Annotated in this window: 57 protein-coding genes (2 of these 57 running past the window's edge); 32 read left to right on the top strand and 25 right to left on the bottom strand. The window is 69.5% G+C overall.

Translation table 11 applies throughout. The features are described 5' to 3' along the window. The 6 genes from ABD743_RS15095 to ABD743_RS15120 all read left to right on the top strand — a co-directional run. On the top strand, positions 1–124 hold the 3' portion of the coding sequence (locus ABD743_RS15095) for a PspC domain-containing protein (protein ID WP_344722670.1). 65 nt of this gene lie to the left of the window's left edge; the window shows 124 of its 189 coding nt (coding positions 66–189); its start codon lies off the left edge, out of view; the stop codon is at positions 122–124. Positions 125–145: 21 nt separating this feature from the next. Then, entirely contained in the window at positions 146–1,690 is a 1,545-nt protein-coding gene (locus tag ABD743_RS15100) for an amidohydrolase (RefSeq protein ID WP_344722671.1), read from the top strand. Positions 1,691–1,824: 134 nt separating this feature from the next. Then, positions 1,825–2,625, top strand: coding sequence for a PIG-L deacetylase family protein (locus ABD743_RS15105; protein ID WP_344722672.1), 801 nt, complete (start codon positions 1,825–1,827; stop codon positions 2,623–2,625). Between the two features lie 132 nt (positions 2,626–2,757). Further along, complete coding sequence (gene lnt, locus ABD743_RS15110; protein ID WP_344722673.1) at positions 2,758–4,386, top strand: apolipoprotein N-acyltransferase; 1,629 nt, start codon at positions 2,758–2,760, stop codon at positions 4,384–4,386. Further along, a complete protein-coding gene (locus ABD743_RS15115) occupies positions 4,379–5,149 on the top strand; it encodes a polyprenol monophosphomannose synthase (RefSeq protein WP_344722674.1) in 771 nt (256 codons plus the stop codon). The genes lnt and ABD743_RS15115 overlap by 8 nt, the downstream gene beginning before the upstream one ends. Then, a complete protein-coding gene (locus ABD743_RS15120; RefSeq protein ID WP_344722675.1) occupies positions 5,146–5,646 on the top strand; it encodes a phosphoribosyltransferase in 501 nt (166 codons plus the stop codon). The genes ABD743_RS15115 and ABD743_RS15120 overlap by 4 nt, the downstream gene beginning before the upstream one ends. Positions 5,647–5,737: 91 nt before the next feature. Here the strand turns inward: ABD743_RS15120 and ABD743_RS15125 are convergent, their stop codons facing one another. The 5 genes from ABD743_RS15125 to ligD form a co-directional block, all read right to left on the bottom strand. Continuing rightward, entirely contained in the window at positions 5,738–6,082 is a 345-nt protein-coding gene (locus ABD743_RS15125) for an RNA polymerase-binding protein RbpA (RefSeq protein WP_241037980.1), read from the bottom strand. Between the two features lie 241 nt (positions 6,083–6,323). Further along, the gene (locus ABD743_RS15130) at positions 6,324–7,685 is read right to left on the bottom strand and encodes an MFS transporter (protein ID WP_344722676.1); all 1,362 of its coding nucleotides are present in this window, start codon (positions 7,683–7,685) and stop codon (positions 6,324–6,326) included. Further along, positions 7,682–9,007, bottom strand: coding sequence for an MFS transporter (locus tag ABD743_RS15135; RefSeq protein WP_344722677.1), 1,326 nt, complete (start codon positions 9,005–9,007; stop codon positions 7,682–7,684). The genes ABD743_RS15130 and ABD743_RS15135 overlap by 4 nt, the downstream gene beginning before the upstream one ends. After that, positions 9,004–9,801 (bottom strand): glycerophosphodiester phosphodiesterase family protein, encoded by a 798-nt coding sequence (locus ABD743_RS15140; RefSeq protein WP_344722678.1) that lies wholly within the window; start codon positions 9,799–9,801, stop codon positions 9,004–9,006. Before ABD743_RS15140 ends, ABD743_RS15135 begins: the two co-directional genes overlap by 4 nt. 26 nt (positions 9,802–9,827) lie before the next feature. After that, complete coding sequence (gene ligD / locus ABD743_RS15145) at positions 9,828–11,762, bottom strand: non-homologous end-joining DNA ligase (protein WP_344722679.1); 1,935 nt, start codon at positions 11,760–11,762, stop codon at positions 9,828–9,830. A gap of 77 nt (positions 11,763–11,839) precedes the next feature. Between ligD and ABD743_RS15150 the strand changes: the two genes are divergently transcribed. The 3 genes from ABD743_RS15150 to ABD743_RS15160 all read left to right on the top strand — a co-directional run bounded on the left by ABD743_RS15150 (position 11,840) and on the right by ABD743_RS15160 (position 13,771). Continuing rightward, on the top strand, positions 11,840–12,037 hold the full coding sequence (locus ABD743_RS15150; RefSeq protein WP_344722680.1) for a (2Fe-2S)-binding protein: 198 nt from the start codon (positions 11,840–11,842) through the stop codon (positions 12,035–12,037). 112 nt (positions 12,038–12,149) lie between these two features. Then, positions 12,150–12,635: a bacterioferritin gene (bfr, locus tag ABD743_RS15155; protein ID WP_344722681.1), complete on the top strand. Its 486-nt coding sequence runs from the start codon at positions 12,150–12,152 to the stop codon at positions 12,633–12,635. A 161-nt stretch (positions 12,636–12,796) separates the two neighbouring features. Beyond that, the gene (locus ABD743_RS15160; protein ID WP_344722682.1) at positions 12,797–13,771 is read left to right on the top strand and encodes a LacI family DNA-binding transcriptional regulator; all 975 of its coding nucleotides are present in this window, start codon (positions 12,797–12,799) and stop codon (positions 13,769–13,771) included. Positions 13,772–13,786: 15 nt separating this feature from the next. Here ABD743_RS15160 and ABD743_RS15165 read toward each other — a convergent pair whose 3' ends face one another. Further along, positions 13,787–15,142: a Gfo/Idh/MocA family protein gene (locus tag ABD743_RS15165; protein WP_344722683.1), complete on the bottom strand. Its 1,356-nt coding sequence runs from the start codon at positions 15,140–15,142 to the stop codon at positions 13,787–13,789. A gap of 249 nt (positions 15,143–15,391) precedes the next feature. On the opposite strand from ABD743_RS15165, the gene ABD743_RS15170 reads away from it, so the two are divergent. The 4 genes from ABD743_RS15170 to ABD743_RS15185 all read left to right on the top strand — a co-directional run bounded on the left by ABD743_RS15170 (position 15,392) and on the right by ABD743_RS15185 (position 19,257). Next, positions 15,392–16,726, top strand: a complete 1,335-nt coding sequence (locus ABD743_RS15170; RefSeq protein ID WP_344722684.1) for an ABC transporter substrate-binding protein — start codon at positions 15,392–15,394, stop codon at positions 16,724–16,726. Between the two features lie 16 nt (positions 16,727–16,742). After that, entirely contained in the window at positions 16,743–17,723 is a 981-nt protein-coding gene (locus ABD743_RS15175; protein WP_344722685.1) for a carbohydrate ABC transporter permease, read from the top strand. Next, positions 17,723–18,625: a carbohydrate ABC transporter permease gene (locus ABD743_RS15180; RefSeq protein ID WP_344722686.1), complete on the top strand. Its 903-nt coding sequence runs from the start codon at positions 17,723–17,725 to the stop codon at positions 18,623–18,625. Before ABD743_RS15175 ends, ABD743_RS15180 begins: the two co-directional genes overlap by 1 nt. An 89-nt stretch (positions 18,626–18,714) precedes the next feature. After that, positions 18,715–19,257: a hypothetical protein gene (locus tag ABD743_RS15185; protein WP_344722687.1), complete on the top strand. Its 543-nt coding sequence runs from the start codon at positions 18,715–18,717 to the stop codon at positions 19,255–19,257. Between the two features lie 65 nt (positions 19,258–19,322). On the opposite strand, the gene ABD743_RS15190 is transcribed toward ABD743_RS15185, so the two are convergent. Continuing rightward, complete coding sequence (locus tag ABD743_RS15190; protein ID WP_344722688.1) at positions 19,323–19,949, bottom strand: TetR/AcrR family transcriptional regulator; 627 nt, start codon at positions 19,947–19,949, stop codon at positions 19,323–19,325. Positions 19,950–20,033: 84 nt separating this feature from the next. Between ABD743_RS15190 and ABD743_RS15195 the strand changes: the two genes are divergently transcribed. After that, positions 20,034–20,771, top strand: a complete 738-nt coding sequence (locus ABD743_RS15195; protein WP_344722689.1) for an SDR family oxidoreductase — start codon at positions 20,034–20,036, stop codon at positions 20,769–20,771. A gap of 104 nt (positions 20,772–20,875) precedes the next feature. On the opposite strand, the gene ABD743_RS15200 is transcribed toward ABD743_RS15195, so the two are convergent. The 4 genes from ABD743_RS15200 to ABD743_RS15215 form a co-directional block, all read right to left on the bottom strand. Next, positions 20,876–21,322 carry a thiol-disulfide oxidoreductase DCC family protein gene (locus tag ABD743_RS15200; protein ID WP_344722690.1) on the bottom strand — a complete coding sequence of 149 codons (447 nt, stop codon included), beginning with the start codon at positions 21,320–21,322 and terminating at the stop codon, positions 20,876–20,878. Beyond that, positions 21,319–22,200, bottom strand: coding sequence for a hypothetical protein (locus ABD743_RS15205; RefSeq protein ID WP_344722691.1), 882 nt, complete (start codon positions 22,198–22,200; stop codon positions 21,319–21,321). The genes ABD743_RS15200 and ABD743_RS15205 overlap by 4 nt, the downstream gene beginning before the upstream one ends. Beyond that, complete coding sequence (locus ABD743_RS15210) at positions 22,197–22,685, bottom strand: hypothetical protein (RefSeq protein WP_344722692.1); 489 nt, start codon at positions 22,683–22,685, stop codon at positions 22,197–22,199. The genes ABD743_RS15205 and ABD743_RS15210 overlap by 4 nt, the downstream gene beginning before the upstream one ends. Before the next feature lie 402 nt (positions 22,686–23,087). Next, positions 23,088–24,200 carry a hypothetical protein gene (locus ABD743_RS15215; protein WP_344722693.1) on the bottom strand — a complete coding sequence of 371 codons (1,113 nt, stop codon included), beginning with the start codon at positions 24,198–24,200 and terminating at the stop codon, positions 23,088–23,090. A gap of 784 nt (positions 24,201–24,984) precedes the next feature. On the opposite strand from ABD743_RS15215, the gene ABD743_RS15220 reads away from it, so the two are divergent. The 4 genes from ABD743_RS15220 (at position 24,985) to ABD743_RS15235 (ending at position 28,153) form a co-directional block, all read left to right on the top strand. Then, positions 24,985–25,419, top strand: a complete 435-nt coding sequence (locus ABD743_RS15220) for a hypothetical protein (protein ID WP_344722694.1) — start codon at positions 24,985–24,987, stop codon at positions 25,417–25,419. Positions 25,420–25,521: 102 nt separating this feature from the next. Beyond that, positions 25,522–26,514, top strand: a complete 993-nt coding sequence (locus tag ABD743_RS15225) for an Acg family FMN-binding oxidoreductase (protein WP_344722695.1) — start codon at positions 25,522–25,524, stop codon at positions 26,512–26,514. A gap of 143 nt (positions 26,515–26,657) precedes the next feature. After that, positions 26,658–27,581, top strand: coding sequence for a universal stress protein (locus ABD743_RS15230; RefSeq protein WP_344722696.1), 924 nt, complete (start codon positions 26,658–26,660; stop codon positions 27,579–27,581). Further along, on the top strand, positions 27,578–28,153 hold the full coding sequence (locus tag ABD743_RS15235) for an Rv1733c family protein (RefSeq protein WP_344722697.1): 576 nt from the start codon (positions 27,578–27,580) through the stop codon (positions 28,151–28,153). The genes ABD743_RS15230 and ABD743_RS15235 overlap by 4 nt, the downstream gene beginning before the upstream one ends. Positions 28,154–28,206: 53 nt before the next feature. On the opposite strand, the gene ABD743_RS15240 is transcribed toward ABD743_RS15235, so the two are convergent. After that, positions 28,207–28,512, bottom strand: a complete 306-nt coding sequence (locus ABD743_RS15240) for a DUF3040 domain-containing protein (RefSeq protein ID WP_344722698.1) — start codon at positions 28,510–28,512, stop codon at positions 28,207–28,209. A gap of 170 nt (positions 28,513–28,682) precedes the next feature. Here ABD743_RS15240 and ABD743_RS15245 point away from each other — a divergent pair, with 170 nt between their 5' ends. Continuing rightward, complete coding sequence (locus ABD743_RS15245) at positions 28,683–29,855, top strand: site-2 protease family protein (RefSeq protein WP_344722699.1); 1,173 nt, start codon at positions 28,683–28,685, stop codon at positions 29,853–29,855. 21 nt (positions 29,856–29,876) lie between these two features. On the opposite strand, the gene ABD743_RS15250 is transcribed toward ABD743_RS15245, so the two are convergent. The 3 genes from ABD743_RS15250 to ABD743_RS15260 all read right to left on the bottom strand — a co-directional run bounded on the left by ABD743_RS15250 (position 29,877) and on the right by ABD743_RS15260 (position 33,007). Next, entirely contained in the window at positions 29,877–30,647 is a 771-nt protein-coding gene (locus ABD743_RS15250; RefSeq protein ID WP_344722700.1) for an inositol monophosphatase family protein, read from the bottom strand. Between the two features lie 113 nt (positions 30,648–30,760). After that, on the bottom strand, positions 30,761–31,720 hold the full coding sequence (locus ABD743_RS15255; protein ID WP_344722701.1) for a universal stress protein: 960 nt from the start codon (positions 31,718–31,720) through the stop codon (positions 30,761–30,763). A gap of 129 nt (positions 31,721–31,849) precedes the next feature. Next, the gene (locus ABD743_RS15260) at positions 31,850–33,007 is read right to left on the bottom strand and encodes a cysteine--tRNA ligase (RefSeq protein WP_344722702.1); all 1,158 of its coding nucleotides are present in this window, start codon (positions 33,005–33,007) and stop codon (positions 31,850–31,852) included. Between the two features lie 101 nt (positions 33,008–33,108). On the opposite strand from ABD743_RS15260, the gene ABD743_RS15265 reads away from it, so the two are divergent. Then, positions 33,109–33,381 carry a hypothetical protein gene (locus tag ABD743_RS15265; RefSeq protein ID WP_344722703.1) on the top strand — a complete coding sequence of 91 codons (273 nt, stop codon included), beginning with the start codon at positions 33,109–33,111 and terminating at the stop codon, positions 33,379–33,381. A 175-nt stretch (positions 33,382–33,556) separates the two neighbouring features. After that, positions 33,557–33,835, top strand: a complete 279-nt coding sequence (locus ABD743_RS15270; protein ID WP_344722704.1) for an SHOCT domain-containing protein — start codon at positions 33,557–33,559, stop codon at positions 33,833–33,835. A 440-nt stretch (positions 33,836–34,275) separates the two neighbouring features. On the opposite strand, the gene ABD743_RS15275 is transcribed toward ABD743_RS15270, so the two are convergent. The 3 genes from ABD743_RS15275 to ABD743_RS15285 all read right to left on the bottom strand — a co-directional run bounded on the left by ABD743_RS15275 (position 34,276) and on the right by ABD743_RS15285 (position 37,713). Further along, positions 34,276–35,427, bottom strand: coding sequence for a hypothetical protein (locus ABD743_RS15275; protein ID WP_344722705.1), 1,152 nt, complete (start codon positions 35,425–35,427; stop codon positions 34,276–34,278). 382 nt (positions 35,428–35,809) lie between these two features. Continuing rightward, a complete protein-coding gene (locus ABD743_RS15280; RefSeq protein ID WP_344722706.1) occupies positions 35,810–37,027 on the bottom strand; it encodes a chloride channel protein in 1,218 nt (405 codons plus the stop codon). 533 nt (positions 37,028–37,560) lie between these two features. Beyond that, positions 37,561–37,713, bottom strand: a complete 153-nt coding sequence (locus tag ABD743_RS15285) for a hypothetical protein (protein ID WP_344722707.1) — start codon at positions 37,711–37,713, stop codon at positions 37,561–37,563. A 264-nt stretch (positions 37,714–37,977) separates the two neighbouring features. On the opposite strand from ABD743_RS15285, the gene ABD743_RS15290 reads away from it, so the two are divergent. The 5 genes from ABD743_RS15290 to ABD743_RS15310 are packed head-to-tail and all read left to right on the top strand — an operon-like array spanning position 37,978 to position 43,211. Continuing rightward, a complete protein-coding gene (locus ABD743_RS15290; RefSeq protein ID WP_344722708.1) occupies positions 37,978–39,510 on the top strand; it encodes a DUF2252 domain-containing protein in 1,533 nt (510 codons plus the stop codon). Positions 39,511–39,557: 47 nt separating this feature from the next. Continuing rightward, a complete protein-coding gene (locus ABD743_RS15295; RefSeq protein ID WP_344722709.1) occupies positions 39,558–39,716 on the top strand; it encodes a hypothetical protein in 159 nt (52 codons plus the stop codon). 54 nt (positions 39,717–39,770) lie between these two features. Further along, positions 39,771–40,127: a hypothetical protein gene (locus ABD743_RS15300; protein ID WP_344722710.1), complete on the top strand. Its 357-nt coding sequence runs from the start codon at positions 39,771–39,773 to the stop codon at positions 40,125–40,127. Between the two features lie 51 nt (positions 40,128–40,178). Further along, positions 40,179–40,370 carry a hypothetical protein gene (locus tag ABD743_RS15305; RefSeq protein WP_344722711.1) on the top strand — a complete coding sequence of 64 codons (192 nt, stop codon included), beginning with the start codon at positions 40,179–40,181 and terminating at the stop codon, positions 40,368–40,370. A 42-nt stretch (positions 40,371–40,412) separates the two neighbouring features. Then, a complete protein-coding gene (locus ABD743_RS15310) occupies positions 40,413–43,211 on the top strand; it encodes an eCIS core domain-containing protein (protein ID WP_344722712.1) in 2,799 nt (932 codons plus the stop codon). Between the two features lie 178 nt (positions 43,212–43,389). On the opposite strand, the gene ABD743_RS15315 is transcribed toward ABD743_RS15310, so the two are convergent. Both ABD743_RS15315 and ABD743_RS15320 read right to left on the bottom strand, forming a co-directional pair. Continuing rightward, positions 43,390–44,061, bottom strand: a complete 672-nt coding sequence (locus ABD743_RS15315; protein ID WP_344722713.1) for a hypothetical protein — start codon at positions 44,059–44,061, stop codon at positions 43,390–43,392. A 112-nt stretch (positions 44,062–44,173) separates the two neighbouring features. Further along, on the bottom strand, positions 44,174–46,081 hold the full coding sequence (locus ABD743_RS15320) for a S9 family peptidase (RefSeq protein WP_344722714.1): 1,908 nt from the start codon (positions 46,079–46,081) through the stop codon (positions 44,174–44,176). Between the two features lie 457 nt (positions 46,082–46,538). On the opposite strand from ABD743_RS15320, the gene ABD743_RS15325 reads away from it, so the two are divergent. After that, positions 46,539–46,736 (top strand): hypothetical protein, encoded by a 198-nt coding sequence (locus tag ABD743_RS15325; RefSeq protein ID WP_344722715.1) that lies wholly within the window; start codon positions 46,539–46,541, stop codon positions 46,734–46,736. A 113-nt stretch (positions 46,737–46,849) separates the two neighbouring features. On the opposite strand, the gene ABD743_RS15330 is transcribed toward ABD743_RS15325, so the two are convergent. After that, positions 46,850–47,494 carry a hypothetical protein gene (locus tag ABD743_RS15330; RefSeq protein WP_344722716.1) on the bottom strand — a complete coding sequence of 215 codons (645 nt, stop codon included), beginning with the start codon at positions 47,492–47,494 and terminating at the stop codon, positions 46,850–46,852. A gap of 484 nt (positions 47,495–47,978) precedes the next feature. Between ABD743_RS15330 and ABD743_RS15335 the strand changes: the two genes are divergently transcribed. Continuing rightward, positions 47,979–50,231 (top strand): heavy metal translocating P-type ATPase, encoded by a 2,253-nt coding sequence (locus tag ABD743_RS15335; RefSeq protein WP_344722717.1) that lies wholly within the window; start codon positions 47,979–47,981, stop codon positions 50,229–50,231. A 58-nt stretch (positions 50,232–50,289) separates the two neighbouring features. Here ABD743_RS15335 and ABD743_RS15340 read toward each other — a convergent pair whose 3' ends face one another. Genes ABD743_RS15340 through ABD743_RS15350 form a run of 3 tightly spaced genes read right to left on the bottom strand, consistent with a single transcriptional unit; the run spans position 50,290 to position 51,629 of the window. Further along, entirely contained in the window at positions 50,290–50,769 is a 480-nt protein-coding gene (locus tag ABD743_RS15340) for a M56 family metallopeptidase (protein ID WP_344722718.1), read from the bottom strand. A gap of 27 nt (positions 50,770–50,796) precedes the next feature. Continuing rightward, on the bottom strand, positions 50,797–51,264 hold the full coding sequence (locus ABD743_RS15345; protein WP_344722719.1) for a hypothetical protein: 468 nt from the start codon (positions 51,262–51,264) through the stop codon (positions 50,797–50,799). After that, on the bottom strand, positions 51,261–51,629 hold the full coding sequence (locus ABD743_RS15350; RefSeq protein ID WP_344722720.1) for a BlaI/MecI/CopY family transcriptional regulator: 369 nt from the start codon (positions 51,627–51,629) through the stop codon (positions 51,261–51,263). Before ABD743_RS15350 ends, ABD743_RS15345 begins: the two co-directional genes overlap by 4 nt. Positions 51,630–51,797: 168 nt before the next feature. On the opposite strand from ABD743_RS15350, the gene ABD743_RS15355 reads away from it, so the two are divergent. The 4 genes from ABD743_RS15355 to ABD743_RS15370 all read left to right on the top strand — a co-directional run bounded on the left by ABD743_RS15355 (position 51,798) and on the right by ABD743_RS15370 (position 55,059). Further along, positions 51,798–52,049, top strand: a complete 252-nt coding sequence (locus ABD743_RS15355; protein ID WP_344722721.1) for an SHOCT domain-containing protein — start codon at positions 51,798–51,800, stop codon at positions 52,047–52,049. Between the two features lie 192 nt (positions 52,050–52,241). Further along, positions 52,242–52,715: a hypothetical protein gene (locus tag ABD743_RS15360; protein WP_344722722.1), complete on the top strand. Its 474-nt coding sequence runs from the start codon at positions 52,242–52,244 to the stop codon at positions 52,713–52,715. Continuing rightward, entirely contained in the window at positions 52,715–52,987 is a 273-nt protein-coding gene (locus ABD743_RS15365) for a hypothetical protein (protein WP_344722723.1), read from the top strand. The genes ABD743_RS15360 and ABD743_RS15365 overlap by 1 nt, the downstream gene beginning before the upstream one ends. An 11-nt stretch (positions 52,988–52,998) precedes the next feature. Next, positions 52,999–55,059 (top strand): copper resistance CopC/CopD family protein, encoded by a 2,061-nt coding sequence (locus ABD743_RS15370; RefSeq protein ID WP_344722724.1) that lies wholly within the window; start codon positions 52,999–53,001, stop codon positions 55,057–55,059. Positions 55,060–55,770: 711 nt separating this feature from the next. Here ABD743_RS15370 and ABD743_RS15375 read toward each other — a convergent pair. Continuing rightward, positions 55,771–56,208: the 3' end of an NAD(P)/FAD-dependent oxidoreductase gene (locus tag ABD743_RS15375; RefSeq protein WP_344722725.1), read on the bottom strand. Its footprint extends 768 nt past the window's final position; 438 of the gene's 1,206 nt are visible here — the last part of the coding sequence; its start codon lies beyond the right edge, outside the window — the gene reads right to left on this strand; it ends in the stop codon at positions 55,771–55,773.

Genomic DNA, 56,208 nt, shown 5'->3' on the forward strand with positions numbered 1-56,208 from the left:
CGAACGTTTCGGCTGGAGCCCGTTCGCGGTCCGGCTCGCGTTCCTCCTGTCCTGCCTGCTGCCCGGCCCGCAGTTCGTCATCTACATCGTGCTGTGGATGATCATGCCCAAGCGCCCCTACTGATCGGTGGGGTAGACAGGCGGCGTGACCCGCACCCTGCTGCTCGGCGCCCGGGTCCTCGACCCGGGCGGCCGGGGGGACGCCGAGGCCGTCGAGCTCGACCGCGACCGCATCAGCTTCGTCGGCACGGCCGCGCAGGCCCGGGAGCGGGCGCCGGGCGCCACCGTGCTCGATCTGGACGGCGCGGTGATCGCCCCGGCGTTCGTCGACGCCCACGTCCACGCCACGGCCACCGGCTTGCTGGTCGACGGCGTCGACCTCACCGGCTGCGCGTCGCCCGACGCGCTGCTCGCGAAGGTGGCCGCCCGCGCGGCCGAGCGCCCGGGCGCGCTGGTCTGGGGCCATGGCTGGGAGGACCAGCTCTGGGCGGGCCCGCTGCCCACGCGCGCCGCGCTCGACCGGGCCGCCGCGGGTGCGCCCGTGTACCTGAGCCGGATCGACGTGCACTCGGCGCTCGTCTCCTCCGCGCTGCTCGACCGGGCACCCGCCGCCGTCGGCGCAGCGGGCTGGTCCGACGGTCCGCTGTCCGCCGACGCGCACCACCACGCCAGGCGGGCGGCGCTGGCCGCGGTGGACAGCACGGGCCGAGCCGCAGCCCAGACCGCGTTCCTCACCGCGGCAGCCGCCCGGGGCATCGCCGTGGTTCACGAGTGCGCCGGGCCCGACATCTCCTCCGCCGACGACCTCGCCGAGCTGCTGGGTCGTCCGGGTCCCGAGGTGGTCGGCTACTGGGGCGAGGCGGTGGCCACGGCCGGCGAGGCCCGTGAGCTGCTCGCCGCCACCGGCGCGTACGGCCTGGCCGGGGATCTGTTCGTCGACGGCTCGATCGGATCGCGCACCGCCGCGCTGCGGGCCCCCTACATCGATGCCGCGGGGTGCACCGGCAACCGCTACCTGGACGCCGACGCCGTCGCTACGCATGTCGCGGCCTGCACCGGCGCCGGGGCGCAGGCGGGTTTCCACGTGATCGGCGACGCCGCCACCGACCTTCTCCTGGCCGGGCTCGACGCCGCCGCTGCGGCCACATCGGTCGAGGCCCTGCGGGCGGCCGTCCATCGCGTCGAGCACCTCGAGATGGTCGATCCCGAGCAGGCCCGGCGGCTGGCCGAACTCGGCGTCGTCGCCAGCGTGCAGCCGATGTTCGACGCTCTCTGGGGCGGCGCTGCCGGGATGTACGCCGAGCGGCTCGGCCCGGACCGGGCGGCCGGGATGAACCCCTTGGCCGCGCTCCGGGACGCGGGGGTCGTGCTGGCGTTCGGGTCGGACTCGCCGGTGACGCCGCTGGGACCGTGGGCGGCCGTGCACGCCGCAGTCCACCACCACACTCCCGGATCAGGGCTGCTGCGGCCCGAGGCGCTGGCGGCGCACACGGCCGGCGGGTACCGCGCCGCGGGCGAGCTGTCCCCGCTCGCCGGCAGGCTGGCGCCCGGGGCCCCGGCGTCCTACACCGTCTGGGATGCCGGCTCCGACGCCGTCGATCACGCCCGGCCGCCGCGCTGCCTGCGCACCGCCCACAGGGGGGTGGTGCTGCACGACGCCCTACCTGGTGTGGGAGCATTCGCGTCATGACGGACCGGACGGGCTTCGCGGGTGTGTCCCGCTGCTGTCCGGGGTGTTGTCGCTGCTGTCGCTGTCGCAGCTGACCACCCCCGCTTCCGTCCATCCGGCCGCCCTCGCGGCCCGCACAGTCTGTGATCACGAACGTGACCGCTTCCCCCGATCTGCGTGGCCACACCGTCCTCGTGCTGCACGCCCACCCCGACGACGAGGCGATCTTCACCGGAATCACGCTCCGCCGCCTGGCCGAGGCCGGTGCACGCACCGTGCTGGTCGTCGCCACCGCAGGCGAGCTCGGCGGATCCCGCCTTCCGCTGCGACCCGGCGAGACGATCCCCGAGCGCCGCGTGGCCGAGCTCGAACGGGCGGCCGAGCTGCTCGGAGTGTCCCGCCTGGTCCTGCTCGGCAAGCGCGATTCGGGGCTCCCGGGCTGGACTGCCGGTGAGCACGCACGCGCGCTGAGCGCCGCCGACCCGCTGAAACTGGCGCGCCACGTCGCCGAGATCGCCGACGACGAGGGCGCCGGCACCGTCGTCCACGACGACGAGCACGGCATCTACGGCCACCCCGACCACCGGGCGGTGTTCCGGATCGGAGCCACAGCGGCCGAGATGGTCCAGGCGAGCGCCTACCGGATGACGGTCGACAGGGAGCACCTACACGTGACGGCCCGGGACGGCCACCTGGTGCACGGAGCTGCGCGCGCGGCCGCGGTGCCCTTCGGCCGGGCGACCGCGGAGATCGGCCTCGCCGTGTCCGGCTCCGCCGAGCACCTGGAGGCCAAGCGGGAGGCGATGATCGCGCACGCCTCCCAGATCGCACCCGACGCGGTGCCGGCCGCGGGTTTCGCCGCGGCCTACGGCTTCGAGTGGTACCGGCGCAGCGGGGGGTCAGGTCTCCTGGACGCGCTCGGCAACGTGCACCTGCTCGCTCCCGTGCCTGCCTGACCGGATAGGTCCGACATCCGTGCCGAACAGGACGGGCGACATGCCGGTTCGGAGAGGGTCCGCAGCCCGTCGTCCGGTTCTGCGTGCCGCTGGTCACGGCGGTCATACATCCGCGCCGTAGGCTCTGTTCCCGTGGCCGTAACCACCACCGTCGCGTCGGAGCCGTCCGAGTCCGGTCCGCCTCCTCCCGCCCGGTGGCGTCGCCGCGCCTGGGCCGCATTCGCCACGCGGTTCGTGGCCGCGGCCGGTGGCGGTGTGCTGCTGTATCTGAGTTTCCCGCCCCGCACCCTGTGGTGGCTGGCGCTGCCGGCGTTCGCGCTCCTCTGGGCGGTACTGCGGGGCCGTGGCGTGCGGGCCGGGTTCGGCTGGGTCTACCTGTTCGGGCTCGCGTTCCTGCTCCCGCTGCTGGTCTGGATCGGCTCGCTCGTCGGCCCGGTGCCCTGGGTGGCGCTGTGCGTGTTCGAGGCGCTGTTCTTCGGTCTGGCCGGCGCGGGGATGTCCCTGGTGTCCCGGCTACCCGCCGCGCCGATCTGGGCCGCCGCGGTGTGGATCGGCGGCGAGGCGCTGCGGGCGCGGGTGCCGTTCGGTGGGCTGCCATGGGGCCGCGTCGGGTTCGGCCAGCCCGACGGACCCCTGCTGCCGCTGGCGTCGATCGGCGGTGAGCCGCTGCTGTCGTTCGCCACGGTGCTGGCCGGGCTGGCGCTCGGCGAGCTGGTGCGCCGGATCGTCCGTGATCCCGGCGTCCTCCGGCGCCGTCCCATCGCGCTGGCCACGCCCGCCGCCATCCTGGTGCTGACGCTGGTGGCAGGGCCGCTGGCCGCGCTCGTACCCGCCACCCCTGGCGCGCCCGACCGCACCGTCACGATTGCCGCCGTCCAGGGCAACGTGCCGCGCCTGGGCCTGGACTTCAACGCCCAGCGCCGCGCCGTGCTCGACAACCACGTCCGCGTCACCGAGCAACTGGCGGCCGACGTCGCGGCCGGGAAGCGGCCGAAGCCGGACCTGGTGATCTGGCCGGAGAACTCCAGCGACATCGACCCGCTGCAGAACCCCGATGCGGCCGCGCAGATCGACCGCGCCGCACGCGCCATCGATGTCCCGATCCTGGTCGGTGCCGTACTCCGCAACCCCGACGGCCGCACCACCACCAACTCCGCCCTCGTGTGGCAACCGGGGGTCGGGGTCGTCGAGCGCAACGACAAGCGCAGGCTGCAGCCCTTCGGCGAGTACATGCCGTGGCGCGACTTCTTCCGGCACTTCTCGTCCTACGTCGACCGCGCCGGGTACTTCGTGCCCGGCCCGGGCACCGGCGCGGTGGACATGGCGGGCGTCCGGGTCGGGATCGCCATCTGCTGGGAGATCGCGTTCGACGACCTGGTCGAACAGAGCGTCGAAGCCGGGGCCACCGTGCTCGCCGTGCCGAGCAACAACGCCACCTTCGGGTTCTCGGAGATGACCTACCAGCAGCTCGCGATGTCAAGGGTCCGGGCCGTCGAGCACGACCGGCCGGTGATCGTGGCGACCACGAGCGGCGTCAGCGCCACGGTGACACCGGACGGCACGGTCACCGCCAGCACCCGCGAGTTCACGCCCGATGTCCTGGTGGATCGAACCACTCTCAAGGACACCACTACGCTGGCCACTCGGTTGAGCGCCGTACCCGAATGGGTCCTGGTCGCGTTGGGAGTGGTGGCGGTCGGCGTCGGGGTTGTGGCCCGGCGTCGCACGGCCACGCGTGTGGGGAAGGACGAGGATGGTTGAGCCCACGGTTCCGGTGCTGGTGGTGATCCCGACCTACGAGGAGCGGGACAACCTGGAACCGGTGCTGTCCCGTCTGCACGCCGCGGTACCCACGGCCGACGTCCTGATCGTGGACGACGCGAGCCCCGACGGCACCGGTGAGCTCGCCGACGCGCTGGCCGCCGCCGACCCGCGGATCTCCGTTCTGCACCGCGCAGGCAAGGCCGGTCTCGGCGCCGCGTACCTCGCCGGTTTCGCCGCCGCCCTGCGCGGCGAGTACCAGTTCGTCGTCGAGATGGACGCCGACGGTTCCCACCCGCCCGAGGACCTGCCGGCCCTCCTCGCCGCCCTCGACGACGCCGACGTCGTGATCGGCTCGCGGTACGTGCCCGGCGGTGTGGTGCGTAACTGGCCCATGCACCGCGAGCTGATCTCCCGGGGCGGCAACCTGTACTCCCGCATTGCGCTCGGTGTGCCGATCAAGGACATCACCGCGGGCTACCGGGCGTTCCGCCGGCAGGTGCTGGAGGAGCTCGACCTCGACGAGGTCTCGTCGCAGGGTTACTGCTTCCAGATCGACATGGCCTGGCGGGCCGTGCAGGGTGGGTTCCGGGTCCGCGAGGTCCCGATCACGTTCACCGAGCGGGAGCGCGGCAGGTCCAAGATGAGCGGTGCGATCGTCGCCGAGGCGTTCTGGCGTGTGATGTGCTGGGGCACCTCCCGGGTGCTGCGCCGCTCGCACGGCCGCGACGACGCGGTGTCCGGCGGCCCGGTGCGTGCATGACCGAGGCTCGCGAGGAACTGAGCTGGGAGCAGTTCGGCACGGCGGCGCGTGAGCTGGCCGAGCAGATCGCGGCCGATGGCTACCAGCCCGACATCATCCTGTCGATCGCGCGGGGCGGCCTGTTCGTTGCCGGTTCGCTGGGTTATGCGCTCGACGTGAAGAACCTGCATGTGGCGAACGTCGAGTTCTACACGGGGGTCAACGAACGACTGCCCGTCCCGATCATGCTCCCGCCGGTGCCCAACGTGGTGGACCTGTCCGGCGCGCGGGTGCTCGTCGCCGACGACGTCGCCGACACCGGAGCCACCCTGAAGCTCGTGCGCGATTTCTGCGTCGGCCACGTGGCCGACGTCCGCTGCGCGGTGGTGTACGAGAAGCCGCAGAGCAGCGTGCAGTGTGAGTACGTGTGGCGGCGCACCAACCGGTGGATCAACTTCCCGTGGTCCACGCAGCCGCCCGTGGTGCGGCGCGGCGCAGCTCAGGTTCTCGACTCCTGACGCTCGGGTCGCCCGCAGCGACCGGCCCTCTGCATTCAGACGCACGAGAGCCGGGCCACCCGATGGGCGACCCGGCTCTCGAGGAACTGCGTCAGGCGATCTCGCGACGGCGCTCGGCCAGAAGTTCGAGCCGCTCGTTGAGCAGCACCTCCAGTTCAGCCACCGAGCGACGCTCGAGCAGCATGTCCCAGTGGGTGCGTGGCGGCTTGACCTTCTTCTGCTCGGGCTCGCTCCCGTCGACAAGCCTGGAAATGCTGCCGTGAAGACGGCACTCCCACGTCGCCGGCGCCTCCGCGTCGTTGGCAAAGGGCACTTCGAAGTCGTGCCCCCGCGGGCACGCGTAGCGCATCGACTGCCGCGGTGCGAGGTCGTGGTTGCGATCGGTCTCGTAGCTGACAGCCCCGAGCCGGCTGCCACGGAGCACGCGGTCGGCCATGCGTCGTCCTCCCGTTCACGGCCCGAGGGAGGCTCCCTCGGGCGAATCCACCGGGTGTAACGTCTGCGGAGCAGCCGTCTGTTCCCGCCATCGGGCCGGTTCCGTCAGGTGTCCTTGTCGCATGACGGACACCAAACGTTTCACGCCCCGACCGGTGAGTGTCCCCGATCGGGTGGAGCTACACACGCGACTGTGACGTGTCAGCCAACTGTGACTTATGTCACCGCCGTTGACGAGGTGTTCACACGCGGAGCGGTTGCTCGTTACCCGCGGCCCTGATTGCCCGCCTTATCGGCACGAACGCGAGGGCCACTCCGCCCACGACGAAGAACACTACGAGCGAGGCTATCGCAGGCCGGAAGGACCCCGTGACGTCGGCGACCGTGGCGAAGAGCAGCGGACCCAACCACGACGTGCCCTTCTCGCCGATCTCGTAGAGCGAGAAGTACTCGGCCTCCCTGCCGGGCGGGATGAGCTGGCTGAACATCGAGCGGGTGAGCGCGAGCGTGCCGCCCAGCACCACTCCGATCCCCACACCGACCGCGAGGAACGGACCCACCGCACCCGGGATGAGCGCGTACGCGCAGCACACGACGGCGGTCCACCCGACGAGACTGCCGAGCACCGTCCGCTTCGCGCCGAACCGGGCAGCCAGGCGGCCGTGCAGCACGGCGCCGCCGTACGCGACGAACTGCACGATCAGGATCGTCGCGATGAGCACGGACCGGGGTAGCAGGAGCTCCCGCTCGCCGTAGAGCCCCGCGATCTGCGAGACGGTGGAGATGCCGTCGGCGAACACCAGATAGGCCGCGAGAAAGGCCAGCGTGAGCGGGAACCGGCGGGCGTCGCGCAGCGTCGCGGCGAGCTGGCGGAACCCCGCGGTGAACACGGCCGCCCCGTGCTCGTCGCCTTGCGGCTTCTGATGGCGGCGCAGCCGCCGCAGCGGCACGAGCGTGAACCCTGCCCACCACATGCCCGCGGTGAGGAAACAGATCCGCACGGCGTCGGCCTCGGAGAGACCGATCGCATCGTGGCTCAGGTAGATCGTGAGGTGCAGGAGGAGGGCGAGGCCACCTCCGAGGTAGCCGAACGCCCACCCGCGGGCCGACAGCGCGTCGCGCTCGTCGGGGCGGGCGAGCTCGGGCAGGAACGCGTAGTACACGACGATCGATGCGCCGTAGGCCGTGTTCGCGACCAGGAACAGCGCGAACCCGAGTTGCCAGTTCGTGCCGGCCACGAGGGCCAGCGCCGCGGTGGCGGCGGCCCCGACGAACGCCGACAACCCGAGCATCCGCCGCTTGTCCTGCGTGCGGTCGGCGATCGCGCCGGTGATCGGGAGCACCAGCACCTGCAGGAGCGTGGCCAGCGAGATCAGGTAGCCGTAGACCGAGCCTGCGGCCACGTCGATGCCGAACAGCGAGACGTTGCAGTCGACGAGCGCGGTGCGGCCCGTGCAGGGCTGCCCGGACGCACGCGCGGCGGATTCTGCGACCCCCGTCAGGTAGAGCGAGAGGAACACCGTGACCACGGAGGTCTGGAAGACCTGGTTGGCCCAGTCGTAGAAGACCCAGCCCGTGCGCTCGCGCGCCTCCGGTGTGGTCATGCCTCCACTGTCTCCGCCGCCGCGTGGGCCGGTGGGTGGACCGGCCACAGCGCCAGCAGGCCGGCGACGAGCACCAGCAGGATGCCGATCATCCCGGCGCGGTCCGAGCCGAACAGATAGGTGAACAGGCCGACGAGGGTGGGGGCGAGGAACGACACGGCACGGCCGGTGGTCGCGTAGAGGCCGAACAGCTCGCCCTCCTGGCCCGCCGGGGCGAGGCGGGCGAGGAAGGTGCGCGAGGAGGACTGCGCGGGCCCCACGAACAGCGTGAGGAACAGCCCGAAGATCCAGAACATCGTCGGTCCGGACACGAACAGCAGGATCACCCCGGCCACCAGCATCCCCACCAGCGAACCGACGATCACCGCCTTCGGCCCGATCCGATCGTCGATCCGGCCCGCCGCGAGCGCCCCGATCGCGGATACGACGTTGGCCGCGATCCCGAAGATGAGCACATCGCCCGCCCCGATCCCGTACACGGTGACGGCCAGGACCGCGCCGAAGGTGAAGATCGCGGCGAGGCCGTCACGGAACAACGCGCTCGCGCCGAGGAAATAGAGGGTGTGCGGGCTGGTGCGGTAGAGGGCGCGCAGATCACGGAACAGCGCACGGTAGGAGCCGACGATCCCGGGCGCCTTGCGCCGGTCGGCCTGCGGCGGCAGCTCGGGTACCACCAGGAACATCGGCAGCGCGAAGACGAGGAACCAACCGGCCGCGACGAGCGCGACCACCCGGATGTTGAACCCGTTCTCGGCGGGGACGCCCAGCGCACCGCCGTCGCCGCTGATGAATCCCACATAGACCAGCAGCAGCAGAACGATCCCGCCGAAGTAGCCCATCGCCCAGCCGAAGGCCGATACCCGGCCGATCGTCGCGGGCGTCGCGACCTGGGTGAGCACGGCGTTGTAGGACACGGAGGCGAGCTCGTAGAAGATCGACGACAGCCCGAGCAGCAGCAGGCCCAGCCACAGGTAGTGGTAGTCGTCCTGCACGAGGACGAGCCCGGCCGTCGCCACGACCGTGAGCACCGTCCAGATCGCCACCGACAGCTTGCGGCGACCGGCCTTGTCGGCGCGGCCCCCGATCACCGGGGCCATCAGCGCGATGAGCAGGCCGGCAGCGCCGATCGAGTAGCCGAGCCAGCTGTTCGCGTCGACCGAGCCGGGTAGGTCCGCCCCGACCGAGTCGGTGAGGTACACGGAGAAGACGAAGGTCAGGATCACGGCGTTGTACGCCGAGGAGCCCCAGTCCCAGAACCCCCAGGCCAGGATCTGACCGCGGCCGGCGCCACCGCGGCGGTTCTCGGATAGGTCGGAGCTCACGACTCCTGCCAGGCGTCGCGGGAGTGCAGCACCTCGCGCAGCAGGTCAGGCCGGTCCGACAGCAGGCCGTCGACGCCGAGGTCGAGCAGCGCGCCCATCTCGACCGGATCGTCGACGGTCCACACGTGGACCTCGCGCCCGCCGTCGTGTGCCGTGCGCAGCAGGGCCTCGTCCACCACCGTGAGCGCGCCGAAGCGGCGGGGCAGCTGCGCGAGGTTGCCCTGCACGGGTGGGATGGGCAGCGACGACAGCGGACGCGGCAGGGCGTCGAGCCAGGCACGGGCGCGCAACCCGAACGCAGAGGCCTGGGCGAGCGAGGTGAACAGCCGGGCACCGGCCGCCTTCCGCGCTCTCGTCAGCCGGCCGTCGTGATAGCTGCCCAGACACACGCGGTGCCAGCTGTCGGTGCGTTCGAGAACGGCGAGCACGGGCTCGACGACGCCGTGGGCCTTGAGCTCGATGGTCATCCTCGTCGTGGGCAGCTCGGTGAGTACCTGCTCGAGCAGCGGGATCGGTTCGCGTCCGTTGACCCGCACCTGCGTGAGCGCCGCGGCGGGCAGATCGGCGATCAGCCCGGCGCCGTCGGTGGTGCGGTCCAGGGTGGCGTCGTGGTGGACGACGGGCACGCCGTCCGCGCTCGCGTGCACGTCCAGCTCGAGATAGCCGAATCCCTCCTCGACGGCCCGGTGGAACGCCGCGAGCGTGTTCTCGCAGCCCGCGAGGTCGTCCACGTGCCAGCCGCGGTGGGCATAGGCCCGGGGGTACCCACCGCCGAGGTAGGGGTGCTGATCCACGCGTGGAGAGTGCCAGTAGGGCTTCGTCACGCGCGACGGGGCAGGCGTTTCCGCTCGGTGAACAGCGGGGCCAGCAGGTCGCCGTGCTCGGCGATCCGCGCGGGCAGGTCGGCTGCGGTGAACACGAGGTCCTCGGGTCGACGGCAGGCGCGCACCTCCTCCCACGTCACGGGCGTGGCCACCGTGGGCCGGGCCCGACCGCGCAGGGAGTAACTCGCGATCGTGGTCTTGTGCGGATTGTTCTGACTCCAGTCCACGAACACCTTGCCGCGCCGGCGGGCCTTCGCCATCACGGCGGTGACCCGCCCCGGTGTCTCGCGGGCGAGCTCCTCGGCGAGGGCCTTCGCGAACTCCGAGGTCTGCTCGGCACGGGTCACCGTGACCGGCACGTACAGCTGCATCCCCTTGCCGCCGCTGGTGCGAGGGTAGGCGGCGAGGTCGTCGTCGGACAGGCGCTCGGCGATCCGCTCGGCCACCCGCGCACAGTCGACCACGGTGGTGCCCTCACCGGGGTCGAGATCGAAGACCACCAGGTCGGGGGGCTGGTGTCCGCCGCGCGGGCCGATCCGCCACTGCGGGACGTGCAGTTCGAGCGCGGCGAGGTTGGCCGCCCAGGCCAGGCCCTCGACGTCGTCGATCAGGGGGAAGTCGGCGGACTCGGAGCGCCCGCCCGGCGTGCCGACCCGTGCGGTCCGGATCCACTCCGGCGCGTGCCGCGAGACGTCCTTCTCGAAGAACGACGACTTCTCCACCCCGTCCGGCCACCGCACCAGCGTGACCGCGCGGTCGCGCAGGTGCGGCAGCATCACGTCGGCGACGGCCATGTAGTGCGCGAGCACGTCCGACTTGGTCGTGCCGGTGAGCGGGTAGATCACCTTGTCCGGGTTGGTGAGCCGCGCCCGTCCGACTCCTGCTGCTGCCCTGCCCGGGCCGGGCTTGGGGGACTGCTGTCGCGACGGTGCGCCACCGGCGACCTCCGTGGCCACCTCCAGCCAGTGCTCGCTGCGCCGTCCGGGTTCGTAGGCGGAGTCGGCGTCCTTGCCCACGACACCGGGCAGGCCCTGCTGCCCGGCCGCGGCGAGAACCTCGGCGCCGCCGCCGTGGAAGACGGGGGCGAGCTTCCAGTGCCTACCGTCGAGCGGGAGCCGTTCCAGCAACGCCCGCCGCTCCCGGAACGGGAGCGGGCACGTGTCTCGGCCGTCGAGGTGCAGCAGGTCGCCGATCCACAGTTCGGCCTTGTCCGTCGGCCCTACGAGTTCGCCGTCGAGCAGCACCTGTGTGGCGCCGAGCGAGGGGCCGAGCTCGCGCAGCCGGGGCACCGACAGCTCCTCGCCGTCCCCGTCGGTGATCGTCATGCGGCCGCCGTCCACACGCAGGATGACCCGGCGCCCGCCGAACCCGATCTGCCACCATCTCTCCGGGCCGTCGCCGGGCCGGGGGAGCGGTCCGGGTGTCGCGAGCATCGGCAGCGCGTCGTGCGGAAGCGGCTCCCGGCCGGGAGCGGGATCGGAGCGGCGCAGCAGCCAGTTGTCCTTGCCGCCCTTGCGATCGGTGCGGATGAACACGAACCGGCCCGACGCCCGGGCGCCGCGCAGCCGGACGATGACCTCGCGCGGGTTCCACTTCTCGGTCTCGTACGTGCCGGTGTCCCAGATCGTCATCGCGCCGCCGCCGTACTCACCCGCCGGGATCTCCCCGGAGAACTCCAGGTATTCGATCGGATGGTCCTCGGTGCGCACCGCGAGCCGAATCGTCTCGGGCTCGGTCGGCAGGCCCTTCGGCACGGCCCAGGAGGCGAGCACGCCGTCGCGCTCCAGACGCACATCCCAGTGCAGCCGCCGCGCGTGGTGCTCCTGGATGACGAAGCGGTGGCCCGGGTCGGACGCCTGTGGATCCGTGTCGGGGACCGGTTCCGGGGTGCGCCGCGGATCGCGCTTGCGGCGGTACTCGTCCAGTGACACGGGGTCAGATTAGGGGCTTGCGCCCGATGCGGGGCGCTGTCAGCATAGCCTTGCCTTGCCTTAACGAAGGAGCGCCTGTGTACGTCTGCATCTGCGCGGCGGTGCCCGACACCGAGATACGTTCTTGCATCGCGCGCGGTGCCAGCACGGTCGAGGACGTGGGCGATGCCTGCGGAGCCGGCACCGGCTGCGGTTCGTGCCACGACCACATCGATGTCTTCCTCGCCGCTGCGCACGCTCCATCGGAGTTAGCAGAAATGCCGGTTTCTGCCTGAGCGTCACACTAAGGGTCGTCACACTGAGGGTGCTCACACTAAGGGTGTATTGACCTGCACAAAGGCGGTGCTGAGTTCGACCCGTTCGGGCGCCGCCGATACCGTCGCGCCTATGCGTGGCGACCCGGAGATCATCGCACTGCTCAATGACCAGCTCACGAGCGAGCTGACGGCGATCAACCAGTACTTCCTGCACGCCAAGATGCAGCAGAACTGGGGCCTCACCAAGATCGCGGCCTACACCCGTGCCGAGTCCATCGACGAGATGCGGCACGCCGAGACAATCACCGACCGCATCCTCTTTCTCGAGGGGCTGCCGAACTACCAGCGCCTCTTTTCTCTGAGGATCGGGCAGACCGTACGCGAACAGCTGCAATCCGACCTGGCCATCGAGCTCGAGGTCGTGGAACGCCTTCGTCCGGGGATCACGATGTGCCGGGAGAAGGGTGACATCACCACGGCCAACATCTTCGAGAAGATCCTCGCCGACGAAGAGCACCACATCGACTACATCGAGACGAACCTCGAGCTGATGGACCGGCTCGGCGAGCAGCTCTACCTGGCCCAGCTGGTGGACCAGCCCCCCACCCCGGGCTGATCCTTCCCCGCCTCGCCAGGCCCGCCGCCCGACCAGCTGGTTCTGCTTGACACTCCGTGAAACGGTTTGCAGAGTTGGGCAGCGAGGACGGGAGCGGGCTTGGCTGTGAAGATCCGGGCGACGACGCAGGCGACGATCCGATGGCGGTGACCATTCACCACGTGGCCCGGGTCGCGGAGGTGTCGGTGTCCACCGTCTCCCGTGCGTTCACCGTGCCCGACATGGTGCACCCGCAGACGCGCCGGAAGGTGCTGCAGGCCGCCGAGGAGCTCGGCTACCAGCCGAACCGTGCCGCCCGCGGCCTCGTCACCGGCAGAACCGGCAACATCGGCGTGGTCGTCCCTGACGTCGCCAACCCGTTCTTCTCCGCCGTCCTCAAGGGGTGCGCGGCCCGCGCCCGGGGCGCTCAGCACGTCGTCTTCCTCGCCGACGCGGCCGAGGACCCCCGCGTCGAGGCCGAGATGGTGGGGGCGATGGCCAAGCAGGTCGACGGCATCGTCCTGTGCTCGCCCCGGGAGAACTCCGCAGAGCTGCACCGACTGGTCGGCACGTCGCCGCTCGTCCTGGTCAACCGCGTCGAGGGCGGCCTGCCCGCCGTGCTCATGGACAGCGCTGACGGCGTCCGGCAGGCCGTCGAGCACCTCGCCGCGCTCGGGCACCGGCGTATCGCCTACCTCTCCGGCCCGGCCGCATCCTGGGCCGGAGAGGAGCGCCTGGGTGGGCTGCGCGCGGCCGCTCCCGCCTGCGACGTCGAGGCCGTCGAGCTCGGGCCGTTCCCGCCGACGTTCCAGGGCGGCATCCAGGCCACCGACCTCGCGCTGGCCCGTGGCGTCACCGCCGTGCTGGCCTTCAACGACCTCATGGCCATCGGGGTGCTCAACCGCCTCGCCGCCCGTGGGGTCTCCGTACCGGGGCAGATGAGCGTGATCGGGTTCGACGACATCGAGATGGCGTCGATGACCACCGAACCCCTCACGACGGTGCAGATGCCGATGGAGGCCGCCGGGCGGGCCGCCGTGGACATGCTGCTCGACGACCCACAGCCCACCACGGAGCTGCAGCGCTGGCTGCCCACCCAGCTGATCGTCCGCTCGACCACGGCGCCCCTACCCGCGGCCCCGGCGGCGACGCGCTGACGTCACCGGCCCAGGTCAGAGGGCCAGGATCTCGTCCACGTGCACGGGCAGGCCGGTTTCGAAGGATCGGTTGGCCGCGAGGCCGGTGAGCAGCGACTGTGCCCCGTCGCGGTGGGTGGAGGCGCGTCCGAGCGGGTCGGCGGGGCGTTGCCCGCCGAAGATCTCCGCGAGCATCCTGGCGTCACCGCCGCCGTGGCCCTCGCCGGTTGCTTCGGGCAGGTCGATCTCCAGCGGCTTCTCCCAGTGGCGGCGCACGGTGAGCCGGGAGGAGTGCTCGGGTGCCGCGTCCACGCCGTGCAGGGCTTCGCCCGGTGCTGTGCCTGCTGTGCCGGGGTCGACGAAGGAGTTCTCCACGACGTCGAGTTCGAGGCGGCCCTGGCTGCCGTTGAACGCGACGTGGTAGCCCTCCCACGGCGAGTAGGCCGTGAGGTGGTAGCTCATCGTCGCGCCGCTGCGGTAGCGCACGGCCACCGTCATGTCGTCCTCGATCGTGATGCCGTCGCCGAAGACGTTCTGGTCGCGGTGGTAGCCGTCTTCGTGCTCGGCGTCGAGGTAGAGGGCGCGCAGGGTGGGGGAACCTGCCAGGTCCAGCGCGAACGGGTCTCCCGCTGCCGACTGCGCGCCGTGGGCGCGGGTGTAGGGGTGGGCGAGCTCGCGGCGGGTGCCGTTGGCGGAGCCGTAGAAGAACAGCTTGCCGAGACCGAAAACGACCTCCGGGGACGAGGCGATCCACCAGTTGACCAGGTCGAAGTGGTGGGTCGCCTTGTGCACCATGAGCCCGCCGGAGTTGGCCTTGTCCCGGTGCCAGCGACGGAAGTAGTCGGCGCCGTGGCGGGTGTCGAGCAGCCACTCGAAGTGCACCGAGCCGATCTCGCCGATCGCTCCCTCGGCGATGACCTCGCGGACCTTGGCGTGTACTGGGTTGTAGCGGTAGTTGAAGGTGACGGTCACCGCGCGGCCGGTCTCGGCCTGGGCGTCGAGGATGCGCCGGCAGCGGTCGGCGTCGGTGGTCATGGGCTTCTCGGTGACGACGTCGCAGCCGGCGTGCAGCGCGGCCACGATGTACTCGTCGTGGGTGCGGTCGATCGTGGAGACCACGACCGTGTCGACCTGCTCGCGTTCGAGCATGGATCGGAAGTCCTGTGGCTGGTAGGTCGGCACGGGAGGTAGCCCGAATCCCTGCACGGTGCGGTTGTGCACCTGCATCCGCGTGCTGTTCACGTCGCAGAACGCCACGAGCTGCGCGTGCTCGGCGTGGGTGCTCGCAATGGCGCGGACGAACATCTGTGCACGGCTGCCCAGACCGACGACCGCGTAACGGGTGCGCCGGGCGGTGGGGGTCGCGGTGGAGTGTGCTGCGCTGGCGGTCATGAAGCTCCTGCCGTCGGGGCGGGGGTGCGAAGAGGGCTGCAAACGCTTGTAGCAGGTGCGCGGGCTGCCTGCTCGCTCCGCGGCTCGCCGGGCGCCCGCAGGTGGCGATGACGTCATGATGCAAACGCCTGAAAACTTCCGCAAGAGCCATTGACCCGGCCCCCGACCCCTGACCTAATGGGCTCGAGCACGCAGTGTGTCCCGGCGCACAGCGGCAGCAAGCATGTGAGTGATCGAAGGAGCTCCCTCATGACCATCTCCGGTATGCGTCGCCGTTCGCGGTGGCTGCGGCATCTGCTGGCCACGGGAGCCGCGCTGGCAATCCTCGCCACCGCGGCCTGCGGGGGTTCCGCGGGGGATCAGGAGCCCGGCGCCGCACCCGTCACCGACCAGCCCGTGCAGCTCGCGGTGGCCTGGTGGGGCGGCCCCGCGCGCGCGGATCTCACGCAGAAGGTGCTCGACCTCTACACGCAGAAGCACCCCAACGTCACCTTCACCACGCAGTGGCAGGGCTACGCCGGCTACTACGACAAGATCAACACGTCGGCGGCGGGCCGGAACGCGCCCGATCTCATCCAGATCGACAACCGCGTTCTGCGCGAGTACGCCAACAAGGAGCTCATCGCCGACCTGACCCCGTGGCAGGGCTCCACGCTGAAGGTCGACAAGATCGACCCCAAGCTGCTGGGCACCGGAAAGCTCGACGACAAGCTCTACGCGGTGCCGCTCGCCTCGAACACGCAGGCGCTCGCGGTCGACCGCACGGTCGTCGAACCGCTCGGGCTGCTCCCCCCGGAGACCGGCTGGGCGAGCTGGGACGAGTTCGGCGCCTGGGCGGCCAAGGTCACGCAGGGCACCGGCGGCAAGGTGTCGGGCGTCCGCGACGAGAGCGCGAACATCAGCTTCTTCGAGTACTGGCTGCGCCAGAACGGCAAGGAGCTCTACGACGGCCAGAAGCCGGGCTTCACCACGCAGGACGTCACGGCCTGGCTCGAGCTGTGGGCGGGCCTGCGCACCAGTGGCGCGGCATCGTCGGCGGAGGTCGCCCAGCCCGCCAACGCCGGTGACATCTCCAAGAACACGGTGGTCACCAAGCAGACCGCGGCGAGCTTCTCCTACGACAACCAGCTCACCGAGCTCAACAAGGCCACCGACCACGACCTGGTGCTCGTTCCGATCCCCGGCGCGACGAGCGGCGCGTACGCACGTCCCTCGCAGTTCTTCACCGCCTACGGGCGGGGCGAGAACGTGGGCACCGCCGTCGACGTCATCAACTTCTTCGTCAACGACCCCGAGGCCGGGGCGATCCTCGGCACCGAGCGGGGGCTTCCCCCCAACGACGACGTCAGCGCCGCCCTCGTTCCGACCTTCACCGACGAGCTGAAGTACGTGGCCGCCTACGACGACCGCATCACGGCCCAGGCGGGGGACACACCGCCCGTGCCCGCGCAGGGTGACAACCAGATGGGTCAGCTTCTCATCGCGGCCGCGGAGAACGCGGGCTTCGGACGCCAGACGCCTCAGGAGGCGGCCGCGGAGTTCGTCTCCCAGGCCACCGCCGAGCTCGAACGCGCGAGCAGCTGACCGGGAGCCGCGCGCGATGAGCAAGACACTCGAAACGCCGGCAGGGTCCGCGGTGGCGGCGGGCGCGGCAGGGGCGGCCGTCCAGCCGTCCGCCCACCGCCGCTCGGACCGGAAGCGGGAGGCCGTCGCCGGCTACGTCTTCCTCTCGCCGTGGCTGCTCGGCCTCTTCGGCATCACCCTGCTGCCGATGCTGTATTCGCTCTACCTGAGCTTCACCGACTACGACCTGCTGCAGGACCCCGAGTGGGTCGGGCTGGACAACTACGTCCGGATGTTCACCGACGACCCGAAGTACTGGCACGCGGTGGGCGCCACCCTGGTGTTCGGCCTGGTCTCCGTGCCGCTGAAGCTCGCCGTCGCGCTCGGAGTGGCGCTGCTGCTCTACCGCAACCGGCGGGGTGTCGGTCTCTACCGGTCGCTGTACTACGTGCCCTCGCTCCTGGGTGGCAGCGTCGCGATCGCGATCGTGTGGCAGACGCTGTTCGGCGGCGCCGGTGCCGTCAACGAGGTGCTGGGCTTCTTCGGCATCGAGGGCCGGAGCTGGATCGCCAACCCGTCAACGGCTCTGGGCACGCTCATCCTGCTCGCGGCGTGGCAGTTCGGGGCGCCGATGGTGATCTTCCTGGCGGGTCTGAAACAGATACCCGCCGAGATGTTCGAGGCCGCTTCGCTCGACGGTGCCGGGCGCATGCAGCAGTTCTGGCACGTCACCCTGCCGCTGCTCTCGCCGGTGCTGTTCTTCAACCTCGTCCTGGAGACCATCGCCGGGTTCCAGGGGTTCACGGCGGCGTTCGTGATCAGCGGTGGCCTCGGGGGACCGGCCGACTCCACCCTGCTCTACACGCTCTACCTCTACCTGCGCGGATTCGGTGACTTCCAGATGGGCTACGCGTCCGCGATGGCGTGGGTGTTCCTCGTGGCGCTGGGCATCGTCACGGCGCTGGTGTTCCGCAGCGGCTCCCTGTGGGTCCACTACGCCGACGAGGGGGAGCGCTGATGGGCGTCCCGACCACGATCGCCCCGGTCACGGTCACACCCGAGCCGGCGAAGCCACCCGCTGTCTCCCGGCGCTGGTACGACGGCGCGGCGGCGCACGTGGTGCTCGTCGTGCTGCTGGTGGTGGCGCTCTACCCGATCGCCTACATGATCGGCACCTCGTTCAAGGCGCCACAGGAGATCTCCAACAACCTCGACATCTGGCCGCGTGAGTTCACGCCCGGCAACTACGCCGAGGGGTGGGCCGGCATCCCCGGGGTCTCGTTCGGCCGGTTCTTCTTCAACAGCATGGTGATATCCGTCGGCGTGGTGGTGGGCAACGTCGTGTCGTGCGCGCTCGCCGCGTTCGCGTTCGCCCGGCTGCGCTTCCCGCTGCGGGGTGTGTGGTTCGCCCTGATGATCGGCACCCTGCTGCTGCCCCACCACGTGCTGATCGTGCCCCAGTACGTGCTGTTCAACGCGCTGGGCTGGATCGACACCCCGCTGCCGCTGATCGTGCCGAAGCTCCTCGCCACCGACGCGTTCTTCGTCTTCCTCATGGTGCAGTTCATGCGCGGCATCCCACGCACGCTCGACGAGGCCGCCGCGATCGACGGATGCGGCCCCTATCGGCGGTTCTTCCACGTCGTGCTGCCGCTGACGAAGCCCGCCCTCGTCACCACGGCGGTGTTCTCCTTCATCCAGACCTGGAACGACTTCTTCTCCCAGCTCGTCTACCTCAACGACCTGACGAACTACACGGTCCCGATCGGCCTGCGGCTGTTCCTCGACTCCAGTGGGCAGAACGCGATCGCGCCGATGTTCGCGATGTCCGTTCTCTCGCTGCTGCCCGTCTTCCTGTTCTTCTTGTTCTTCCAGCGGTTGATCGTCGACGGGATCAACACGAGCGGGATCAAGGGATGAATGCCGCGGGCAGGGGGAGTGCGGTGGCCCGCCGTCGCGCGCCGGAGCCGACGGGTTCGGGGCGCGGCTGGAAGGAGCAACTGCGACGGGTGTCGGAGCTGTGCCTGCTCGGCCTGGTGGCCACGGCGCTCAGCCTGCCGCTGGTGACCGTCGGCGCGGTGGTGGCGGTGCTGTCGTCCGCGGTCGCCCACTGGGCCGATCACGACGACCTGCCGTCGTGGCGCGTCATGGTTGCCGAGCTGCGCTGGCGCCTGCTGCCCGGCGTCGCCGTCAGCGTGGTCGGGGTGCTCGCGGCACTCGTGGTGGTGACTCAGGTGCGGTGGCTGGCCAGTGGCGTGGTTCCGGGGGGAACCCCGGCGCTGGTGGCGCTGCTCGTCGCCACCGCGGGCCTGCTCTCCGTGGTGCTGCTGGCCGTGCCCCGGCTTGCGGGAGGCGGCTCGTGGCGGGAAGCGCTCGCCGGGGGTTGGGCCGCGCTCCTGCGGGTGCCCGCTGCCGGGGCGGCTGCTCTGGGCGTCACTCTCATTGCGGCGCTTCTCGCCGTGACGCTGCCCGGTGTGGGGCTCCTGCTGCCGGCGCTGCTGGTGCTTGCCCTGCACGCGCTGCACCGCGCCCTGGTGCTGCCTCGGAGCTGACCGAAGATCGTCCCGAGGTCCGGCTTTCGGCCCTGTGGAGGGCGAACAGCCAGATCTCACGACGATCAGACGGTGCCCGTACCCCGCACGAGGGCCGCGCTCGCGTGAGTGGCGCGGTCGGCGATCTCGTCGATGGTCGGGTGGCCACGGTCGAGGAACCCGTCGGTGTGGAGGGTGATGTAGCCGTGTGCGATGGCCACGTGCTGCTCCAGCAGTTGCAGGGCCTCGCTGGGCGGAAGCGGGCGGGCCTTTTGGGCGAGTTCGAGCAGCAGGGTCATGAGTTCGCGGCCGGTTTCGGCCAGGCCTGCGTCTCGAAGGTGTCTCAGGCTCTCGGCGAAGATGACGGTGAACCCGGCCCCACGTGCGGAGACGTAACGAACGTAGGCGCCGGCGGTGGCTGCGAAGCGGTCGATCGGGTCCGGCCCTGCGGCGTCGGCGGCTGCGCGCACCGCCGTGGTGAGCTCGCCTGCTGCTTCGGTCGCGACGGCGGCGAGCAGTTCGTCGCGGTCGCGGAAGTGGCGGTACGGGGCGGCGGTGCTGACGCCGAGCCTGCGCGCGAGCTGGGCGACGGAGAACCCGGCCATGCCGACCTCGGAGAGCAGCTCGAAGCTCGCCGCGATCAGTGCCGCTCGCAGGTCCCCGTGGTGGTAGCGCCGCCCTGCGGCGGGGTCGCCCTCGTGTGTGGTGGCCATGACACCCGCCTTCCCGTTGCCTAGATGTAAGTGCCCTCTTACCCTAGCGAGTGATAGGGCTCTTACATCGCAAGGAGAAACGCCATGCCGGGAATCAGAGACAAGGTGGTCGCCATCACGGGCGCCAGCAGCGGAATCGGCGAGGCGACCGCGCTCCTCCTTGCCGAGCGAGGCGCGAAGGTCGTACTCGGGGCCCGCGGGCGGGATCGGCTGGAGGCTGTGGCCGCCCGCATCGGCGATACCGGGGGAGAGGTCGCCCATGTGCGCACCGATGTGAGCCGGCGCGAGGACGTGTCCGCTCTTGTCGAGCTGGCGTGCGAGCGGTACGGCGCGCTCGACGTGCTCGTCAACAACGCCGGTGTGATGCCGGTCTCGCCCCTCGACGATCTGCGCGTGCAGGAGTGGGAAGCCATGATCGACATCAACATCAAGGGCGTGCTGTACGGGATCGCGGCCGCGCTGCCCGTCTTCCGCAAGCAGGGCGCCGGGCAGTTCGTGAACATCGCCTCGACGGCAGGACACCGAACGGTGCCGACCCAGGCGGTCTACTCCGGCACGAAGTTCGCCGTGCGCGCCATCTCGGAGGGTCTACGCCAAGAGGCGGGCGATTCGGTGCGCGTGACGATCATCTCGCCCGGGATGACGGACACGAACTTCGGGGATTCGATGACGAACCCGGAAGCCAGGGCCCGGCTCGTCACGCTCAGGGACAAGGTCGCGATGCCCGCGGAGGCCGTCGCCCGTGCCATCGCGTTCGCGATCGAGCAGCCGGCCGACATCGACGTCAACGAGGTGATCGTCCGGCCCACCGCCCAGGCCTGACGGACTTCGTGCCGATCCTCAGCGAGGTGCTGCGCGCCCGTGGGTGCTGGTGATCCCGGGTGTCGCAGCTCTGCCGCGCAGCGTGAGCACCGAACGGGGCAACGTCATGCGTCGCACCGGGTCGAGGGCCGCGTGCAATGCGGCCGGACGCCGCGCAGCAGGTGGCGGTGCGCGGCCACCCACCGATAGCCGCGTACGGCCAGCGGCCGGACCCCCGGGATGCGGAACAGCTGCAGTAGTGGGATCCCGACGGCCGCGGCCAGAGCGGCGGTCATCGCTTCGGCGCCTCGCAGCCGCCCACCATCGGCACGGATCCACCACGCCTCGCGGAGCGCTTCCTCGCGGGTCAGCCCGGTGAGCTCCAGCACCCGACTTCCCTGCAGCGGCAACGCCCTCACGCGCCCGCGCCGGTCCCAGCGCTGCACGGCGTACACCGCCCGGGTGCAGAATCCGCACAGCCCGTCGAACACCAGCACCCCGCCGCTGCCGGGCACGCCGAGTACCTGTTCCCGGGGGCCGATCACCATGGCGTGGCGCTCGCTCTGAGTCACGACGCCACCCCGCGCAGGGCGCGTTCGAAGTCGAACCAGGACGCAAACGCCACGCCCGTGAGCTGGTAGCGGAACCGGATGCCCATCACGGCAAGGATCCCCCAGTGCATGGCGAATGCGCCCAGCGCCCACAGCCGTCCGAGCCTGCGGTCGATCAGTGCCAGCGGCGCACCCAGCTCGACGACGAGCGAGGTCACCGCCATTGCCGTGAACAGTCGCCGGTGTGGGTAGAGCCGGTAAGCCAGCGGGCTGGCGTGCGAGCCGAAGACCTCCTTGCGCAGGCCGTCGATCGCGACCTGCCGGCGCAGGCCGTCACCGCTGGCCCACGCCCAGCCCGACTCCCCTGCGACCTTGGCCACGCCCGCCAGCAGGTATGCAGCCGCCGTGCACCCGTTCATCAGGTGCAGCGGCCAGCCATACCGGGGGTGCGCGGCGGGTGCCGGCCCGCCCCGGAGCGCCGCGGCAATCGACACCGCATCGGCCGCACGGCCCGCGCTGAGCGCGAGCGTGTGCAACACCAGCAGGTTCTCACTGTGGTAGACCATCGACCACGAGTTGCGGTAGGCGAGTGTCCATGTCAGCAGTGCAGCGTGCACCCGCGCCACGACGGATCCGCCTATGCCGAGTGTGAAGAGCGCGGTGCTGACGAGAGTCGCGTCGTTGAGCGCGTCGGCGACGGCAGGCGGCAACGGCCGCGCCAGCACCCGCACCGGACCGACCGGCGCGAAGAGTTCGGGCTTGGTCCGCACGATGTTGCGAAACTGCCGCCGACGGCACAGCAGGTGCCGAAACGTGTGGCCGCCGATCAACACACGCACCAACCCGAGCCGGGCGGCCGGCACGGGCGTCACGAGGCCCGGCCGCAGCCGCCGGATCACGGCCGTACCTCCGCGGACGCCAGCACCGTCGACTCACCGTCGACTCGTCTGCTGGTCAGGCAGTCGTCCAGGTCGAACAGGGTGCGCACGACCTCGACGCGGATGACGTTCGCCCAGTCCGGACTGCGGGCGACGCGGGCAGCCAGGTCGCCGGCGTAGGCGTCCGGCCGGGCCTCCCGCACGGCCACCCGGTACAGCTGGCGGCGCACCTGGTTGACGCCACCGGTGCCGAGCGCGCCGGAGGGCAGGGTGAGGCGGCCGCCGTCGTCGGTGATCCCGACGGCGTGAATGACGGACATCTGACGGTTCCGCTTGGTGCTGAACATCGGGTACCACGACAGTGGGAATCCGTCGACACGCTCGGGGATCGGGCGCCGGTACTGCAGCAACGGGCTCAGGACAAACGCCAACACCGCTGCCGAGAAGACCGCGGCCCGAGCGCGCTCCCCACGGTGCCATCCGATGTTCTTGTGCCGATCATCCATGATGCTCATCCAGAGGTCGCGGGCGATGTGTGGGCGACTGCGGGACAAGCAGCGTGCTCTGACATACGCCTCGACTTGCACTGATCACCACGTCCTGGCGTGAGCGGGACGCCCCGGTCGCAGCCGTTCGGCGATTGAGAGCCTCTTCGCGGCGCTCCCCGGGTGGTGCATACCACACATTGTGAACCAGGGCGTCGGAAAGCCCGGTATCGGATATGTTGCGACCTTTTCCGGCTCCTGGCCGTCCGACTCTTCGGTCGCCATGGGAAACGTGCTCTCGCCGCCAATTGGCTACCAGCATGCTGTGCTCGTCAGAGCAACTCTCGTCTATCATGGACAATCCGGTCTGTGCGGTGATCGACTGGTGGAAACGCCGGCCTCGAACGAACGACAAGCCGCTACTCATTCGTTCACCAGCCGGCTGGAGTTGGTTCGGGCGGCTCGGGAGAGGTCGTTGTTGCTGACGCCAAGGTGAATGCCGTGGTCGGCCATGGCGGCTAGGACATGGGGGGCCATGGCGGGGTCGGCTCGGGCCATGGCGGCCACGAGCCGGGAGAAGTGGCGCCGTTCGCGGAGGGCGTCACGGTTGAGGCCTGCGGGATCGTCGCGTCCGGCCAGTTCCAGCCCGCGTAGCAGCAAGGCGTCGAAGCGTGTGGGATCGGCATTGATGTCCGTGACGCGTTGGCGGGCGCTCCAGCAGGCGGAGGCCCAGACCATGCCATCGTCGTGGGGGTCGCTGTCGTGCCCGCCCTGGAAGTGGGCCATCGTCCAGCGGGGGTCGAGTTTGCGGCGTCGTCGTTCGGTGTGCGGGATGGCGTGACGGTGCCAGCCGTAGATGTCGGGGGAGCCCAGCATTATCGCGGCGATCACATCAGCGGTGCCTTCGTCCAAAGCGGTCTTCTTGTTGGTCTGCTGCCCGGGTGGGCGAAGCCGGTTGAGCCTGAAGTCCGCGGTGTGCCGGCACACGTGGTGGCCGACCTCGTGACAGACGATGGCGGGATTATGGGTGGGCGCACGGAAGTACTGGTCGGTGCCGGACCGGGCGACGAAGCCCGCGCCGCCACCCAGATGCACCTCTCCGGCTGGGCTGGTCGCCTCCGGGTCGGCTCCAACTCCCTGTCCGGGTAGCCGGTAGTGCCCGCCACCCCATCGGCGGGACTGCTCGTGCATTCCGATGCGAACCAGCAGATGTGGCAGTGTGTGCCCTAAGAGCCCGCTGACATACCGCAGCGTCCGCTGGGTATGGAAGGCCGTGTTGACCACTCCGAACGCCCGCGCCGCCCGGTCGGAGGTCGCGCCGGCCCACGGACCACCGCCGGCGGAAGGATCGAACACCAACCCCCCGCCGGTGAACAACGCCCCGCCGCGCTCGTCGCGGACCGTGACCTCGGGCAACACCAGCTGCGCCGATTCGGCCTCGAGGACATCGAACTCGATCTCCGCGAGCCGGCCCGGCCCATCCCGCCCCTCAGACCCGCCGAACCGGTCGGGCAGGTAGACAGCTGCGCGGGTCATGCCAGAACCGCCGCACCGCTCAACAGCTCCAGCGCACCACCGGTGTTCAGCTCCACCGATGGCAATATCTCGAGCCCGCTCACCGCCGCCGCGTCGCCGGCGGTCCGCCGGGCGTTTGCGCGTATCCGCTCCTGCATCAGCCGGGGCCGGATCGGTAAAATGCGTCCACATCACTCGACGCGCCTGCGTCGGGCGCCAGACGCTCAAAGCTCGGCGGAAGAATCAAGCGAGTCAATGATCTGGTCGCCGGCCCCCACCGGCTGACGAAGATCGTGTCGTGCATTTTCTCCCCCAAATGCAAATGATGTGCCCGTTGTCGGTTTACCGATGGCGACCGCGGCTCATCGGTCCTCTTGCGGCGGTCGCCGCTGGCGACCGGCATGAGGTCGCGTGGCCTTGCTGGAGTCGATTCGGCACCGTCGTCGCTGACGAGTGGAGCATGATCAGTGGAAACCCGCATCGCTTCCCACTGAGGACGTTTTCGTGGCCTTTGTAGGCGACGCCTGTCCGCCCTATGCTGTTCAGTGTAACCGGAGCTGAAGGCGTGCTGTCAGTAGTTGTGTCGGCACGCTCGGCATCCCCCTGGTGACACATTCACATGCTCACTCTTCCTTCGCCTCCGTGCAAGTGTACGGGGATTCAGCAGCGTTGGCTTGCGGAGGATAAGGGCCGAATGGTCGAGTAGGGCAAGCCGCATGGGTGGCGCAGGCGTGGAAAGTAAGGACAAGGCAGTGTGTGGTAAAAGATCGTTCTCGGCAGCTCGCGGCCTTCGGTCGAGGATGCGATGCGACGCGTCATTAATATGACTCTGCCAAGCGATTCTTTTCGCTACCAGTCGCTCGGTTCGGTCGCTGCCGAGTCGATCGAGGGGCTCGTGAGCCAGCCGGTACGCGCGGCTGTACCGGCTTCATCAGATGCATCGACGACGCTGACGCCATCGGCGAGGTCGGACACCAGGACCGCCCCGGACTGCGGCCCGGTCAACGCCGTGCGGATCCGCTCGGTGTGTTCGGTCTGTGGCACACGTCGCGGTCGGCGCGTTGTGCGCCGGGCCCGCAGACCAGGCGGCGCGGCGCCGATCGAGCCCGACTCCGCAGGCGGCGAACCTGTTGCGTTCCTGGGAAGCGTCGATCAGAGGCTGGATGAACTCATTGGTCAGCTCGGCGTTGGTGATCGCGACGGGTGTGACCCCATGCAGATTCTTGTTCATGAAATCTGATCTGGATCAAAGTACGGACCTCAGGCTCGGGACGAATCGGCCCGGGTGTGCCGGGACTTTAGGCCTTAGTTTGATCATCGCGAGATGAGGCACTGTACGCCCATGAGTACGCAGATGAGGACTTCTGCGGGCCTCTGGGGCGCCTTGCGGAGAGCGCAGCGGGCGCCGTCTGTTCACAACACCCAACCCTGGCGGTGGCGTCTTACCGACGTCGGTGTCGAGTTGCACGCCGATCGCACCCGCCACCTCGTCGATACCGACCCGGACCAGCGCGACCTGATCATCAGTTGCGGAGCCGCGCTGCACCACCTCCGCGTCGCCCTCGCCGCGGCAGGTCTCGCGGCAAGCGTCGACCGCCTGCCCAACCCGGACAACAGCGACCACCTGGCGACGATCCGTCCCCGGCCTGGATCGCCCGAACCCGCGGACGCCGAGCTCGCACGGGGGATCGAGCTCCGTCACACCGACCGGCGCCGGTTCACCGCCCAGTCGGTTCCCGCGAGCGTCCTCGCCGACCTCACGGCCACTGCGACGGCCAACGGAGCGGTGCTGCACCCCGTCACCGACGACGCCTCGCGACGACAGCTGATCGCCGTGCTCGTGGAGGCCGCATCTCAGCAGCGCCACATCCCTGGCTACAGCGCGGAGCTCACGATCTGGACACGGCGCTACAGCGACGCACGCGACGGGGTGCCCGCGGAATCTCGTCCCACCGCGGGTGCACAGCCACTGGGTCTGGGTCTGCGCCCGTTCCCTCCGGGGCGGCTCACCAGTCCTGCGTATCCGAGCGAGCCCGATCAGGACGGCTCGACGCTGCTGGTACTCACCACGGCCGAGGACGGCATGCTCGACCAGTTGCGCGCCGGTGAGGCGACCAGCGCGGTTCTGCTCGCGGCCACCCACCACCGGCTGGCCACAACCCCGCTCAGCCATGCCCTCGAGGTCGCTCATACCCGCCGACAGCTGGCGTCCCGTGTTCTGCGACTGCCTGATGCCGTACCGCAGCTCGTCATCCGCATCGGATGGGCCACAAGCGGGCTCGAACTGGTACCCACCCCGCGCCGGCCACTGGAGTCCGTGGTGCTGCGCCGCTGACCCGTTCCTCGGCCTCTCTGCCCACGATGCCCCGAGGCCCTTCGGCCTGGGGGCACCGGACCCCTGGCCCTGTCCGGTTACCGCCAGCTCTCGCCAGCCTTGACCAGGGCCGCAGCAGCGCGGCCCGGACGGAGGGCAGCGCGATGGACGGTCACGCGACGGAGGCGATCACGCGAGACACGCGTCCCGTCGTCGTAGGAGTGGACCGGTCGGACTCGGCGCGGGACGCTGCCGAGTGGGCTGCCGATCTCGCTTCGGTGTGGGGCGTTCCGCTGCGGCTGGTGCACGTCGCGCCCGGTACCCCGGACGACGGACCGAACCCGCCGGCGCCGCCGTGGTTGGCGGAGCTGGCGCGCGGCGCGGAGCGGGCCGGGGCAGACGTCGACGAGGTGCGGGTGGTGTCGGGAGCGACCGTGGAGATCATCGCCGACCAGGCATCCCGAGCTCGGCTGCTCGTTCTGGGCAGCTACGGCGAGGGCGCATGGACGGGGATGCTCGCGGGTTCGGTCGCGCTCGGTCTGATCGGCGGTGTCCCGTGCCCGGTCGCCGTCGTGCGTGGACCCGCTCCGCAGGTGCCGCCGCCGCGGAGCGGCCCTGTCGTGGCGGGTGTGGACGGCTCCGCCGCCGGGCACGCTGCGCTGATGCTCGGCGCAGATCTCGCGGAGTCGCTGGGTGCGCGGCTCGTCGCGGTGCACACCTGGGCGGACATTGCGCCCGGCCCGCACGGTGGTGCTCGGCGGAGCCCGGAAGACGAGAGCGTTCGGGTCGAGGAAGGTGCACACCTGCTCGACACCGAGCTCGATCTCGTAGCAGCGGCCCACCCGGCGCTACCGGTCGAGCGGATCCTGGCCGAGGACACGGCGCTGCGCACGCTGATGCACCACGCATCCTCGGCCCGGATGCTGGTCGTGGGCCATCGGGGCCATCACGAGGTCGGCGGGATGATGCCCGGCTCGACGAGCAGCGGGCTCGTCGAATTCGCTCCGTGCCCCGTTGTGGTCGCAAAACCCGATTCCGTCGGTGATGCCGGCCAGGCGGCACGGACCTCCGCGACGGTGGCTCGGTGAACGCCGTGCCCAACGAGCAGGGGCGCCATGTGGAAAACACCGAGATGCCCCGGCGGATGACAGATCTCGTCGAGGACGCCGTGACGTGGGTGTTGATCTCCGCATCGCTGCTCCTCATCGTCGCCGCGATGGTCGTCGGCGTGCTTGCCCATGGACGGGTGGCCGAGCGTGCACTGGCCGAGGGGCAGGAACGAACCAAGGTGACTGCCACTGTGCTCGAGACGTCGCCTCTGTTTCCCTCCGATTCTGGATACCAACCACGAGTCGCCGTAGAGGCGACGTGGGTGGGTCTCGACGGCGAGCCGCGGACCGGCCCTGTTCCGGCAACGGGTGGAACACCTGCGGGATCCGAGGTTGCGGTGTGGTTGGACCGCAACGGCACCGTCGTGGAACCACCCCCGACCGGCTTCGAACTCGTCGCCGCCGGTGTCCTGGCCGGTGTCGGCGTCATTCTCTTGGGCGGGTCGGTGCTGGCTCTCGTCTGGGTGAGGGTGAAACGAGCGATCAACGCGGCCAACGCCCGCAGTTGGGAACGTGAATGGGACGTCATGGGTCCGAAGTGGACACGCTAGGTAGATGCTCGAGCCGTTCAGGGATCTGGCCCGGGTCCCTGAGCGGTTCGGGCTCATGAGGACGTGCGTCGGGTGGACAGGAACAGCCAGACGGCCACGCTCAGTACCACCAGGCCGCAGAGGACGAGCGCGCCCGACCCGGCGGCGATTCCCATCAGCACGAAGAGGAGGCAGAGGATAGCCATCGAGATCGCGACCGGCCGCCCCCAGCGTCGCCGCGGTGAAGGCCAACGCGCGAACCGCTCCGCGAGCTGCGGGTCCTCCAGGCAGAGTTGGCGTTCGATCTCGCTGAGCCGGCGCTCCTCTTCACGGTTCATCATCCTGGCCCTCCTCATGGCATAGACGAGCACGCCGGCCACGTCGGATCGCCACCTTCACCAGGTGATTTCGGGTGGCGCTGTTCCCATCGGTTTCAGGTCGAGCGTCCTGTCAGGCGGCGCCCTCCGGCCCTGCCGGTCCGGCCGGCCGCGGCCGGACCATCGTGCGAGCGGCCGTCCGTCGGATGAGCAGGTGCAGAGCGGGAGGCGCAATGCGGGCAACGGTGTCGTTCGGGCGTATCTGCGGGATACGTGTCGGCGCCCACTGGTCGGCGCTCGTCGGCGTCTTGGTTCTCGGAGACCTGCTGGCGGTGACGGTGCTGCCGGTGCTGGTGCCGGGCAGGGCGCCGGCGGCGTATCTGCTTGCCGGCGCGGTGGCGGCCTTGGTGCTCGTGCTCTCGTTGCTGGCGCACGAACTCGCTCACGCGCTCGTCGCGCGCCGCGCCGGCCTGGGCGTCCGGCGGATCACGCTGTGGCTACTCGGCGGGGTCTCCGAGCTGGAGCAGCAACCGGCCCGGGCCGCCGCCGAGATTCGCATCGCTCTGGTCGGCCCGTTGACCAGCCTCGCGCTGGCCGGCCTCTTCGCTGGTGTGGCACGGGCGACCACGTGGCTCGGAGCACCGGCTCTGATCGGCGCGGTCCTGTCCTGGCTCGCAACAGTGAACGTCATGCTCGGGGTGTTCAACATGCTCCCCGGGAGTCCGCTGGACGGGGGCCGTGTGCTCCACGGGGTGATCTGGTGGGCCCTCGGTGATCGCGAGCGTGCCACCAGGGCTGCGGCCGGCGCAGGCCAGATCCTGGGTGGCCTGCTCGCCGGACTGGGGATCTTCCTGGTGCTCAAGGGCCGTCCGGATGGGCTCTGGCTCCTGTTGGTCGGTGGGTTCCTCGGTTTCGCGGCCGGCGCAGAGCGCGTCCATGGTGTGCTCGCCGAGAGCGTCCAGGGCCTGACGGCCGCTGATGTGATGTCGAGGGAACCCGCGCTGGCTGAAGGCTGGTGGACGGTACAGGCCCTCATCGACCGGCTGGTCACGCCGGACAGCCCCCGGTACCGCGTGTTCCCCGTGATCGATTTCTCCGGGCGGCCCGTCGGCGTCCTGCGCCTCACCGATCTTGCTGCGGTTGATCCGGCGTCCCGATTCACCACAACCGTCCAGGCGGTGGCCCGGCCGCTGCCGTCCGAGCACAGGCTCGACGCGGAAACCCCGCTGGAGCAAGTGTTGGAGCGGCCGATCGCGCCGGGCCGCGACGTGCTCGTCGTCGAGCAGGACGGCCGCGTCGTCGGTGTCATCACCTCGTCCGATCTCCAGCGCACCGTCGAGCTGCAGGCGTTGCGGCGCGGCTCCGGCCCGACGGCGTCGCGGGGTGGGTCAGCCGAGCGGGGGTGACGGGACCGTGCGGTCCAGCCGTCAGTCGAGTGCCTCTCGCACCACGCCGAGCACCTCGTCAGCGAGTTCGGGGCGGCAGATGAGCAGGTCCGGGAGAAGCGGCTCGGGTTGGTTGAAGCGCAGAGCGCTCCCGTCCATCCGTGATGCGTGCAGACCACAGGCCGTTGCGAGAGCTACCGGGGCTGCGGAGTCCCATTCGTGCATGCCGCCTGCGTGGATGTAGATGTCGGCCTCGCCGGTGACGACGGCCGCGGTCTTCGCCGCGGCACTGCCGAGCGACCTCAGTTCGGCACGAAGCTGCTCGGCCATCACCGCGGCGAACACCGGGGGCCGAGTTCGGCTCACGACGATGAGCGGCCACGGTGCGCGTGTGGGAAGGCCCGGGGGGTGTGAGGTGCTGAGGGTGTCTCCGACGCCGGGGACCGCCACGGCTCCGACGACAGGGACACCGTCGACGACGAGCGCGACGTTGACCCCCCAGTCGTCGCGCCCCTCTGCGAACTCGCGCGTCCCATCGAGGGGGTCGACGATCCACACACGCCTTGACGCGAGCCTGCTTGTCGGGTCCTCTTCCTCCTCGGACAGAACGGGATCGTCCGGGTGACGAACAGCGAGCTGTTGCAGGATCAGGTCGTTGGCAGATCGGTCCGCTATGAGCTGCAGTTCGTCCTGGCGACGGTTGGCACCGAGCAGGTCGACCTGGAGATCGAGAAGCATTTCGCCGGCAGCGGTGGCAATCTCGGTCGCGTCTCTGTGGTCCTGGGAAGTCGCCGTCCCTGGGTCATGCCTCATGACAGGGTGCCTCGTCAGGTCGCAAGGAACGGATACGGAGATGGCCGTTCACAAGACGCTGGCCCCGGTTCCGCCACAGGGACACCGCCGATTGGCCGGACCAAGCCCAATGATCACCAGAGCTGGCTGCGGTCATGTGGATCGAGGTCGGCGCCGGTAGCGACGGATTCCCGGTCCGGGGTGGTACCGGGCTCGGCGTCCTCCGGACGGGCGGCTCGAGAAGAAACGATCGTCACGGGCACCGTGCTGCGGCGCAGCACCTGCCGGCTGGTCGACCCGAACAGAGCCCGAGCAGGAGCGCTGCGCCCGCGGCTACCCAGGACGACCATCCGGGCCTGGACGGCGGCGGCGAGCAGCGTGGGGGTCGGTTGTCCGTGCCTGATCTCCAGCTCCACCGCAACGTCGGGAAAGCGCATCGCCCACGGCGCGAGCTCGTCGGCCAGCCGGTCCCAGGTGGCCATGTGGGCGGCCTGGTCGTGCCCCGCCGCGCGCTCGTACGCGGTGCCGGTGCCGTGCCGGGCGTGCAGCACGACGAGACGGTCGCCGTGAAGCCGGGCGTCGGCGAACGCGACGTCAAGCACAGCGGCATCGTCGACGGGTCGGTCCACTCCGACGAGCACGGGACGCCATCCCGTCCGGTCGAGGTGGCCACGGACGACGGTGACGGGACAGGGTGCGCATCCGCACACGTCCAGGGCGACGGAGCCGATGAGAACCTCCTGGGGGCGTTCACCGCCACCCATACCGACCACGAGGAGCCGGGCGTTTTCGGAAGCGGCGAGCAGGGAGTCGGCAGGAGGTTGCCCACTGCAATGAGTGGCGACGGACAGCCCGGGCTCGGTGCGGCGGGCGACGGTGAAGGCGCGGGCCAGGATGTCACGCGCACGTCGCGCTGCTGGTCCGTCCTGGCCCCTCACGTACGGGGCGGCGTGGACGATCCGCAGCGGGAGACCACGCACCCGCGCCTCGGCGGCGGCCCACCGAACCGCGTCCAGCGCAGTGCGTGTCCCGTCGACCCCCACGACTACTGCGGGTTCGTCGAATGTGCGGGCGTCCTGTTCGATCGCGTTCATCCAGGTCACCTCGATGTCTCAGCCCCGTCTGTGACTGCCAGCCTGGGGGTGGGGACACCGTGGGCGACAGGACCGCTAGGCCCCGATCCGAGGGTCCAGAGCCCTGCACAGGGGCTGGCGATCGGGGTGCTACTGCAGGGCGAGCGTGCGGATGACCTGGCGGGCGGCGTCCCCGCCTGCCTCGACCGCGATCCGAACGGCGGTCGGCACGTCGAGATCGTCGAGGAGGGCGGCGCGTACGCCGGTGACCGCAGCTGCGGATGTGCCGCGACTGCCGGCCGCTGTGTACAGCTCCTCCAGCAGCTGCGACGCATCCCGGAGCGCGTTCGGCTGGTAGTCCCATGCCTCGTTCCAGCGTCTGTCCAGCAGCATGAGACGCACGCCTGCACCCGACGCGCCGCGCAAGAGATCGCTTGTCAGCACGAGGTTCCCCGTGGACTTGGCCATCTTGAGTCCGTCGAGGCCGACCGTTCCCACCCGGACTTCTCGCCTCGCGAACGGGGTGGCGCCTATGGCGGCCCGAGCCATCGCAACTTGGTACGCGTGGTGCGGGAACGCCAGATCGGCGCCCCCGACGAGCACATCCACCACACCGCCGAGCGTGGCGAGCGCCATCGCCGCACACTCGGCATGCCAGCCCGGACGACCGGGCCCCCACGGGCTCGGCCACGCCGGATCGCCGCTGCCGGCGGGATGCCAGACGGCAACGTCGAACGGGTCGTCCCGCAGGTCGTCGTCCGGTCGGTCCCCGTGCTCCGACGACAGAGCCAACGCCTCGTCCCTCGGCAAGCCCGCCGCGCCCGGCACGTGGGCGCCGCGGAAGAACACGTGCCCGTCGCGTTCGTATGCGGCACCGGCCGCCAGTAGCGCCGATGCCAACCTGACCACGTGTTCGATGTGGTGGCGTGCGTGCGGTGCGTGCGTCGGGGCCCGGACGTGGAGCGCGCGCATGTCCCGGTCGAAGTAGTACTCCTGCGTGAGGCCGAACTCGTCATAGGGGCGACCTCGTTCGGCGGCCGTGCGCGTCAACACGTCATCCACGTCGGTGACGTTGCGCGTGAGAACCGTGTCGACGCCCGTCATGCGGACCACCCGCCCGACCACATCGGCCCACACGAACGTCGAAGCGTGGCCCAGATGCGTCACGTCATACGGAGTGATCCCGCAGACGTAGATCCGGGCAGGAATCGTCAGCGGCAACGGCTCACCCGCCAGTCTCAGCACGTCGAGCGGACTCGCCCGGACGCCGTAGCCCGAACCACCTGCAAGATCCACCGATCCCGCCATTGCCCCATCGTGGCACGGCGCATCCAGATCGACGACCCGGCACGTTCGGCTCTGGCTGCCCTCCCCGCACAGAGGACCCTCGCCCCCGTGTCGCACATCCTTTGACCCGTCCCGGCGCCGCCGTTGTCGGCCGAGAGTCGGAGCTGGGCAAGGTGATCGAGCGCGAGAGGGGAGCTGAGCGCAGCATGTACGACTTCAGCGGAGTTCGGATCGGCACGGCTTCGGCGGACGGAGTGGTCCGTGACCACAGCGGTACCCGTCTGGGTAAGGCGAATCCCGACGGCGTCGTTCTCGACTTCAGCAACGTCCGGATCGGCACGCTCGAGCAGGGGCGGCGCGCGTCGTCGCGAAACCGCGTGGCTCCGCGAGCATGAATCTCTCCTCCCAAGACCGTACGTAGCCTCTCGTCGCCGGCCTGGCGATCGGAAAAGGGGAGCGGCGGCGAGGTCCTGTGGCGCGTCGGAAGGGACTTCGTCCTCTGATCCTGTGTGCCCACACAGCGCAGGATCGCCCCATCGGAAATCGGCACCACGTAGCGAGGAGATTCCGATGATGTACTGGTGGGGCAGTGACATGACCGGATGGGCGTGGCTGGCGGTGACGGTCACGGTGATCCTCTTCTGGGCGCTGGTGATCGCGGGTGTCGCGGCGCTCATCCGCTACGTCCGTGGGACTGATGACGCCACGTCCGTCCCGTCGCGGCCGACTCCGGAACAGCTGCTTGCCGAGCGATACGCCTGCGGGGAGATCGACGAGACCGAGTACCGGCGTGCTCTGGACAATCTGAAGGCCGTTGACGCCGGTCGGGACTCTGCGTCCCGGCAATGAGCCCGCCATCGGCCGGTCACACTCATCGAACATGATCAGCGAGCTGCTCACGGCTCCGCCGTCATCTCCGACCGTGGCATCACCGGGGATGTCGTCCCCACACGCGCGGGGCTACCTGGTTGACCACGGCTGACTGGCTCAGGTGTCGTCGCCGCTTCAGCCGGAAGCACCCGCCGCCGATTCGAATCTCCGAGGTCGAGTCGGGCCAGGACCACGGCGTGGACCAGGCGGTGCAGCCCAATCGTGTTCGGGCCGAGATGGGCGAGGCTGTAGCCGGCCGGCCAGTGCCGAGTTGTGGCCCCGTCGAGTGGTCCTTGGGTCAGGTGATAAGTCGCCGACCGTCCCTGGTCCGGTTGAGGTCTGCGCACCGCCCCGGTCTGGTGTGATCGGCTTGTCCCCGGCGCCCAGGCGCAGCTGCATTCTGGTGCCTCGTCGCGTTGTCACACCTCCAGCACGGCGCCGTGTGCCACTGGGGTGAAGCGCAGGATCAATCGCTGCGACGCGGACCTTGCCCACCGCTCGATGGTGTGCCGGCCAGGCGAGCCCTCCGCCCAGGCGACCACGAGGGAGGTGTCGGGCGGCAGGATCGGATCGAGCCCTCTGAGCCGGCGGGCAGACACGCTGCGCCCTGCCCACAGGCCGTACAGTGCGCCGGCGGCCAGGCCGAGAACGGCCCACAACATACCGGTGACCAGCCCGCTCTCGGCGGCCCCGAGGACCCCGCCGTCGCCGGCGAAGCCCACGATGACCCCCCACGCCAGGCCGGAAAGGCCCCAGCCAATCGCAGCGCCTTTCGAGAAGGTGGCGGCTCCGGTGTTGGGGTTGATGACCCGGCGCCGGCCGTGCTCGTTCGTCTCAATGACCAGCTCGACCTGCGGCGCCTTCTGGTCCTGACGCGTAGCGGTACTGGGATCGGCCACGGCCTGACGGGCTGCACGCTCACCGACGAACCGCACCAGCAGCATGCTCAGTTCCGCAGGCTGGTCTCCGGCCGTTGCCGGTGCCGCGCCTGCTCGAGTGGCCGAGGTTTCGGCCAGTTGCGCGGCGTCGCGGTACACCTGGGCGGTCAAGTCCGTGGTGATCGCCGCGACGCTGGCGGTCGCGGGTTGGTAGCCGGCGGCGGACGAGAGGATTCGCTGGGGATCGGATCCGTGCACGAAGGCGACGATGGCTGAGGAGTTGGCCGGTAGTCGGCTGCCGATGCGTGTGAGTTCGTCTTTGGTGAGTGCGTGCTCGAAGTAATAGGCGAATAGGCCGCCGCAGACGGCGCCGATCACCGCCCAAACCCCCAGGCCTTTGAGCCCTCCGGCGAGCAGACCGAAGACGCCCCATGTCAGCGCAGGGGTCAGGATGCCCGCAAGGGTCCGGCGCGGGTGATGAACCAGCGCCTTGTGCCGGGCGTTGATCTTGACGATCACCTGATCCAGAATCGCGTCCCCGCTCTGCCCGATCCGCTTGTCCAGCTGCCTGCGGATCTTCGCGGCCTGCTTCCGCCCGGCAAAGCAAGCGAGCAGGACGCACACCTGCGCGCCCGCGCCGCCGCTACTGTGCGGCGGTCCTGCGGCCAGCGAGCCTGCCGTGCCGTTGCTCATCCGGACTCTTGCTCGATCCCGTGGCCGGGGTCGGGAAGCTCATGCGCCGCCACAGCCCGGAGAACCCGTGCCATTCCCCCCACGACCAGAACCGGGTGCGGCTGCTCGGGCTCGACGGCCCCCCGTACCTCCGTCGGGCCGTTCGGCGTGAACATCGGGCTACCTCCGAGACCAGGTCGAGCCCACCGCCCCTGACCGCAGCGAGCATGGGTCGACTCTGCCGCCCGGGTGACTCCCTGTACCCACCCGCCCCGGATGACCCCGGCCCACGTCGGTCGGTGATAGCCCGAACGGGTTGGCGCCGAGGTCGGCTCCGGCGAGCGGTCAACGCCCAGAAGGCGGTTCGTGATCTTTAGGAGTGCGGCATGGCATCTGAGCACACTCAATTCGGTGTTGCGGGCTTCCTCGTGGCTGCGCGCGCCTCTTTGCGGCGTGCGACGAGGTACTTCACCCCCTCCATGGTGAGGAATGCGGTGACGACGGCGATCAGAATCGGCGCGGTCTGCAGCGCGCCGATCTGGGTCAGGAACGCAGCGAGCAGCACCATCGAGAACGGCGCGGCTGCGATCGACCCCGGGACAGCGGCGAGCAGACAGGTGAACGTCAGGCCCAAGGGAACCCAGGGCAACACCTCGTGCACGAGGACCCCGACGGTTCCTCCGATGAACAACGTCGGAAAGATCGGCCCGCCAATGAACCCGCTCGCCTGGCTCACCGCGAACGTGAACTGCTTGGCGATCACGAGGGCAACGAGCAGCCCCACGCCCAGTTTCCCTGCATCGTCCAGCACGGTTTTGAGCTGATCGCTACCGGTGAACATCGTTAATGGCAGTACCACTCCGACGACCCCGAACAGCACACCCCCCAGCGTTGTTCGCACGACGCCCGGGAGCTTCACCAGCTCGAACAGCCGTGACGCTAGCTGGACGAACACCACCAGCAACGTCACCACGATGACCGCGAGCAGGCCCAGAGGGATCGCCGCCAGCATCTGCCAGTTCTCGAACGTGTACTGCGGAACTTGGTAGGCGTCGAGGAAGACGGCGCCGGCGATGGCGAAGTAGATCCCGAAGGAGACACTCGATGCAACGATCTCCCCGACGAGGGCCTTCGCGAACCGTCGACCACCGGGGCGAGCGAGTTCCAGGATGAACATCACCACGATTACCGTGCTGGAGAACAGCCCGCCATACGTGCCGCCGAAGCCGGACAAGGTGGTCAGCTGCGAGTCTTCTTGGCTGAGCTTGCGTCGTTGGGAGATCCAGCTGCCGGCTCCGCCGCCGATGGACCCGAGGGCCTTCTCCGGGCCCAGGCTGGCGCCGCCGATTAGCGACACCGCCGAGACGACCGCGATCCCAGGTACCAATCGCGGGTCGACGTGCCCGTCCTTCAGGTCGTCGATCAGGCCGGGGATCTCCTCGGGCAGCCGCGTCAAGCGGCGCAAAAGCCCCACGACGACACCGGCCGCCGCGGTGGCCGCCACCCACCACCACTGCCCGCCGAACCAGCCCGTATCGGAATCGACATACCAGCGGCCCCCGAACCCGATCACTCCCATGAACACCAGACCGGCGAACGCGCCGAACACCCCGAGGGCCACCGCATACCCTAGGAAGATCCAGAACTCCCGATTGTGCGTGAACGGCGGTGACGGTGCGGGTTCGGACGTTGCGCTCATGACGAGAATCTCCTCGCAGTCGACTCCTCGACCCCGACAGTCGCCGGCACCGCGGCGAACTCCTCCCGACACACCAGATTTCCGACCGGGATGCCGACCACGACCGTGTCGGGAACGCGCGTGGCGGCCAGGGTGGCACGAAGCGTCGACGGTCCGCAGCGTGCAAGCATGTGGCAGGGCCGCCGGACGTGTGTGCAGTTCCGCTTGGACTCAAGGCCGTGCGGCCGAGTCCTGGATCGGCCGTCTGCGGGGGCCTCGGCGTAGTACGACCGACTCCTGGTCAATCGCGGCAGGAACAGGTGATCAACTTCCTCGCCGTCATATCCGCGGTCTTCCTGGGTCACCCACCTGGGCATCCCGAAGATTCTGTCGACACGGCCCCGCCGGACAACCACCAACAGAACCTGAAACAGCGGCTGCCAGCCATCCGACGCAGGCGCCATGAGGGTGTCGCGTCAGTGCAGCCTCGTCCTCTTGTGCTCGCGTGACTCCGTCCCGGCCGGGAACCGCCCGGCGAGCGCGACCTCCGGTTGGTCCGGGAAGATCCAGTGCGGCTCGAGGCTGCGGGCTGCTTCGGCTATCGGGCTCTCAGGCGGTTCAGCCGTCATCATCAGATGCTCGTGAGGCTGGCCGATGGCAAGCTTTGGGCACTGCCGCCGCATACCTGCGCTTCCGTCAGGCCGGCCGGGCGCTGCCCGGGCCCATGGACGCGAGCGGCAGTCCTCCTTTCTGGGTGACGTCCTGTCCGCCATTGGCGCCTAGCGTCGATGAGCAGGGGCAACAAGGAGCGGTGCTCGGGTCTTGCGCCTGAGGCGCGCACGTGGCCCGGAGCCGGGTGGGTAGGCAGACAGTCAGCACGGGAGGTGAGCCGGATGGCCGTGCGGAAGATCTCTCATCCGAGCGTCGACGAGCGCAAAGCCATGGGTTCAGAGGCCCGAGAACGCGCGCCGCTGTCAAGCCATACGAAGTGGGAACCTTCCTCGGACCGCCCCGACCCGGTCGCCCTGCTCGAGAAGCAGGATGCCACCCGAGAGCCGGATCTGGTGCCGGTGCGCCATGGCCGGATGATGGTCTCGCCACTCACCTTCTACCGGGGCGCGGCCAAGATCATGGCGGCGGATCTGGCGGACACGCCGGTGGCCGGCCTTGAGGCCCAGCTGTGCGGCGACGCGCACCTGTCGAACTTCGGTCTGTTCGCCTCGCCCGAACGGCTCCTGCTGTTCGACGTGAACGACTTCGATGAGACCCTGCCCGGGCCGTTCGAGTACGACGTGAAGCGGATGGCGGCGAGCTTCACCATCGCGGGTCGCAACAACGGATTCTCCAAGGCGGACACGCGCGACGTGACGCTGGCATCGGTGCGGGCCTATCGGGAGGCGATGGCCTCGTTCGCGCAGATGGGGACGATGGACATCTGGTACGCCCATCTGGACGAGGATGAGCTCAGGGCGTCGATCCGCAGCGTGGTGTCCGGGACGGCCACACAGGAGAAGAAGGCCAGAAAGGAAGAGAAGACGGACAAGCGGGAAAAGAGGCCGAAGAAGCAGGAGAAGCGGGCGGAGAAGAAGGAGAAGTCGGCCAAGAAGGGGGAGAAGGCGACGAAGACGGCGGAGAAGCTGGCGGACAAGATCATGACGAAGGCGCATACGCGCGACAGCCTGCAGGCGCTCTCCAAGCTCGGCGAGATGGTCGACGGGAAGTACCGGATCGTCAGCCAGCCGCCGATCGTCGTCCCGGCGCGCGACCTGGCCGCGTCCTACGGCCTGTCTCCGGACGAGGTCATGCCGGCGATCCAGGAGCAGTTCCGCGCCTACCGGGCCACCCTGGAGGACAACCGGCGCAAACTGTTGGAGCGTTTCCAGGTCGTGGACGCGGCCCGCAAGGTGGTCGGCGTTGGCAGCGTCGGCACCCGGGCGTTCATCGTTCTGCTCCAGGGGCGCGACGCGCAAGACCCGCTGTTCCTGCAGGTCAAGGAGGCCACAGCCTCGGTGCTGGAGGGACACCTGCCCAAGAGTCGGTACCGGCAGCACGGCGAGCGAGTGGTGCAGGGACAGCGGATGATGCAGGCCTCCAGCGACATCTATCTCGGCTGGGCGAAGGGTCTGGACACGCGCCGCCAGTTCTACTGGCGCCAGCTGCGCGACATGAAAGGCTCGCTGGACGTCGAGATGGCGAGACCGGTCGGGCTCACGTTCTACGCACGCATCTGTGGGTGGGCGCTGGCGCGGGCCCACGCCCGGTCCGGCGACCCGATCGCCATCGCCGAGTACCTCGGCGATGGCGATACGTTCGACAAATCGATCACCGACTTCTCCGAGCGGTACGCCGATCAGAACGAGCAGGACTACCAGCAGTTCGTGAACGCGGTCGGATCCGGGAGGCTGAAAGCGGTGGAGGGCGTCTGACGATCCGGTAGGGCTTGCTGCGGGCAGCGTCGCGGGGAGGAGGCGCCATGAAGACGGCCCTGCAGAACCTCGAGCCCGCTGGGCGCAAGCTGGCGGCCGGGGCCAAGGATCAGTTCGGTCCGCAGGTGCGGCTCAGGCCTGACAGGTTGCCGGTAGCCGCTGATATTCGATCTGGCGTTATTCGAGCCGTGGTGTCATCTCAATGACGAGTCAGTGACCAGTGCTGCGTAGCGGTTGTTCGGGGCTGTAGCCAGCTCAGAGTGGCGTTGGGCGACTCCCGGGCGGTAGCCGAGCTGCGACGCGACGATCGGTGGTGGGACTCGCTGAACGAGTGCCTTGATCGCGGCGTTGCGGGCTCCCCGCAAGTCGATTCCCAGAGCGCGGAGTCTGATCATGATGGTGTTCGGAGCCAGGTGTTGACCCGGGCGGATACCTGGGAAAGCCAGTGGCTGTCGGGGCAGTTGTTGGTCTGGAGTTGGCCGTCGGGTGAGGTGGTCGAGCACGAGTTCGGCGGACGGAGCCGGGACCGCGGCCGGCTCACTGCCGAGCGCGATGGCCAGGCCATCCGGGGTGGACAGGATCTGGTCGGTGGACAGCGCGGCGATACGGGTCAGTGAACCTTTTCCACTCGGTGTCACCCGGCGTGGATGAGGACGAGGACGGCCTTGATGAGGTCGGTGTCCCGGCGGCGGCAGCAGCGGATCTTGTGCACGGTGCGGTATGTGGAGACGTTTCTGGGCGAGGACCCGCTGGACGTGCCGTGGTCGGGGTGGGTCACCTGGCCGAGCAGTGGGGGATCGGGGGCGCGCCGTGTGAAGCGGTACGCGGAGCGGCGGCAGACGATGTGTGACCACGCGTGAGAGATCTGATTGGTATTGCTATTACCAGTTCAAGACCATGCGGTGGACCGGAAGTTCCGGGCGTTCTACACGGCGAGCATGTACGGCGCAAGCGGAGAGATCGAAAACGTTATTGAACACGCGCTGGCTTGGCTGCGCCACAATCGGTTAGTGTTGCCGAGGGTGAGCGTGCGGGCGCAACACGTGGCGCGCCTGGCGCAGGCAGCGTTCCACTCCTGGCATACCCGCGCCGGCGGGCGTGAACTTTGTCGTGTCTGCACGAGCAGTGAAGTGTGCCCTTTTCGGCCCGGCTTCTCCATTCCTACCTCGGGTATTTCAGAAGGACACACGACAGAAGGAGGATCGATGCGCGACCAGGACAACCGCAAAGCGACCGGCCTTGAGTCCCAGCGCGCACCCGCCTGTAAATCAGTCACACAGGGTGGCATGCCCCTTATGGGCCTGATGGCTCTGCAAAGGAGCGTCGGTAACGCGGCCGTGGTGGAGATGCTCCGGCGGGCTGGACATCCCGGGGCGCAGGGGGTGGAGGGTCGGCATCAGCATGGTCTCGGCCAGAGTGAGGAGCCGGAGGTGCAGCGTTCCGCTGTTCATGACGTCTTGCGTTCCGGCGGTCGGCCCCTTGACGAGACGATCCGCACCGACATGGAAGGACGATTCGGTGAGGACTTCTCCGATGTTCGCATCCATGACGACCACGCCGCCGAAAGCTCCGCAGCCGAGTTGGGGGCCCGCGCCTATACGTCTGGCCGTCATGTGGTGATCGGCAGCGGCGGCGCCGACCGACATACCCTGGCTCACGAACTAGCCCATGTCGTGCAGCAACGCTGGGGCGCGGTCGCAGGCACCGACAACGGCTCCGGTCTGAAGGTGAGCGATCCCTCCGACCGGTTCGAGCGCGCAGCAGAGACGCATGCCATTCGGGTGATGAGGTCGGCCACCGCCAGCAGCACAGCTGCTACGGGTTCCGAGCCCATCGACGCGGCCCCGATGGAGTCGGAGCTGACCTCGTCCGTTCCTGCGACTCGGTCCCTTACACCGCACCAGAAGCCCGCGATGGCCCCCGTCGTGCAGGGCTCGCCCAGGGCACAGACCCCACCCGTGGACAGCATGCACACGGACGCCGCCGCACCCAGCGGCGTACCGGACCAGGCTGTCGCGCCGTCAGGCGGTGCCATCGCCGTGCAGCGTGCCGTCGGGGTGGAACTCGAGACCGGATTCGCGGTGAGTCCACCTCCCGACATGGAATACGCCAGCGTCGTGGAGGGGCCTCGGATCGGTGAGTCCGGGCCGCCTACCTTCGTCATCGACTTCGACACGTTCCAGGGCAATCACATCATCGAGATCGTGAGCACGCCGACCACCGCGATGACCGGGGAGCGCAGCCGAGCCGACAGGAAGCAGACGTTCGCCGCCATCGACGAAGCGGTTCGCCGGTTGAAGGCGGCCGGTCCAGATGCGACGTTGAAGGACATCTTCCCGGCCAGCGAGGGTTACGTGGTCGATCCGGCATTCGCCGATGTGCCGTTGGTCGAACCGACCGGCGGGATGACGCAATCGCACCGGTACGCCCAGTACACGGTCGGCGTGCCGCTGAGCGGCGTCTACGACGTGATGGCGATGGCGCAGAGCGGGATGACCGAAGGGGCCGAGACGGTTCCGAGCTTCGTCTACGCACGCAAGAACGACCTGAACGCGTTGGCCTTCGCTGATCGTGTGGCCGCGATGTTCGCCAGCTTGCGTACGAGCCTGGACCGTCCACCGGAGGAGCAGAGCAAGCAGGGTTACGACCAGGAACTGGCCGACTCGCTGGACGATCGATCGCACCTCCGGGACGTCGCAGAGCTGCGGGGTTTCATGGCGGTTGCGGCCGCGCAGGTCGGGGCAAGGTTGTCGAGCCTGGTCAGAGCGGAGGACGACCACGACCGCGCCGTGAAGAACCACACGCTCGTCGCTTCCCGCACCTCGCTCGCGGCGATGCGTGGGGCCTTGTCGGACAAGGTCAAGAAGTTCCTCAAGGAGAACCGTGAAAGCTTGGCCCTGGAGTTCGAGTCCAGCTATCGAGCGGCGTTCTCCGATCTCGTCACGAAATCGTTCGAACGGCGCGGAATCGATCCCCCCGAGCCGGGTCAGCTCCTCAAGCTCTCGGTGACCCCTGAAGGGAAAACCGCCGAAGCGTATTGGGACAACGCGCTACGCCAGCTGAAGCTCGGGAAGCAACTCGACCAGTACGAGATGCTCGGTGTGCGCACCAACTCGAAGCGCATGGACGACGACCTCGGTAACCGAGAGGTTCCGCTGGCGTTGTTGGAGTTGCGCCTCTTCGGGGGCCGCGAAGGGTTGTCGGTCGAACAGCTCGAGAAGAACACCGGCATGATCGCCGACAGGGTGCGGGCCGCTGACGATGCGGCCACGGCAGGTCGCCCGGTGCGGCCGTCCACACGTCTCAATCCGCCAGGGCGGCCGGGTATCGTGTCGATCCCCTTCGAGGCGGGCGTGTCCGTCCTCCGCGACCTGCAGACGAAGCTGGTGGCCGTTCTAGCTGGCCAGGTTGCCAAACGTGCCGTACAGCCGCATGCGCCCGGCAGTGCTCGGATCACGATCGACGTGGTCGGATTCGCCAGCCCTCCACGGAGTCTGGTGCGCGACACCGCGAAGGACACCGGGCAGAGACGAGCGGAGGCGGTCGAGGGCGCTCTTCGTGCTCACATCGCCGTTGCGCTGGCGGAGGTCCAGCCACCCGGCACATCCGAGGTCGCCACGAAGGATGTGCGGATCACCTCATCGTCAGGAGGACGAGGAGGTGAGCGGGTGGACGTGCACGTCGACGAGAACCGGGCATGAAGCTGGAGGCCGTCGTCAAGCAGCGGCCGCAGCAGCGCTGCGGCGCCCCCTGACCGTGCCGGGCGAGCCAGTTGTGGCGGCAGTCGGCCCCCCGGCACGGTGATCTTCCCGAGTCTCGCGGCACTGGGCCACCGCTGATCGTGAGACGGCTCCCCGCACGGTGGGGGTCGCCACTCACTCACGTGGCGCCGAGGAGGGCGTCCTGGCGCAGCGTGCGCAACCCGGGTTCCTTGACGTAGCGGACTGGCCTCATCGCCTCCGTGATGAAGTGGATCACGCAGTTCGACGCGTTATCGCGTTGCTGCTGATGGACGAAGGCGGCGCCGAGCCGGTGACGCTTGGTGATGCCGCTTCCCGGGTCGGGAATGCCCACGACGGCGAGCAGGTGGCCGATCTCGGGGCCGGTGAGTCCGGTGGAGGTCTCACCCAGGACGTCGGCGACCTGTTGGACGAGCGCGGCGTCCCAGGCAGGGAATCGGGTTGTCAAACTTGCCCTTCGAAAGGTGGGAGCGGCGGTCGTGTTGCCATCGGATCGCGGCCGATGACCAGGGCTGCGTAGCGGCTGTCGGGGGCCGCGGCGAGTTCGGCGTGGCGCTGTGTAACGCCGGGGCTGTTGCAGGTTGAGCCGGTCGTCGAGGCCGAGGTCGTCGCGGTAGCGGCGGAACCGTGCGCCGCGAGCGGCTTCGGAGACGAGCGTGCCGCGTTCGGTGGGGAACAGGTCCAGGCCGTAGCCGAAGTAGGGGAGCCCGTGTGTGACCCAGTGCTCGACCACTTCCGCTGACCATCGGCGCACGGTCAAGACGCTGTTGAACGACAGCAGAACGACATCCTCAAGCAGCAGCCACGTCACGTTCACAGAGGAAGTGGGCGAGCACGTCTTGCGGCACGGTCTGCCCAAGACCGCCTTTGTTTCTTCCAGTCGTCAGTATGGGAACAACCACGCCAGGACCAGGCGTTCCCGATCAGGGCTGGAGCCAGCGGTCGAACCAGGCACAGGTGCGGCGCAGGACGTCGAGTTGGTGGTTGCGTTCCCGGATCGAGTGGCCCTCTCTGGGGTAGATCACGAATTCGTGCTCGGCGCCGAAGTGGCGCAGTGCCCGGTGGAAGTACACGGCCTGGCCGAGCGGGACGTTGGTGTCCTCGGCACCGTGCAGGATCAGCACCGGAGTGCGGACGCGGCTGGCGAAGGAGACCGGGCTGACCGCGTCATGCGGGTGCGGGCCGATCCCATCCCACCCGATGCTGCCGCCAAGCGCAACGTCGAACTGGCCGTACTCCCCGGTCGCGGCGAGCATCCCCCAGTCGATGACACCGGCGTTGACCAGCGCGGCGCGAAACCGCTCGGTCTGCCCGATCGCCCAGGCGGCCATGAACCCGCCGTGGCTCCCGCCGGCGATGCCCAGTCGGTCGGGGTCGGCGATGCCCTCGGCGATGAGCAGGTCGATGCCGGTCAGGATGTCGGTCCATTCCTCCCGGCCGACCCTGCCCGCGACGCTGGCCGCGAACTCATGACCGTGGCCCTGGCCGCCGCGCGGGTTGGGCAGGAATACCGCGTATCCAGCGGTGGCCAGCCACTGTGGCTGTGCGCTGTGGAACGAGAACAACTGGAGGCGATCGGCGTACCGGTCGTAGGGGCCTCCGTGCACGATCGTGACGAGCGGGAACGGGCCGTCCGAAGCGGATTTACCGACGGGCAGTACGAGCAGACCGTCCAGATCGAGGCCGTCGGCGGCACGATAGGCCAGCGGTCGCTGGGTGCCAAACGTGATGCCGTCCAGTTCGGGGCGGGTGTCCGTGATCTTCCGCAGCGGTCCGGTTGGTGGCCCGACGTGAACGTTCGTGGGTTGGTAACGGGTTCCGGTCAGTGCCGCGATCGTCTTGCCTGCGGGGGTGGTGGTGAGGGCGTCGAGGTGGCCGGGGTGCTGCGACAGTGGCGTGGGAGCGTCGGGGTCGAGCCGGGCCAGGGTCGTGTTCAGGCCGTCGGCGAACACCACCAGAGGGGCGGCGTCGGTCTGGCACAGTTCGGTGGGGCACATCGGAAGGTCGGCGGTGCGGTTGCGCTGGACGCGGCTGCCCATAGCCAGGTCGAACACCGCGGTGCCGGCTTGGAGGACCGGTGGCGTGAGGGCGATGTAACCGAGGTGCCAACCGTCTTCGGCCGGCCACCAGGCCAGAGAGTGTGCGTCGGCCTCGACCGATCCGAGGTCCTCCGCGGTCCCCGTGGTGGGGTCGAACAGGTGCAGTCGGCCGGTGCGGGGGCCGTAGTCCTTGTCGGCGCTGGCCTGGGTGAGTACGGCGAGCGGGCCACCGTCGGGTCGTTGCCGCAGTTCCACGACGTGCCGGTCGCCGAACACGCTCGGGGTGGTGACCTGGCCGGTGCGCAGGTCGAGCAGGCGCAGCCGAGCACGCGGTTCGCGCTCACCGACGACAATGGCGTCGTCGCGGTCCTGGGCGCGGCGCGTGTCCTGCTCGGTGGGCTCGTCCTCGGCGAGCAGAGCGACCAGATTGGGATCGGCGAGCGGCAGGTGGTCGACGATGCCAGCGCGCCAGCCGGTCAACGCGATCACCACGCCGTCGGCGGGGGTGAGCCGGTGCAGCTGCAGAGTGCCACGCTCGTCGCGGTCGGACAGGAAGTACAGCGAGCGCGAGTCCGCGGACCAGCGAGGCCGGGACTCCGTCGCGGTGTCGGCTGTCGCCCGCCGCCACGCACCGTCGCCTTCGATGTCGGCGAGCCAGAGTGCGGTGTCGAGGTGGTCACCGATTCGGCTGGTGGGGGCGAGAACGTAGCAGAGCAGATGCCCGTTCGGAGCGAGAGCCGGGCTCTGCGGGACGCGACCCTCGACCACGAGTTCGGCGGTCAAACCTTTCATGCGATCAGTGTGCCAACGTCAACAGCGCACCACATGGACGAGTCATTCCACTTGGCGCGCTCGGACGAAGTGTGCAGCTGCACCGGCGGTGCAGCACCCCAACGCCCGGCCAGTCGAGGTGCAGATAAGCACTTCGGACCATAAGCGTGGTCCGGTCCGCAAGCTGCTCGGCAGGCCGGTGTTGACGACCTCGGTAGCGAACAACCTGCGGAAATCGTGCGGGAGGAACCTGATCGGGCCGCCGTCGACGTCGCGCAGGTCGGCGTGTTCCAGGGTCCGCTTCAACCAGTTGCGGACCGCGGCAGCTGTCGAACGACAGCAGAACGACAGTCCGACGGCGCCACTAAAATGAGAGTGGCCGGGGGCCACTGTTGATCATCGGCTCGGTCGCGTTGCTCATCGGCGGCGCGCTGCTCGGCGGCGTGCTGCGTTCCCACACCTGGAGGTGCCGAGAAGAGTGGGGCCCCGCGCGCGTGATGAGCTGGCCGTTGCGATCGACGAGACGAGGTGTGCGCTGCAGGAGCTGCGCGAGACCTGGGATATCGGCATGCGGAGGACCCTGGCCCAGCTGGACCAGGTGCACCGGTTGACTGAGCAGCTGGCGCAGCGCGTGGCCGACTACCAAAGTCTGCGGAGGCCCTCCGATCGTCGTTGAGGGGTTCACGCTCCTGCGGTCAGGTAATCGACCCGGACGGCATGACGCCGCGGGTGACGTCCTCAACGCCGTCGCGAGTGCGACAGGGCAATCTGGCCAGACAGTGGCGTAGGTCAGAGGCCAGCAGGAAAGGTGTAGGGCTGGGGCGGGACGACCGGCCCCCCGACGTCGAGCTGGATCACGTCGTGTGCGCCAAGCGGGAGCGTGCGTGGGTCACCGTTCACCTGCTTCCCATTGACGAACGCGGTGACCGGCCCGGTCAGCGAGCCGACCTGGTTGGGCCTCAGCGGCTGGTGCCAGATGTCGAAAAAGTCCCCGAGCGTGAAGGTTCGCTGCACGGGGGACTCGACGTGGATCACGCCGGTCTCGTCGTGGGTGTGCAGCCAGTAGATGGCGCTGCCGGCGTCGACGAACGGCCCGTTCTGCGACGGCTCGAGCTGATAGGGCGGCACGATCCCGACTCCGTAGGGCACCAGCTTCTGCTGCCCGTTTCCGTAGATCTGCAGGTGCGCGTGGATGTGGAAGACCAGCTGCTCGGTGGAGTTGGCCTCCACCCCGTCGACCGGAGCACCGTTGGCCTCCCCTGCGGTGGTCGCGAGCAGGGCGGCGTTGGTGTCCATCTTCGATGCCGATGACGCCCCGGCGGCCGAGGGGCGGTTGGTGGTCACCGCGAGGATGGCGATCACCAGCACGATGACGAGAGCGCCGCCGCCACCGATCCACCAGCCCCATGGCCGGGTACGGCGGGCGGAGGCCACCGATCCGCTTCGGGCCCGGGCTCGCGCCGAGGACGCAGCCGGATGTCGTTGACGGGCTCCCTTTCCCATACAGCTATTGTCCTACGGTCTCCGTACGGAGGCAGTAGATGATGCTGTGCGTCACGTTATCCGCGAATGAGCCGCCCCGATGGGAGTGGGGTCGTAGGTTCGAATGTATGCGCTCGCCCCAGCGTTCAGCCGTGACCCGGTCGACGACCGCCCGCGGTTGTACCAGCGGGATTGTCTCGATCACAGCGCCGGACGCCCGCTGCCCGGACGTGACGAAGCAGCTGTCTGCGGTGCAGTCCTGTTGAAGGGGACAAGCCGGGGAATGGTTCGCCGCCACGTGGAGAGAGGCGACCCAGGACGGGCCGAACCGCGGAAATCGTCGAGGAGCTCGAGATTGTGAAGTCTGGCAAGCACGTGTTCCGGCCCCCGTTGGTCACGACGAGGGTGACCTGGACGGAGAGCAGACGCAGCTCGGATGACTGACACCGCCGAAACACCGGTGGCTGCCGCCCGAGGAGCCGGCTCCCCTGAGGCCACGGGTGGCACGCTGGATTTCCTGGTGAAGGGGATGACCTGTGGTTCGTGTGCCAACCGGGTGCAACGCGCGCTGCGTAAGCAGCCTGGAGTGGCTGGCGCGGATGTCAACTTCGCGACCGCGACTGCGCGGGTCCTGCTCGACGCCGACGGTGCTGACGCTGCGACGCTCGAGGCTGCCGTAGCGAAGGCGGGCTACGAGCTGCAGCGGCCCGACCTGCCAACGGATAGCGCTGACCGTGGCGACGACGGCAGGGCAGATGCCGATGAGGACGCGAGGCAGCGGTCGTGGTTGCGGCGGGTGCTCGTGGCGTGGCCGTTGGGCCTGGCGGTGATGGGCATCGGGTTCTGGCCTGCGGCTGTGGACCAGGCGCGGGGCCCGTGGGTGCAGCTGGCGGTGTCGACGCCGGTGCAGTTCGTGGTCGGGTGGCCCTTCCTGCGTGAGGCGGGCCGCCGAGCCCGAGCGCGGTCGGCGAGCATGGACACGCTCGTTGCACTCGGCACCCTGACCGCCTATGTGTTCTCGCTGGTCGAGCTGCTGCGCGGGGGACACGCGCTCTATTTCGAGACGTCGTCGTTGCTGATCGCCTTCTTGATTCTGGGCCGCTACTTCGAGGCTCGTGCCAAGCGGCGCGCGGGGAGGGCGATGCGGGCGTTGCTCGAGTTGGGCGCGAAGGAAGCGCGACTCGTCCGTGGCGGCGCCGAGGTGATGGTTCCGGCCGATCAGGTGCGGCCCGGGGACGTGTTGCGGGTGCGGCCGGGGGAGAAGGTTCCCGCTGATGGCGAGGTGATCGACGGCGCGTCTGCTGTGGACGAGTCGATGCTGACCGGCGAGTCGGTGCCGGTGGACAAGACCGTGGGGGCCACCGTGGCCGGGGCGACGGTGAACACGAGCGGTGTGCTGACCGTTCGGGCGACCGCGGTCGGGCGGGACACCGCGTTGGCCCAGATCGCCGCGCTTGTCGCGGCCGCGCAGAACGGCAAGGGGCAGGCCCAGCGCTTGGCCGACCGTGTCTCGGCGGTGTTCGTCCCCGCAGTGATGCTCATCGCCGCGGCCGCCTTCGCCGGATGGTGGCTGATCGGCAGCGATCCACTCACCGGGCTGGTCGCGGCGGTGGCGGTGCTGATCGTGGCGTGTCCGTGCGCACTCGCGTTGGCCACTCCGGTGGCGATCATGGCCGGCACGGGACGCGGCGCGAGCCTGGGAATCCTGATCAAGGGTGCGGAAGTGCTCGAACGCACCAGGAAGATCACCACGGTGGTGTTCGACAAGACCGGCACCCTGACCCGCGGCGAGATGAGCCTGATCGGCACCCACGTCGGCGTCGGAATCGACGAGGCCGTACTCCTGCGCCGGGCGGGAGCGGTGGAGGCCGACAGCGAACATCCGATCGGTAGGGCCGTTGCGGCTGCTGCCGGCCGGGCGGCTGGGGTGCTGCCCCGGGTGACCGGCTTCGCCGCGGTGGCCGGTCACGGCGTGCGGGCCGAGGTCGAGGGCGTGATGGTGTGGGTGGGACGGCGCAAGTTCCTCGCCGACGCCGGGCTCATCCTGTCCGACGAGCTCGCGGCTGCCGCCGATCGGGTCGAGGCGCAAGGCCACACCGCCGTGTTCGTCGGCTGGGACCGCGGTGTCCGTGGGGTGCTGGCCGTTGCCGACACCCTCAAGAACGGCGCCGGCGACACCGTCGCCGAGTTGCACCGGATGGGCCTGCAGGTCGCCATGATCACTGGTGACAACAGCCGGACCGCCCAGGCGATCGCGCAGCAGGTGAGTATCGACACGGTGCTGGCCGAGGTGTTGCCCGCAGACAAACAGTCCGAGGTGGCGCGGTTGCGGGCCACCGGGCGGGTCGTGGCGATGGTGGGTGACGGAGTCAACGACGCCCCCGCCCTGGTTGCCGCCGATCTGGGCATCGCGCTGGGGACCGGCACCGATGCGGCCATCGAGTCCTCGGACCTGACGCTGATCCGCGGGGACGTGGCAGGAGTGCCGACCGCGATCCGACTCGCGCGCCGCACCTATCGCACGATCTGGCAGAACATCGGCTGGGCCTTCGTCTACAACCTGGCGCTGATTCCGCTGGCCGCGTCCGGGCTGCTCAATCCGATCATCGCCGGCGCGGCGATGGGCTTCTCGTCGGTCAGCGTGGTGGCAAACTCGCTGCGGCTACTGCGCTTCCGTGACCGCGGTTAAGGAGATAGTCCAGTTTCGGTTCCGCGGCGCAGGAGTTCGGGCACTGCGCGTTCGTCACTCACCAGATCAGGACGGCTGCACACATCGGGGCCTGAGTGAAGATCAGCGTGGCCAGTGCGGCCGGCCCCAGAAGCAGCGCCGCCATCGCAGCTGTTTGGGCAAGACGCGCGCGGGCCGGATTGGGCGGAAACAGCAGCCGTTCCACACGGTCGGCGACACCGGCTTTGGCTGCGCCGAGCCCCGGAACCGGGAGCGGGTTTGGCACCGATACGCCGGGTGCGCACAGAGAGAGCAGCGCGTCGACGACACTGTCGCGGCCATGGCGGCGCGCGGCCACGTCGTCGGCGGCCAGCTCGGCCAGCCGCGCGACCTCGCGGGCGCCTTCGGTGAACAACCGGCTGCCGGGCAGGATCCGCGCCAATGCTGCGGTGAAGGCCAGCAGTTGGTGGTGACGCCCGGTCAGATGGGCGCGTTCGTGGGCCATGACCGCGGCCAGCTGGGACGCGTTGAGCGCGTCGAGCGCCGAACGTGTGATCACGATTGTGTCGGTCCGCCCGGGCAGGCATTAGACGCTGCGATGCGGAGCGTCCACGACGAGCGCGCCGCCAGGGCCGCGTGGTGTCCCGCGGGCGGCCAGCAGCGCGGCCTCAGCGTGGCGGCGGGTGTCCGCGCGGCTCCGGCGCAAGGCGAGCGCCACCCGGGCGCCGACCACCGCGATCCCTATGGCGGTGAGTGAGGCCGCGGCGGCCATCCCCGCTTGGACGATCCCGCCGCGATCTCCACCGGCCACTGCGGCGAGCTCGGTGACGCAGCCGCCGACCGCCCCGTCGAGGTGTCCCCAGGTCTTCATCAACTCCCCGCCGAGCAGACCGGCCGCTGCCGCCCAGGACCCGAGCACGCTGCCCATGGCAGCAATCCACGCCGCCATCCCCAGTCGCGGTGCGATCCCGGAACGGGTGGCTCGGACCAGCAGCGATGGCCCGATGACCATCACCGCCAAGGCATAGGCGAGAAAACAGACGGCCAGGCTCATCGGGGCGTTCCACCGGCGCGGCGGCCCAGGACCTGTTGCAGCCGGGCCAACTCGTCATCGGTCATCTCCCCGACGAAGTGGGTGAGCACGGCTTCGGAGTCGGTATCGGTATCCAGGGCCTGGCGCATCAACGCGGCGGTGTGCTCGGCGTGGCTGACCACAGTGTGGAAGCGGTGGGCCTTTCCTTCCCGCACCCGGGTCAGGTGGCCCTTGCGGTAGAGGTTGTCCATGGTGGACAGCACCGTGGTGTAGGCGATCGCGCGGTCCCGCTGCAGTTGCTCGAGCACCTCGCGCACCGTGCCCGACCCGCCCATGGCCCACAGCCGGTCCATGACGACCGCCTCCAGTTCACCGAACCCGCGCATGCCACCTCCACGACGTCGACCGCGCCCACCCGGTTCAGCATAGATCGAGCTACTACCTCCGTACGGAGGGCGTAGGTTCGGGGGTGTCGAGCCTGTCGACGATGCCACCCGCCGCGTTGGGGTTCGGGCGTCGATCGACGGAACGAGATCACAATTGAGGACGGGATGATGTGCGGGATTTCGGTCGGCATGGGCCTGTCGGGACTCATGGTCATGTTGACGGTCGTGGCGGTGCTGGCGCTGGTCGGCGTCTGGCTGGTCCGCGGGTTGCGCGCCGAAGGTGGCGACGTGAACCGCCTCGGCACCGGCCCTGTGGACAGCGATCCCGCGCGTGAGTTGCTGCGCCGGCGCTTTGCCGCCGGCGAGATCGACGATGCGGAGTACGAGCGGCGGCTGTCCGCGCTCACCTGGTGGCGATAACCCGAGGCGTGCCCGTCATCTCACGGTTAGCAGTTCCAGTCGGGCATGGCGCGGCCCTGCGCCTACATCGGGAGCGAGTCGCGCTCGCCAGGACTGGTCGCCGTTGCCTCTGACCCGTTGCTACTGTCTCCGTACGTAGGCAGTAGATGGGTTGTGAGGAAGGGCGCCGAATGGCTATGGGGGAGCGCGGCAATGGGTGAGCTGCTGGTGGGGACGACGCTGTTGGTGTCGTTTCTGGGTGGGGTGGTGGCGTTGCTGGCCCCGTGCTGTGTGTCGGTGATGCTGCCCGCATACCTGGCGACCGGGTTTCGCCACCGCGGCGGGGTGTTACCCGCGACGCTGGTCTTCGGCGTCGGGATCGCCACGGTGATCCTGCCCATCGGATTGGGCGCCGCCGCGCTGAGCAGGCTGTTCGTCAATCAGCACCTGGTCATCTATCTGATCGGTGGCGTCCTGATGGGCGTGGGCGGGGTCGCTGTACTTGGCGGCCGGGCACCGACTGCCCATGCCCGCCGGCCGGGGCGCGGCTGGTGGTGGCTGATGATGCGCGGGCAGCGACGCAGGCCCGACGACGCCAGCGCCGAGCAGCAGCTCGCCGCGTTGCGCGCGGAGATCGACATCCTCAAGGCCGATCGGGCCGGGCAGTCCACATCAGGACATTCGTAATGTCGGGCTGGTTCTCCGTGGTTATCGCCGTGTTGTTCTCCGGGGTGGTTGCGGTGCTGGTGATCCCCGCGGTGTACGTGTTCTGCGTGCGCCCGGTGCTCAGCGCGCGCAGGCACGGCCGTGGCCGGGCACGTGGGCTCGGCGCGGGTACGGCCCGGACGGCCGAACCTGGCCGCCAGCTCGTCGAGCGGCCCGCGGAGCGCGACGCTCCACTCGCCCACCAGCCTCGTCATCGACACGAGATGCCAGCAGATGCGGAGCGGTGGCCCTGAGTCCGCAACCGATGTCCACAGCAGCGCCCGATTTCATCGGCACTCGTCGCCGGCCGCGCGGCGTGTTACTCGGGCTGCTTGTTGCGCTGCTGTGGCTGGTGTTACCTGCCCCCGCCGCGTCTGCGCACGCCTATCTGCTCGCGAGCACTCCACCTGACGGCTACGCGGTGCCTACTTCGCCAACCGCGCTGAGCCTGGACTTCGATCAGTCCGTCTCCATCAGCGTCGCCCCGCTGGAGCTGACCGATACCGTCGGCGAGCCCCATTCGGTCGGGCCCGCGATGCTGTCGTTGGGGGGACGACGGCTCTCGGCTCTGGTGCCTGCACGGTTGCCGAACGGGGGGTACCGGATCCGCTGGGAGGTCACCGCCGATGACGGCGACCTGGTGTCGGGAACCATCACCTTCACCGTCGGGCCCGGCGCGATCGCTCCCGCCGGCGGGTCCGGTGCCGTGGTGGAGTCGCCGGTCGTGGTCGTGGCCCGCTGGGCACTGTTCGCCGGGCTGGCCCTTGCGCTGGGAGGGCTGGCCGGTGACCGGCTCACCGGCCGCGTGCTTCACGAGGTGGACGCCGACCGGGCCGCACGGCCACGGCCACTGATCATTGTCGGGGCCGGGCTGGGCGCGGTGGCCGCGGTCGTGCTCGCCGGCGCGCAAGTCGGTCTGAACCTGGGGCAGCTGGTCAGCACCAGGCCCGGGCGGGTGCTGGGGGTCGAGATCCTCGCGTTCGCCCTCACGGCTGCCCTCGCTGGTCTGGGCCGTCGCCACCGGGGCCCGATCGTGTGGACCAGCGTCGCGGTCGCTCTGCTGGTCGTGGTGGTCGCCGAGGGGCTGCGGGCCCATCCACACGAGGACAGCCCGATCCTCGGGACCGCGCTGACCATCGCCCACCTGCTCGCCGCCGGCATCTGGATCGGCACCCTCGTGCACGTGCTACGGGTCGCCCACCGCTGGCGCGACCGGGTCGGCTGGACCCGGCTACTGATCCATGACTACGCCCGCCTAGCGCTGATCCTGGTCGCGGTCGTGGTCGCCACCGGCGCCGCCGAAGCCATCATCGTGCTCCCCACACCCGCCTCGCTGATCACCACCCGATACGGGCTGGTGCTGCTGGCCAAAGTCGCCCTCATCGCGGTGGTCCTCGCGATCGCCACTCTGGCCCGGCGCCGCCTACGGCACTCAATCCGTGCCGCGGCGGGGCAACCGTTGGGGCGCGCTGTCCGGGTCGAGGCCGCCGGACTGGTCGGGGTCCTCGCCGCCACCGCGGTGCTCGTCTCCGTGACGCCGGCTGGCCCCAGCAGCACCGACCTCGCCGCGCCACCCCCGCCTGTCGGGCCGGTCGTGCCGGTCGGCACCCTCGCCGGGCAGATCACCGTGAACGCCAGCGCCAGCGCTGGGCAGCTCGTGATCCGCATGAGCAGCCCCGACCGTGACGACCTGGGCACCGACGACACCGGCCCCGCCAATACCGGGTCAGACAACACCCCCGTTGTCGCTCAAGGTGGCGCCAACGGCGACGGCGCAGCGCCGGCGGACTACCGGATCAGCGCGCTGCTCACCGCACCAGGAGCCGCCCCTGCCGCACTCAAGCTGCGGGGCTGCGGGCCGGGTTGTTTCACCAGCCCGGTGACCTGGCAGCCCGGCAACGACCAGCTACGGCTGACCGTCTCGGCAGCACCCTGGTCCGGCGGGACCGCCACCCTGGACATCCCATGGCCGGCGACGAGCGACCCGACCCTGCTACCCGCCGTGCTGGTCGCCATGCGCGGGGTCAAGCAGATGACCGTGCACCAGGCCGTCACCAGCAACTACACCGGCGACCCCGGCGCGGAAACCCCGTTGTCCTTCAGCGGTACGGACTACCTCGCTACTGAGCCCTACGGCAGGGGCGGCGGCAAGCCAGTGATCCTGACCAGCCGACCCGAGGAGACCGAGATCGGACTCGGGTTCCCCGGCGGCATCGCAATCCGCCTGTCGCTAGGCCCCGATCATCGGATCCTGCACGAGGTGGCGACCACCCCCAACCACCTGATCACCACCACGTTCGAATACCCACCCGACGCGAGGCCGTGAGAGCGAGACCTCGCTGGTATTCGCTCTCTCCGGCCGCCGGTGCGGCGACCGTGCTGACAGGCCGACGCCCCGGTTCCGGAGAGCCGGGGCCGCGACGTCAGGTGTTGATCAGTGCAGCAGGTGCGGCTCACTCACCGGCCGCTCTTGCGGCGGCGGGGGACAGCACCCCGCCACCCCAAGGGGACGGGGCCGACAGGCCCTGCCAGCACGCGAGGAGGCGCCATGGTCACCAAAGAGCGGCACGAGCTGAGGCTCTGCTGGGTGTCGATCGAACTCCATCGACACGGACTCGTCTAGCGACGCCGTCCGGCGGCGTCCTCGACCCGGCCGACGACATCCGGTTCTCCCTGTTCCTTCGATCCTCGCCGCCAGCACTGACATTCACTTGCGTCTACTGACACAACGTCTGCGCAATCCACTGACAGCCAGCCTGCGCTCAACAGTCTGGGGGGACCCCCGCGGCTCAGGCCTGACGGTCGAACTGTCATAACGTCGATTATCGGCTAAGGGGAGTCGGGGGTTTCGGGTGCGGACCCTCTCACCACCCAGGTCGAACGGTGAAGCAGGCGGATCGACATCGAGCCGACGATCTCATGACGATCCGCCCACGCCTTCTCTACATCGGACAGAGCGACCGCCCGTGCGTTGATCGGGAATGGGTCAACTGCCGCCCCTGTCAGTCGACGTCAGGGCTCCGGGCCACCAGTCGAGTCAGCTGAGCGGATGGCTCGGGGCGTCCTTCACCCACGCCATGATCTTCTCGGCGTCGCCGATCGGCGGATAGATCAACTCGGCGTTGATCATCTGCTTGATCCCCTTGGCGTCCTCGCGGGTCTTGACGACCGTGCGGTCCCATCCTCTGGTCAGGACTGCGCCGGTCGGACCGAGATCCAGACACGTCACGTAGGGGGGAGGCGCGAAGGGCGTCTGCCGTGCGCCCAGCAGGTCCGCGGCCGCGTTGACGCCGGCGAAGTGGCCCTGCGGCATGGCGTACTGGCAGCTCTGCATCACCGTGTGGCCCTCCTCCACGTGCGGTGCTGCGGTGTCTCCCGCCGCGTAGACGCCGGGCACCCCGGTCACACGCAGGAACTCGTCGACGGTCAGGCGTCCCAGTTGGTCCCGGGGCGCGGGAACCTGCTCGGTCAGCGG

It is taken from the genome of Pseudonocardia yunnanensis (genome assembly GCF_039534065.1).
In the GTDB taxonomy this organism is placed as follows: Bacteria; Actinomycetota; Actinomycetes; order Mycobacteriales; family Pseudonocardiaceae; genus Pseudonocardia; species Pseudonocardia yunnanensis.

Bases quoted from the DNA above. Each gene is read 5' to 3' on its own strand.
- ABD743_RS15115 (WP_344722674.1), top strand. From the start codon at position 4,379: ATGGTTGAGCCCACGGTTCCGGTGCTGGTGGTGATCCCGACCTACGAG.
- ABD743_RS15120 (WP_344722675.1), top strand. From the start codon at position 5,146: ATGACCGAGGCTCGCGAGGAACTGAGCTGGGAGCAGTTCGGCACGGCG.
- ABD743_RS15125 (WP_241037980.1), bottom strand. From the start codon at position 6,082: ATGGCCGACCGCGTGCTCCGTGGCAGCCGGCTCGGGGCTGTCAGCTAC.
- ABD743_RS15130 (WP_344722676.1), bottom strand. From the start codon at position 7,685: ATGACCACACCGGAGGCGCGCGAGCGCACGGGCTGGGTCTTCTACGAC.
- bfr (WP_344722681.1), top strand. From the start codon at position 12,150: ATGCGTGGCGACCCGGAGATCATCGCACTGCTCAATGACCAGCTCACG.
- ABD743_RS15165 (WP_344722683.1), bottom strand. From the start codon at position 15,142: ATGACCGCCAGCGCAGCACACTCCACCGCGACCCCCACCGCCCGGCGC.
- ABD743_RS15170 (WP_344722684.1), top strand. From the start codon at position 15,392: ATGACCATCTCCGGTATGCGTCGCCGTTCGCGGTGGCTGCGGCATCTG.
- ABD743_RS15175 (WP_344722685.1), top strand. From the start codon at position 16,743: ATGAGCAAGACACTCGAAACGCCGGCAGGGTCCGCGGTGGCGGCGGGC.
- ABD743_RS15180 (WP_344722686.1), top strand. From the start codon at position 17,723: ATGGGCGTCCCGACCACGATCGCCCCGGTCACGGTCACACCCGAGCCG.
- ABD743_RS15190 (WP_344722688.1), bottom strand. From the start codon at position 19,949: ATGGCCACCACACACGAGGGCGACCCCGCCGCAGGGCGGCGCTACCAC.
- ABD743_RS15195 (WP_344722689.1), top strand. From the start codon at position 20,034: ATGCCGGGAATCAGAGACAAGGTGGTCGCCATCACGGGCGCCAGCAGC.
- ABD743_RS15210 (WP_344722692.1), bottom strand. From the start codon at position 22,685: ATGGATGATCGGCACAAGAACATCGGATGGCACCGTGGGGAGCGCGCT.
- ABD743_RS15215 (WP_344722693.1), bottom strand. From the start codon at position 24,200: ATGACCCGCGCAGCTGTCTACCTGCCCGACCGGTTCGGCGGGTCTGAG.
- ABD743_RS15220 (WP_344722694.1), top strand. From the start codon at position 24,985: ATGCGACGCGTCATTAATATGACTCTGCCAAGCGATTCTTTTCGCTAC.
- ABD743_RS15225 (WP_344722695.1), top strand. From the start codon at position 25,522: ATGAGTACGCAGATGAGGACTTCTGCGGGCCTCTGGGGCGCCTTGCGG.
- ABD743_RS15230 (WP_344722696.1), top strand. From the start codon at position 26,658: ATGGACGGTCACGCGACGGAGGCGATCACGCGAGACACGCGTCCCGTC.
- ABD743_RS15245 (WP_344722699.1), top strand. From the start codon at position 28,683: ATGCGGGCAACGGTGTCGTTCGGGCGTATCTGCGGGATACGTGTCGGC.
- ABD743_RS15250 (WP_344722700.1), bottom strand. From the start codon at position 30,647: ATGAGGCATGACCCAGGGACGGCGACTTCCCAGGACCACAGAGACGCG.
- ABD743_RS15255 (WP_344722701.1), bottom strand. From the start codon at position 31,720: ATGAACGCGATCGAACAGGACGCCCGCACATTCGACGAACCCGCAGTA.
- ABD743_RS15260 (WP_344722702.1), bottom strand. From the start codon at position 33,007: ATGGCGGGATCGGTGGATCTTGCAGGTGGTTCGGGCTACGGCGTCCGG.
- ABD743_RS15270 (WP_344722704.1), top strand. From the start codon at position 33,557: ATGATGTACTGGTGGGGCAGTGACATGACCGGATGGGCGTGGCTGGCG.
- ABD743_RS15275 (WP_344722705.1), bottom strand. From the start codon at position 35,427: ATGAGCAACGGCACGGCAGGCTCGCTGGCCGCAGGACCGCCGCACAGT.
- ABD743_RS15285 (WP_344722707.1), bottom strand. From the start codon at position 37,713: ATGACGGCTGAACCGCCTGAGAGCCCGATAGCCGAAGCAGCCCGCAGC.
- ABD743_RS15290 (WP_344722708.1), top strand. From the start codon at position 37,978: ATGGCCGTGCGGAAGATCTCTCATCCGAGCGTCGACGAGCGCAAAGCC.
- ABD743_RS15295 (WP_344722709.1), top strand. From the start codon at position 39,558: ATGAAGACGGCCCTGCAGAACCTCGAGCCCGCTGGGCGCAAGCTGGCG.
- ABD743_RS15305 (WP_344722711.1), top strand. From the start codon at position 40,179: ATGAGGTCGGTGTCCCGGCGGCGGCAGCAGCGGATCTTGTGCACGGTG.
- ABD743_RS15320 (WP_344722714.1), bottom strand. From the start codon at position 46,081: ATGAAAGGTTTGACCGCCGAACTCGTGGTCGAGGGTCGCGTCCCGCAG.
- ABD743_RS15335 (WP_344722717.1), top strand. From the start codon at position 47,979: ATGACTGACACCGCCGAAACACCGGTGGCTGCCGCCCGAGGAGCCGGC.
- ABD743_RS15345 (WP_344722719.1), bottom strand. From the start codon at position 51,264: ATGAGCCTGGCCGTCTGTTTTCTCGCCTATGCCTTGGCGGTGATGGTC.
- ABD743_RS15350 (WP_344722720.1), bottom strand. From the start codon at position 51,629: ATGCGCGGGTTCGGTGAACTGGAGGCGGTCGTCATGGACCGGCTGTGG.
- ABD743_RS15355 (WP_344722721.1), top strand. From the start codon at position 51,798: ATGTGCGGGATTTCGGTCGGCATGGGCCTGTCGGGACTCATGGTCATG.
- ABD743_RS15360 (WP_344722722.1), top strand. From the start codon at position 52,242: ATGGGTGAGCTGCTGGTGGGGACGACGCTGTTGGTGTCGTTTCTGGGT.
- ABD743_RS15365 (WP_344722723.1), top strand. From the start codon at position 52,715: ATGTCGGGCTGGTTCTCCGTGGTTATCGCCGTGTTGTTCTCCGGGGTG.
- ABD743_RS15370 (WP_344722724.1), top strand. From the start codon at position 52,999: ATGTCCACAGCAGCGCCCGATTTCATCGGCACTCGTCGCCGGCCGCGC.